This window comes from Brevibacillus fortis, assembly GCF_003013395.1.
GTDB classification, from domain to species: Bacteria; Bacillota; Bacilli; order Brevibacillales; family Brevibacillaceae; genus Brevibacillus; species Brevibacillus fortis.
This window is the reverse complement of sequence record NZ_PXZM01000036.1, coordinates 1-55,451: the sequence shown is the minus strand read 5'-3', so window position 1 is coordinate 55,451 and position 55,451 is coordinate 1. Positions and strand designations below refer to the sequence as shown.

The 55,451-nt window shown below is 42.4% G+C and carries 66 protein-coding genes, 3 pseudogenes and 1 riboswitch (1 of these 70 running past the window's edge); of the genes and pseudogenes, 28 read left to right on the top strand and 41 right to left on the bottom strand.

Annotated features, from left to right (window positions below):
- Window positions 1-1,156, bottom strand: partial view of an ABC-F family ATP-binding cassette domain-containing protein gene (locus C7R93_RS21010; protein WP_106840642.1) — the 5' portion only. The gene continues 416 nt to the left of window position 1, outside the view; only the first 1,156 of its 1,572 coding nucleotides appear in the window; its start codon is at window positions 1,154-1,156; the stop codon falls past the left edge of the window.
- 38 nt (window positions 1,157-1,194) lie between these two features.
- A complete protein-coding gene (locus tag C7R93_RS21005; RefSeq protein ID WP_106840641.1) occupies window positions 1,195-2,052 on the bottom strand; it encodes a HEPN domain-containing protein in 858 nt (285 codons plus the stop codon).
- A 333-nt stretch (window positions 2,053-2,385) separates the two neighbouring features.
- Between C7R93_RS21005 and C7R93_RS21000 the strand changes: the two genes are divergently transcribed.
- Together C7R93_RS21000 and C7R93_RS20995 are read left to right on the top strand one after the other, a co-directional pair.
- Entirely contained in the window at window positions 2,386-2,535 is a 150-nt protein-coding gene (locus tag C7R93_RS21000; protein WP_015891582.1) for a hypothetical protein, read from the top strand.
- A gap of 129 nt (window positions 2,536-2,664) precedes the next feature.
- The gene (locus tag C7R93_RS20995) at window positions 2,665-3,420 is read left to right on the top strand and encodes a hypothetical protein (RefSeq protein WP_106840640.1); all 756 of its coding nucleotides are present in this window, start codon (window positions 2,665-2,667) and stop codon (window positions 3,418-3,420) included.
- On the opposite strand, the gene C7R93_RS20990 is transcribed toward C7R93_RS20995, so the two are convergent.
- The 5 genes from C7R93_RS20990 to pdhA all read right to left on the bottom strand — a co-directional run bounded on the left by C7R93_RS20990 (window position 3,415) and on the right by pdhA (window position 8,680).
- A complete protein-coding gene (locus tag C7R93_RS20990; protein WP_007718886.1) occupies window positions 3,415-3,576 on the bottom strand; it encodes an aspartyl-phosphate phosphatase Spo0E family protein in 162 nt (53 codons plus the stop codon). The two genes, C7R93_RS20995 and C7R93_RS20990, sit on opposite strands and share 6 nt — an antisense overlap.
- A 122-nt stretch (window positions 3,577-3,698) precedes the next feature.
- On the bottom strand, window positions 3,699-5,108 hold the full coding sequence (gene lpdA, locus C7R93_RS20985; protein WP_106840639.1) for a dihydrolipoyl dehydrogenase: 1,410 nt from the start codon (window positions 5,106-5,108) through the stop codon (window positions 3,699-3,701).
- A gap of 6 nt (window positions 5,109-5,114) precedes the next feature.
- Window positions 5,115-6,506, bottom strand: a complete 1,392-nt coding sequence (locus C7R93_RS20980; RefSeq protein WP_106840638.1) for a dihydrolipoamide acetyltransferase family protein — start codon at window positions 6,504-6,506, stop codon at window positions 5,115-5,117.
- A gap of 104 nt (window positions 6,507-6,610) precedes the next feature.
- Window positions 6,611-7,591, bottom strand: coding sequence for an alpha-ketoacid dehydrogenase subunit beta (locus C7R93_RS20975; protein WP_106840637.1), 981 nt, complete (start codon window positions 7,589-7,591; stop codon window positions 6,611-6,613).
- Window positions 7,592-7,594: 3 nt separating this feature from the next.
- Complete coding sequence (gene pdhA, locus C7R93_RS20970) at window positions 7,595-8,680, bottom strand: pyruvate dehydrogenase (acetyl-transferring) E1 component subunit alpha (RefSeq protein ID WP_016743455.1); 1,086 nt, start codon at window positions 8,678-8,680, stop codon at window positions 7,595-7,597.
- A gap of 328 nt (window positions 8,681-9,008) precedes the next feature.
- On the opposite strand from pdhA, the gene C7R93_RS20965 reads away from it, so the two are divergent.
- A complete protein-coding gene (locus tag C7R93_RS20965) occupies window positions 9,009-9,743 on the top strand; it encodes an alpha/beta hydrolase (RefSeq protein ID WP_106840636.1) in 735 nt (244 codons plus the stop codon).
- Window positions 9,744-9,746: 3 nt separating this feature from the next.
- On the opposite strand, the gene C7R93_RS20960 is transcribed toward C7R93_RS20965, so the two are convergent.
- From C7R93_RS20960 to ltaE, 3 genes are all read right to left on the bottom strand, one after another.
- On the bottom strand, window positions 9,747-9,938 hold the full coding sequence (locus tag C7R93_RS20960; RefSeq protein ID WP_007718905.1) for a hypothetical protein: 192 nt from the start codon (window positions 9,936-9,938) through the stop codon (window positions 9,747-9,749).
- A gap of 149 nt (window positions 9,939-10,087) precedes the next feature.
- Window positions 10,088-11,731 (bottom strand): peptide ABC transporter substrate-binding protein, encoded by a 1,644-nt coding sequence (locus C7R93_RS20955; protein WP_106840635.1) that lies wholly within the window; start codon window positions 11,729-11,731, stop codon window positions 10,088-10,090.
- 232 nt (window positions 11,732-11,963) lie between these two features.
- Entirely contained in the window at window positions 11,964-12,989 is a 1,026-nt protein-coding gene (gene ltaE, locus C7R93_RS20950; protein WP_106840634.1) for a low-specificity L-threonine aldolase, read from the bottom strand.
- 124 nt (window positions 12,990-13,113) lie between these two features.
- Between ltaE and C7R93_RS20945 the strand changes: the two genes are divergently transcribed.
- The gene (locus C7R93_RS20945) at window positions 13,114-13,416 is read left to right on the top strand and encodes a HesB/IscA family protein (RefSeq protein ID WP_106840633.1); all 303 of its coding nucleotides are present in this window, start codon (window positions 13,114-13,116) and stop codon (window positions 13,414-13,416) included.
- Window positions 13,417-13,480: 64 nt separating this feature from the next.
- Here C7R93_RS20945 and C7R93_RS20940 read toward each other — a convergent pair whose 3' ends face one another.
- The 4 genes from C7R93_RS20940 to yneA all read right to left on the bottom strand — a co-directional run bounded on the left by C7R93_RS20940 (window position 13,481) and on the right by yneA (window position 16,855).
- On the bottom strand, window positions 13,481-15,730 hold the full coding sequence (locus tag C7R93_RS20940) for a HelD family protein (RefSeq protein ID WP_106840632.1): 2,250 nt from the start codon (window positions 15,728-15,730) through the stop codon (window positions 13,481-13,483).
- 38 nt (window positions 15,731-15,768) lie between these two features.
- Entirely contained in the window at window positions 15,769-16,134 is a 366-nt protein-coding gene (gene crcB, locus C7R93_RS20935; RefSeq protein WP_106840631.1) for a fluoride efflux transporter CrcB, read from the bottom strand.
- Between the two features lie 108 nt (window positions 16,135-16,242).
- On the bottom strand, window positions 16,243-16,440 hold the full coding sequence (locus tag C7R93_RS20930) for a DUF896 domain-containing protein (RefSeq protein WP_007718933.1): 198 nt from the start codon (window positions 16,438-16,440) through the stop codon (window positions 16,243-16,245).
- Between the two features lie 76 nt (window positions 16,441-16,516).
- Entirely contained in the window at window positions 16,517-16,855 is a 339-nt protein-coding gene (yneA, locus tag C7R93_RS20925) for a cell division suppressor protein YneA (RefSeq protein WP_106840630.1), read from the bottom strand.
- 162 nt (window positions 16,856-17,017) lie between these two features.
- On the opposite strand from yneA, the gene lexA reads away from it, so the two are divergent.
- Window positions 17,018-17,641, top strand: coding sequence for a transcriptional repressor LexA (gene lexA / locus C7R93_RS20920; RefSeq protein ID WP_007718939.1), 624 nt, complete (start codon window positions 17,018-17,020; stop codon window positions 17,639-17,641).
- A gap of 50 nt (window positions 17,642-17,691) precedes the next feature.
- Here the strand turns inward: lexA and C7R93_RS20915 are convergent, their stop codons facing one another.
- Window positions 17,692-18,177, bottom strand: a complete 486-nt coding sequence (locus C7R93_RS20915) for a DUF456 domain-containing protein (RefSeq protein WP_017249168.1) — start codon at window positions 18,175-18,177, stop codon at window positions 17,692-17,694.
- Window positions 18,178-18,285: 108 nt separating this feature from the next.
- Between C7R93_RS20915 and C7R93_RS20910 the strand changes: the two genes are divergently transcribed.
- On the top strand, window positions 18,286-18,861 hold the full coding sequence (locus C7R93_RS20910; protein ID WP_106840629.1) for a DUF4269 domain-containing protein: 576 nt from the start codon (window positions 18,286-18,288) through the stop codon (window positions 18,859-18,861).
- Between the two features lie 232 nt (window positions 18,862-19,093).
- On the opposite strand, the gene arsC is transcribed toward C7R93_RS20910, so the two are convergent.
- The 5 genes and pseudogenes from arsC to C7R93_RS31175 all read right to left on the bottom strand — a co-directional run.
- Window positions 19,094-19,498, bottom strand: coding sequence for an arsenate reductase (thioredoxin) (arsC, locus tag C7R93_RS20900; RefSeq protein WP_015891621.1), 405 nt, complete (start codon window positions 19,496-19,498; stop codon window positions 19,094-19,096).
- 20 nt (window positions 19,499-19,518) lie between these two features.
- Window positions 19,519-20,562 (bottom strand): ACR3 family arsenite efflux transporter, encoded by a 1,044-nt coding sequence (gene arsB, locus C7R93_RS20895; protein WP_106840628.1) that lies wholly within the window; start codon window positions 20,560-20,562, stop codon window positions 19,519-19,521.
- An 18-nt stretch (window positions 20,563-20,580) separates the two neighbouring features.
- Window positions 20,581-21,018: an ArsI/CadI family heavy metal resistance metalloenzyme gene (locus C7R93_RS20890; RefSeq protein WP_106840627.1), complete on the bottom strand. Its 438-nt coding sequence runs from the start codon at window positions 21,016-21,018 to the stop codon at window positions 20,581-20,583.
- A 63-nt stretch (window positions 21,019-21,081) separates the two neighbouring features.
- Window positions 21,082-21,396, bottom strand: a complete 315-nt coding sequence (arsR, locus tag C7R93_RS20885) for an arsenical resistance operon transcriptional regulator ArsR (RefSeq protein WP_007716712.1) — start codon at window positions 21,394-21,396, stop codon at window positions 21,082-21,084.
- A 122-nt stretch (window positions 21,397-21,518) separates the two neighbouring features.
- Window positions 21,519-21,650: pseudogene (locus C7R93_RS31175) on the bottom strand (SOS response-associated peptidase family protein); the annotation flags it as partial.
- A 197-nt stretch (window positions 21,651-21,847) separates the two neighbouring features.
- Window positions 21,848-22,015: riboswitch (M-box (ykoK) riboswitch) on the top strand.
- Window positions 22,016-22,390: 375 nt separating this feature from the next.
- On the opposite strand from C7R93_RS31175, the gene C7R93_RS20875 reads away from it, so the two are divergent.
- A complete protein-coding gene (locus tag C7R93_RS20875; protein ID WP_106840626.1) occupies window positions 22,391-23,326 on the top strand; it encodes a magnesium transporter CorA family protein in 936 nt (311 codons plus the stop codon).
- 291 nt (window positions 23,327-23,617) lie between these two features.
- Here C7R93_RS20875 and C7R93_RS20870 read toward each other — a convergent pair whose 3' ends face one another.
- From C7R93_RS20870 to C7R93_RS20860, 3 genes are all read right to left on the bottom strand, one after another.
- Entirely contained in the window at window positions 23,618-23,851 is a 234-nt protein-coding gene (locus tag C7R93_RS20870) for a hypothetical protein (RefSeq protein WP_106840625.1), read from the bottom strand.
- Window positions 23,852-23,936: 85 nt separating this feature from the next.
- The gene (locus C7R93_RS20865; protein ID WP_244191604.1) at window positions 23,937-24,179 is read right to left on the bottom strand and encodes an SOS response-associated peptidase family protein; all 243 of its coding nucleotides are present in this window, start codon (window positions 24,177-24,179) and stop codon (window positions 23,937-23,939) included.
- Window positions 24,180-24,266: 87 nt separating this feature from the next.
- Window positions 24,267-25,157 (bottom strand): GNAT family N-acetyltransferase, encoded by an 891-nt coding sequence (locus C7R93_RS20860; protein ID WP_106840624.1) that lies wholly within the window; start codon window positions 25,155-25,157, stop codon window positions 24,267-24,269.
- A 696-nt stretch (window positions 25,158-25,853) separates the two neighbouring features.
- Between C7R93_RS20860 and C7R93_RS20855 the strand changes: the two genes are divergently transcribed.
- Window positions 25,854-26,117, top strand: coding sequence for a CD3324 family protein (locus tag C7R93_RS20855; protein WP_106840623.1), 264 nt, complete (start codon window positions 25,854-25,856; stop codon window positions 26,115-26,117).
- 157 nt (window positions 26,118-26,274) lie between these two features.
- Window positions 26,275-26,913, top strand: a complete 639-nt coding sequence (locus C7R93_RS20850; RefSeq protein WP_106840622.1) for a FusB/FusC family EF-G-binding protein — start codon at window positions 26,275-26,277, stop codon at window positions 26,911-26,913.
- 65 nt (window positions 26,914-26,978) lie between these two features.
- On the opposite strand, the pseudogene C7R93_RS20845 reads toward C7R93_RS20850, so the two are convergent.
- The 3 genes and pseudogenes from C7R93_RS20845 to C7R93_RS20835 form a co-directional block, all read right to left on the bottom strand.
- A pseudogene (locus C7R93_RS20845) lies at window positions 26,979-27,104 on the bottom strand (SRPBCC domain-containing protein); the annotation flags it as partial.
- Between the two features lie 95 nt (window positions 27,105-27,199).
- Window positions 27,200-28,165, bottom strand: coding sequence for an SDR family NAD(P)-dependent oxidoreductase (locus C7R93_RS20840; protein ID WP_244191603.1), 966 nt, complete (start codon window positions 28,163-28,165; stop codon window positions 27,200-27,202).
- Between the two features lie 107 nt (window positions 28,166-28,272).
- Window positions 28,273-28,779 carry a TetR/AcrR family transcriptional regulator gene (locus C7R93_RS20835; protein WP_106840620.1) on the bottom strand — a complete coding sequence of 169 codons (507 nt, stop codon included), beginning with the start codon at window positions 28,777-28,779 and terminating at the stop codon, window positions 28,273-28,275.
- Window positions 28,780-29,005: 226 nt separating this feature from the next.
- Between C7R93_RS20835 and C7R93_RS20830 the strand changes: the two genes are divergently transcribed.
- The 7 genes from C7R93_RS20830 to C7R93_RS20795 all read left to right on the top strand — a co-directional run bounded on the left by C7R93_RS20830 (window position 29,006) and on the right by C7R93_RS20795 (window position 35,700).
- The gene (locus tag C7R93_RS20830) at window positions 29,006-29,749 is read left to right on the top strand and encodes a hypothetical protein (RefSeq protein WP_106840619.1); all 744 of its coding nucleotides are present in this window, start codon (window positions 29,006-29,008) and stop codon (window positions 29,747-29,749) included.
- A 1,681-nt stretch (window positions 29,750-31,430) separates the two neighbouring features.
- Window positions 31,431-31,568, top strand: a complete 138-nt coding sequence (locus C7R93_RS30090; RefSeq protein WP_158264043.1) for a hypothetical protein — start codon at window positions 31,431-31,433, stop codon at window positions 31,566-31,568.
- Window positions 31,569-31,974: 406 nt separating this feature from the next.
- On the top strand, window positions 31,975-32,343 hold the full coding sequence (locus C7R93_RS20820) for a hypothetical protein (protein WP_106840617.1): 369 nt from the start codon (window positions 31,975-31,977) through the stop codon (window positions 32,341-32,343).
- A gap of 655 nt (window positions 32,344-32,998) precedes the next feature.
- Window positions 32,999-33,085 carry a YjcZ family sporulation protein gene (locus tag C7R93_RS20815; protein WP_106840616.1) on the top strand — a complete coding sequence of 29 codons (87 nt, stop codon included), beginning with the start codon at window positions 32,999-33,001 and terminating at the stop codon, window positions 33,083-33,085.
- Between the two features lie 576 nt (window positions 33,086-33,661).
- Window positions 33,662-34,051 carry a coproporphyrinogen III oxidase gene (locus C7R93_RS20810; RefSeq protein ID WP_106840615.1) on the top strand — a complete coding sequence of 130 codons (390 nt, stop codon included), beginning with the start codon at window positions 33,662-33,664 and terminating at the stop codon, window positions 34,049-34,051.
- 490 nt (window positions 34,052-34,541) lie between these two features.
- The gene (locus C7R93_RS20800) at window positions 34,542-34,913 is read left to right on the top strand and encodes a VOC family protein (protein ID WP_106840613.1); all 372 of its coding nucleotides are present in this window, start codon (window positions 34,542-34,544) and stop codon (window positions 34,911-34,913) included.
- Between the two features lie 382 nt (window positions 34,914-35,295).
- Window positions 35,296-35,700, top strand: a complete 405-nt coding sequence (locus C7R93_RS20795) for a hypothetical protein (protein ID WP_106840612.1) — start codon at window positions 35,296-35,298, stop codon at window positions 35,698-35,700.
- An 833-nt stretch (window positions 35,701-36,533) separates the two neighbouring features.
- On the opposite strand, the gene C7R93_RS20790 is transcribed toward C7R93_RS20795, so the two are convergent.
- Window positions 36,534-37,481 (bottom strand): ABC transporter substrate-binding protein, encoded by a 948-nt coding sequence (locus C7R93_RS20790; RefSeq protein WP_106840611.1) that lies wholly within the window; start codon window positions 37,479-37,481, stop codon window positions 36,534-36,536.
- 397 nt (window positions 37,482-37,878) lie between these two features.
- Here C7R93_RS20790 and C7R93_RS20785 point away from each other — a divergent pair, with 397 nt between their 5' ends.
- The gene (locus C7R93_RS20785; RefSeq protein ID WP_106840610.1) at window positions 37,879-38,415 is read left to right on the top strand and encodes a hypothetical protein; all 537 of its coding nucleotides are present in this window, start codon (window positions 37,879-37,881) and stop codon (window positions 38,413-38,415) included.
- 616 nt (window positions 38,416-39,031) lie between these two features.
- Here the strand turns inward: C7R93_RS20785 and C7R93_RS20775 are convergent.
- Window positions 39,032-39,238 carry a hypothetical protein gene (locus C7R93_RS20775; protein WP_106840608.1) on the bottom strand — a complete coding sequence of 69 codons (207 nt, stop codon included), beginning with the start codon at window positions 39,236-39,238 and terminating at the stop codon, window positions 39,032-39,034.
- 32 nt (window positions 39,239-39,270) lie between these two features.
- Here C7R93_RS20775 and C7R93_RS20770 point away from each other — a divergent pair, with 32 nt between their 5' ends.
- Both C7R93_RS20770 and C7R93_RS20765 read left to right on the top strand, forming a co-directional pair.
- The gene (locus C7R93_RS20770; protein WP_167402488.1) at window positions 39,271-40,095 is read left to right on the top strand and encodes a DUF6492 family protein; all 825 of its coding nucleotides are present in this window, start codon (window positions 39,271-39,273) and stop codon (window positions 40,093-40,095) included.
- Window positions 40,096-41,158: 1,063 nt separating this feature from the next.
- Window positions 41,159-42,268 carry an acyltransferase family protein gene (locus tag C7R93_RS20765; protein ID WP_106840607.1) on the top strand — a complete coding sequence of 370 codons (1,110 nt, stop codon included), beginning with the start codon at window positions 41,159-41,161 and terminating at the stop codon, window positions 42,266-42,268.
- A 381-nt stretch (window positions 42,269-42,649) separates the two neighbouring features.
- Here the strand turns inward: C7R93_RS20765 and C7R93_RS31170 are convergent, their stop codons facing one another.
- Both C7R93_RS31170 and C7R93_RS20750 read right to left on the bottom strand, forming a co-directional pair.
- Window positions 42,650-42,724: a hypothetical protein gene (locus C7R93_RS31170; protein WP_425266740.1), complete on the bottom strand. Its 75-nt coding sequence runs from the start codon at window positions 42,722-42,724 to the stop codon at window positions 42,650-42,652.
- Entirely contained in the window at window positions 42,709-43,197 is a 489-nt protein-coding gene (locus tag C7R93_RS20750) for a Rha family transcriptional regulator (RefSeq protein WP_106840605.1), read from the bottom strand. Before C7R93_RS20750 ends, C7R93_RS31170 begins: the two co-directional genes overlap by 16 nt.
- A 132-nt stretch (window positions 43,198-43,329) precedes the next feature.
- On the opposite strand from C7R93_RS20750, the gene C7R93_RS20745 reads away from it, so the two are divergent.
- The 3 genes from C7R93_RS20745 to C7R93_RS20740 all read left to right on the top strand — a co-directional run bounded on the left by C7R93_RS20745 (window position 43,330) and on the right by C7R93_RS20740 (window position 45,278).
- Window positions 43,330-43,866 (top strand): hypothetical protein, encoded by a 537-nt coding sequence (locus C7R93_RS20745; protein ID WP_106840604.1) that lies wholly within the window; start codon window positions 43,330-43,332, stop codon window positions 43,864-43,866.
- A 211-nt stretch (window positions 43,867-44,077) separates the two neighbouring features.
- The gene (locus C7R93_RS29955; RefSeq protein WP_146142438.1) at window positions 44,078-44,431 is read left to right on the top strand and encodes a hypothetical protein; all 354 of its coding nucleotides are present in this window, start codon (window positions 44,078-44,080) and stop codon (window positions 44,429-44,431) included.
- A gap of 637 nt (window positions 44,432-45,068) precedes the next feature.
- Window positions 45,069-45,278 (top strand): hypothetical protein, encoded by a 210-nt coding sequence (locus C7R93_RS20740; RefSeq protein WP_106840603.1) that lies wholly within the window; start codon window positions 45,069-45,071, stop codon window positions 45,276-45,278.
- 30 nt (window positions 45,279-45,308) lie between these two features.
- Here C7R93_RS20740 and C7R93_RS20735 read toward each other — a convergent pair whose 3' ends face one another.
- The 7 genes from C7R93_RS20735 to C7R93_RS20710 all read right to left on the bottom strand — a co-directional run bounded on the left by C7R93_RS20735 (window position 45,309) and on the right by C7R93_RS20710 (window position 49,348).
- Entirely contained in the window at window positions 45,309-45,542 is a 234-nt protein-coding gene (locus C7R93_RS20735; RefSeq protein WP_106840602.1) for a hypothetical protein, read from the bottom strand.
- 76 nt (window positions 45,543-45,618) lie between these two features.
- Window positions 45,619-45,762, bottom strand: a complete 144-nt coding sequence (locus tag C7R93_RS20730; RefSeq protein ID WP_244191602.1) for a hypothetical protein — start codon at window positions 45,760-45,762, stop codon at window positions 45,619-45,621.
- A 107-nt stretch (window positions 45,763-45,869) separates the two neighbouring features.
- Complete coding sequence (locus C7R93_RS30955; RefSeq protein WP_279629456.1) at window positions 45,870-46,004, bottom strand: hypothetical protein; 135 nt, start codon at window positions 46,002-46,004, stop codon at window positions 45,870-45,872.
- 531 nt (window positions 46,005-46,535) lie between these two features.
- Window positions 46,536-47,654, bottom strand: coding sequence for a Gfo/Idh/MocA family protein (locus C7R93_RS20725; protein ID WP_106840601.1), 1,119 nt, complete (start codon window positions 47,652-47,654; stop codon window positions 46,536-46,538).
- Between the two features lie 42 nt (window positions 47,655-47,696).
- Window positions 47,697-48,089, bottom strand: a complete 393-nt coding sequence (locus C7R93_RS20720) for a MerR family transcriptional regulator (protein ID WP_106840600.1) — start codon at window positions 48,087-48,089, stop codon at window positions 47,697-47,699.
- Window positions 48,090-48,236: 147 nt separating this feature from the next.
- On the bottom strand, window positions 48,237-48,584 hold the full coding sequence (locus tag C7R93_RS20715) for a phage portal family protein (protein ID WP_146142437.1): 348 nt from the start codon (window positions 48,582-48,584) through the stop codon (window positions 48,237-48,239).
- A gap of 26 nt (window positions 48,585-48,610) precedes the next feature.
- Complete coding sequence (locus C7R93_RS20710; protein ID WP_158264040.1) at window positions 48,611-49,348, bottom strand: phage portal protein; 738 nt, start codon at window positions 49,346-49,348, stop codon at window positions 48,611-48,613.
- Between the two features lie 3 nt (window positions 49,349-49,351).
- On the opposite strand from C7R93_RS20710, the gene C7R93_RS20705 reads away from it, so the two are divergent.
- Entirely contained in the window at window positions 49,352-49,801 is a 450-nt protein-coding gene (locus C7R93_RS20705) for a DUF4145 domain-containing protein (protein WP_106840597.1), read from the top strand.
- A 115-nt stretch (window positions 49,802-49,916) separates the two neighbouring features.
- Here the strand turns inward: C7R93_RS20705 and C7R93_RS20700 are convergent, their stop codons facing one another.
- Window positions 49,917-50,561 (bottom strand): hypothetical protein, encoded by a 645-nt coding sequence (locus C7R93_RS20700; RefSeq protein ID WP_106840596.1) that lies wholly within the window; start codon window positions 50,559-50,561, stop codon window positions 49,917-49,919.
- 553 nt (window positions 50,562-51,114) lie between these two features.
- Between C7R93_RS20700 and C7R93_RS20695 the strand changes: the two genes are divergently transcribed.
- Window positions 51,115-51,561, top strand: coding sequence for a hypothetical protein (locus tag C7R93_RS20695; protein WP_106840595.1), 447 nt, complete (start codon window positions 51,115-51,117; stop codon window positions 51,559-51,561).
- Window positions 51,562-51,933: 372 nt separating this feature from the next.
- Here the strand turns inward: C7R93_RS20695 and C7R93_RS20685 are convergent, their stop codons facing one another.
- Window positions 51,934-52,314 (bottom strand): YopX family protein, encoded by a 381-nt coding sequence (locus C7R93_RS20685; protein WP_158264039.1) that lies wholly within the window; start codon window positions 52,312-52,314, stop codon window positions 51,934-51,936.
- A 141-nt stretch (window positions 52,315-52,455) separates the two neighbouring features.
- Between C7R93_RS20685 and C7R93_RS20680 the strand changes: the two genes are divergently transcribed.
- Window positions 52,456-52,791: a DeoR family transcriptional regulator gene (locus C7R93_RS20680; RefSeq protein ID WP_106840592.1), complete on the top strand. Its 336-nt coding sequence runs from the start codon at window positions 52,456-52,458 to the stop codon at window positions 52,789-52,791.
- A gap of 77 nt (window positions 52,792-52,868) precedes the next feature.
- On the opposite strand, the gene C7R93_RS20675 is transcribed toward C7R93_RS20680, so the two are convergent.
- Window positions 52,869-53,297, bottom strand: a complete 429-nt coding sequence (locus C7R93_RS20675; RefSeq protein ID WP_106840591.1) for a YopX family protein — start codon at window positions 53,295-53,297, stop codon at window positions 52,869-52,871.
- Between the two features lie 86 nt (window positions 53,298-53,383).
- Between C7R93_RS20675 and C7R93_RS20670 the strand changes: the two genes are divergently transcribed.
- Entirely contained in the window at window positions 53,384-53,776 is a 393-nt protein-coding gene (locus tag C7R93_RS20670; protein WP_106840590.1) for a DUF7674 family protein, read from the top strand.
- A 75-nt stretch (window positions 53,777-53,851) separates the two neighbouring features.
- Complete coding sequence (locus tag C7R93_RS20665) at window positions 53,852-54,136, top strand: CPCC family cysteine-rich protein (protein WP_106840589.1); 285 nt, start codon at window positions 53,852-53,854, stop codon at window positions 54,134-54,136.
- An 18-nt stretch (window positions 54,137-54,154) separates the two neighbouring features.
- On the opposite strand, the pseudogene C7R93_RS20660 reads toward C7R93_RS20665, so the two are convergent.
- A pseudogene (locus C7R93_RS20660) lies at window positions 54,155-54,984 on the bottom strand (DNA adenine methylase).
- Window positions 54,985-55,121: 137 nt separating this feature from the next.
- On the opposite strand from C7R93_RS20660, the gene C7R93_RS20655 reads away from it, so the two are divergent.
- Complete coding sequence (locus C7R93_RS20655; protein ID WP_106840588.1) at window positions 55,122-55,448, top strand: hypothetical protein; 327 nt, start codon at window positions 55,122-55,124, stop codon at window positions 55,446-55,448.
- Window positions 55,449-55,451 lie beyond the last annotated feature (3 nt).

Here is a 55,451-nt window from a genome sequence, read left to right as displayed (position 1 = left end):
AATCGCCTTTCTCCAGCTTTCCATTCAGTGGAGGAATCACGCCCAGCAACGTTTTCAACAGGGTAGACTTACCGACACCATTCATACCGACAATCGCTACTTTTTCACCGCGCTCCAGCTTCACACTCAACTTTGGCAGCAGTGCTTGAGAATATCCGATCTCCAAGTTTTCAGCCTCGATGACAAAACGGCTACTAGCCCGGGATTCCTTAAAGATAAACGAAGGTTTCGCAGCCGTTTCCGGCTTGTCGATACGATCCATTTTATCGAGCTGCTTTTGACGGCTCTTCGCGCGGCCGGTAGTAGACGCACGTGCTTTATTGCGTGCAATAAAGTCTTCCATTTTCGCGATTTCTTCCTGCTGTTTCTCGAATGCGTCAAAGTGCTGACTGCGTTTCGTCTCAGACTGAGCCAGGAAGGATTCGTAGTTCCCTGTGTAACGATTCAGCTTGGTAAATTCCAAATGATAAATCACATTCACAACTTCATTCATGAAAGTCGTGTCATGGGAAATCAACATGAAGGCATAAGGATATTCCCTCAAGTAGTTTTTCAGCCACACGATATGCTCTTCATCCAGATAGTTTGTCGGCTCATCCAGCAATAGAACGGTCGGTTTTTCCAGCAGCAATTTTGCCAAAAGAACCTTGGTACGCTGACCACCAGAGAGCGATGCAACGTCACGCTCTAAACCGATTGCACTCAAACCCAAAGCGTTGGCGATTTCATCTACTTTCGCATCGATCAAATAAAAGCCGCTTGTTTCCAGCTTGTCTTGAATTTCACCCATGCGCTCCAACAATTCTTCCAGTTCCTCAGGAGTTGCCTCGGCCATCTTTTCTCCAATCGTCATCAGTTCAGCCTCTTGCTCCAACAGCGGCAGGAAGGCATCCTTGAGTACGTCGCGAATCGTTTTACCTGCCTGTAGCTTCGTATGCTGGTCCAAATATCCGTATTCGATTTTTGGCATCCATTCAATGCGACCGTTATCAGGCAAGTTTTGACCAGTCAAAATCCCCATCATCGTTGATTTTCCGGTACCGTTTGCGCCTACGAGTCCCACACGGTCATTCGGTTGCAAACGAAAAGACACATCACGAAACAAAACACGGTCCCCAAAACCATGGGACAAATTCTCTACGATCAAAACACTCATGCTCTATTCTTCCTCCTGATCTGTTTCCTCTACGAGGCTTACAACAAAATTCTTTCAAAAAAAGTGGGAGCGTGCCGTGCCACATAAGATTCGCCTGTAAATACCAATTCGTCCAGCCGCACACGCATATCCTGAAGGTTGACACCTTCTCCAGCGATGTTCAAGATCGCTGCTCGTGTCATCACCCTCAGCGTATTGACTTCTGCAGCCAGCTTGTCACCGAACAGCTTGCCACTATGCACAATCTCTGAGCGATGATTGTACGATTTTTTTACAAACTGTGCAATCCGTTCTCGCTGCAAGGCGGTGTCTCCAAAATAGTACGCCATTCGAACACGCAGTTTATAGGTAATCTCGCCTTTTTTGCCATCGGGAACGAACAATGATTCCAACGCAATCCACAGATCCAACAGCTGATCCTCGTAGTTTTTCTTCTCCAGCGAGAGCGCATAGCGACGAAAAGCAAGGGACGGCAGCTTCTGTTCGACTAATGAAGTGAAAATGCTCGCAGCTTCATCATCAAATGAGTACTTGTCACCATCAAGTGATCGCTTCAAATACGTAATGCCATACATATTGCCATTGACAGTGATAATGTAAGGAATCGAACAAGTCCCCTTTATGGACGCTAGATTCAGCTTACTTTCGATTTCTTCAATCCACACCCGATCATCCGTTACTTTCATCTCTTCGTGATCCCCAACTAAAAATAAACTGCTGGGATCTACACGCAAATCAAAGGTTCGCTTGTTCTCGTCCATCTCATTGCGCAAGAAACGAGACGCGATCTCATATGGCTTCTTGGCGCCTGATATAAGAGTGTACGAATTAGGCAAATCGATCCGAACGGGCTGCGCTGTGGTTGAATTGAATACGGGGGCGATTAAGACCGGCATAGTTCTCGCTCCTTCCAGACCAGCAGAGCTCGTTTATTGTTTACATAATAAATATTATGTTCTATAAACAGTATCGTGCCATTCTGTAGTTTTGACAACATATCAATTCCTTCTAAATGTGGACATGCTTCCCCTTACCATACAAGTTCAAAAAGTTGTCTTTTCAGCACCGGACTTCAAAGGTGAACGCCAATTTCGATGTCGACCAAGCTTTCAGGACAACATCGTGACCAAAAGACGACTTTTAGAACAACCTCATTATAGAATACCAGCATTTCCTATGATTCGTCATCATGAGTTTACGCCAAACTAGGTAAAGAAGGAGTTGATTTTATGGAAAAGGACCATATTCTTGATGAAAATCCGCATCAAACTTACAATAATGTAGCTCGACCGCTGGAACAGACTGGCGAACCCCAGCCCGGCTCTAAAAAAGTGAAGCAGCAAAATCACTCGCGTTCCATTCAAACACGAGAAGGATAATGAATGGCACCCGGCTCAATTGCAGTCGGGTGCCTCTTCCCTTCCTTTTTTTAACATCGAAAATGATTGAATTGTCCCACAAGGATGCACTATGATAAATTTAGTATCCTTGATGGAGGTTAAGTGAAGATGATCACCATTCCACTTCCGGGCAACCATAGCCCTCTTTCCAATTTGATCAGCTATAGTGTATCCCCGCTGTATGAGATGGCTGCTAGTTTGTATACACTCGCCCAAGAGGCACCTCCCGAGCGATTTGCGTATTGGACCGAAGAAAAGTTAGAGCAGTTTGAGTCAGCCCGTCTTTTAAAAGAATGGGGTTATTTTGTCCCGCTCTTTCGATATGGGATCCCAGACTCATTTGACCCCCTACATACAAAAGGTGTGATGGCCGTAGATGATCAATATGAGTACTTCGTAACACTTTCCACTGATCATTTTGTGCGTAGTATGAAACCGATCTTGGAGGCGTGGATATCGCATCACGACACTCCTACGGTTTCCTTCGATTTAGAAGAGGATGCCGATTATGTGAAAGGCCGTTTTAGCCTATTCGTTTCATCTTATTGGCAGTTATTTTTTGAGGCGAATTGGGAGGCGATTGCCCCAAAATTTGTGCGTGAGGCAGAACGGATTTATTACTCTTTACAAGGAATCGAATCCCTTACCACCTATCTGCAATCCATTTCTCCCGCAATTACCTATGACACAGAAGCTCATCAACTTACCTGTCCGAGTAACGGCCCAAGCTATGATGCTCAGCATCTCATTCTATATCCTAGCTATTATTATGCCCAAGAACCCACGCTTACGAAAAAAGGCTGGAATGCCCATTTGCTGTATTCCATCTCGGAAGCACCTTCTCAACCAAAAACGCCCTCATGAAGGGCGTTTTTCATGTTGCATATGGGCGACGATCAATTTATCTAATTGTTGACTGATTCTCACGATTTCAGGGTCAAGAAAATTGTAACCTGCATCTTTTGCTGCGCGTTCTAGCTTTAGTCGCAAGTCATCAATCATCTTACTCGTAGTTTCCATGCTGCAGACCCCCACCAAATGTTGTCTCCCACTATTTTACATTATATAAGAACAGGTGGAAAGGGTAAGATGTGGAAGAAAAAGCCTTGCACCCAATTCCGGCACAAGGCTTTTCCCACTTTCTATTTCATGACGTGGATCGGACGACCCAGAGCCAATTCAGCAGCTTCCATAGTTACTTCACCCAGAGTTGGATGTGCGTGGATGGTCAACTCGATGTCTTCGAGTGTCGCTCCCATTTCGATCGCCAATCCGATTTCTGCGATGATGTTGGATGCTTCTGGACCAACGATTTGTGCACCCAATACGAGATTCGTTTCTTTTTCTGCAATCAGCTTCACGTAGCCTTCGCCTGCATTTACAGACAGAGCGCGACCGTTTGCTGCGAATGGGAAACGACCTACAACGTAATCGATGCCTTTTTCTTTTGCTTCTTTCTCATTGATTCCTACGCTTGCGATTTCTGGATCGCAGAATACAACCGCTGGAATCGCCTTGTAGTCCACTTCTGCCGGATGCCCAGCAATCGCTTCGGCAGCAACCTTACCTTCGTAGGAAGCTTTGTGAGCCAATGCAGGACCTGCTACGATATCCCCGATCGCGTACACGTTAGGAATGTTCGTGCGGCCTTGCTTGTCAACAACGATCAACCCACGGTCAGTCACGTTCATGCCGATATCACGAATACCGAGTTCATCTGTATTCGGACGACGTCCAACAGTAACGAGTACGTATTCCGCCTCGATCTTTTGTTGCTCGCCTTTTACTTCTGCAGTCACGATCACGCCGTTGTCTGTCTCTTCCATTCCTTGTGCCAGTGCTTTGGTATGGATGGTAACGTCGAGCTTTTTCAGCTTGCGTTCCACCAAACGTGGCATGTCTGGCTCAAATCCTGGCAAGATCTGATCGGAACCTTCCAAAATGGTTACTTTTGTACCAAACTTCGCGAACACAGTACCAAGCTCGATACCGATGTATCCGCCGCCGATTACCACGAGGCTCTTCGGCAGTTCAGTCAAGGACAGCGCTTCAGTGGAAGACATGACGCGTTTGCCAAACGGGAATGCAGGCAACTCGATTGGACGCGAACCAGTTGCAATGATGCAATGCTGGAAGCGATAACGGTTGACATCATAACCGTGGAATACGCGTACTTCATTTTCACTTACGAACAGTGCCTCACCAGGGATTACCTGGATTTTGTTGCCTTTGAAGAGGGAGCCTACACCGCCAGTCAGTTGCTTTACGATGCCGCTTTTCCACTCTTGTACTTTGGCAAAATCCACTTTTACATTTTCCATGGTAATACCCATGGATTCTGTATGTTGTGTGTGCTCATACGTATGTGCAGCGTGGATCATTGCTTTGGAAGGGATGCAACCTACGTTCAGGCATACGCCGCCCAGCTCACCTTTTTCCACGACAGCTACTGTTTTCCCCATTTGGGCTGCACGAATCGCTGCAACATATCCACCTGGGCCAGCACCGATTACGAGCACGTCTACTTCTGTAGTAAATTCACCTACTACCATTGTCTCTTATCCCTCCATGACGAGCAGCGTTGGGTTTTCCAAGAGCTGCTTCACGTAGTTGACGAAACGCTGTGCAGGTTCGCCATCAACCAAGCGGTGGTCAAAGCTCAAGGACAGGTGCAACATTTGACCTACCACGATTTCTCCGTTTTTCACAACTGGTTTTTCGCTAATACGGCCAACACCCAGAATAGCTACTTCTGGATAGTTAATGATTGGCGTAAAGAACATACCACCAGCAGAACCGATGTTTGTGATGCTGAAAGTAGAACCTTTCAACTCATCTGCAGATGCTTTGCGGTCGCGTGCTTTCTTCGCCAGATCGCCGATTTCTCCTGCGATTTGGAAGATAGATTTGCTGTCAGCCGATTTCACAACTGGAACGAGCAAACCGTCTTCTGTCGAGGTAGCGATACCGATGTTGTAGTACTTTTTGAAGATGATTTCTTGTTTCTCATCGTCGATAGAAGCGTTGAGTTCTGGGAATTTCTTCAGACCAGCTACAACTGCTTTCACGATCATTGGCAAGTAAGTCAACTTCACACCACGCTCTTCAGCAAGTGGTTTCGCATCTTTACGCATAGCGACAAGCGCTGTAACATCCACTTCGTCGAAGATCGTTACGTGTGGTGCTGTGTAAGCAGATTTCACCATTGCTTTCGCGATTGCTTTACGCATACCTTTCAGCGGAACGCGCTCTTCCAGCTCGCCAACTGTAGGTGTGTGGTGAACAGTTGGAGCCGCTGCTGCTTGTGCTACACCAGTAGCTGCTGCTACAGGAGCCTCAGTTGCTACTGGAGCTGCCACTGCTTGTGCAGTTGGTGCTGCTGCTCCGCCAGATACAAAGCGATCTACGTCTTCGCGTGTGATGCGACCCACTTTGCCAGTACCCGGTACATTAGCCAATTGCACGCCTTTTTCACGAGCGTATTTACGAACGGAAGGCGTAGCCAGCACGTGCTTACGGTCAATTGGTGCCGCTACTGCTGTTGCAGTTGCTTGTGCCATTGGCGTTTCCAGTGCTTGGTTCGCATTTGCGCTCACTTGGGAACCGATGTCGCAGCCTGGCTCCATTTTGTCTGCAGCTTGAGGCGCTGGTGCCGCTTCAGCAGCATGGGAATCGCCATGACCATGGTCTGGCAGGTTCGGAATTTCGCCTTCAACGTCAAACTCGATCAGTGGATCGCCGACTACAGAAACCGTACCCTCGGTTACTTTCAATTCGATAACTTTACCTTTAACAGGCGACGGTACTTCTACAACCGCCTTGTCATTTTGTACTTCCATGATGACTTGGTCTTCTTCTACGGAATCTCCGGGCTGTACGTGCCATTTGACGATTTCGCCTTCATGGATACCCTCGCCGAGCTCCGGGAGTCTGAATGTAAAACGACTCACAGTATCTCCTCCTTATAGAGATTTATCATTTATTTTTAGTTATTATATCGGTAGAAAGAAGGCGGAAAGCTCTCAACTTTTCCGCCATTATGTCCGTTTCTCAATTAAAAATCGAGGACTTGAGTCAGACCATCTACTACGCGTTTTACGTCAGGCAGCCATACATCTTCTGCTTGTGCAAACGGGTAAACGGTATCCGGTGCTGTAATACGCAGCACTGGTGCTTCGAGGTGAAGAATCGCACGCTCGTTGATTTGCGTGATGATTTCTGCCGCAACACCAGACGTTTTTTGTGCTTCTTGAACCACGATCGCACGATTTGTTTTCTTCACAGAATCCACGATGGTATCGATATCGAGTGGACTGATGGTGCGCAGGTCAATTACTTCTACTTTTGCTCCACGCGCTTTCTCGATTTCTTCTGCTGCTTTCAGGCTGGTATGCACCATCGCACCATAGGTGATGATGGTAACATCGCTACCTTCTTTTACTACGTTTGCTTTGCCGAGCGGAATGGTGTACTCGCCTTCTGGAACTTCTTGACGGAAGGAACGGTACAGCTTCATGTGCTCAAGAAAAACAACTGGATCGTTGTCGCGAATCGCGGAGATCAACAGTCCTTTTGCATCGTACGGGTTGGAAGGGATAACCACTTTCAGACCCGGAGTTTGCAGCATCAAGCCTTCCAAAGAGTCCGCATGCAGCTCAGGCGTTTTTACACCGCCACCAAATGGGGAGCGGAATGTAATTGGGCTCGTGAAGCGACCACCGGAACGGTAGCGCATACGGGAAGATTGGGATGCCACAGCATCAAACGTTTCAAATACAAAACCGAAGAACTGAATTTCTGCTACGGGACGGAAGCCGTTGATGGAAAGACCAACAGCCAAACCGCCGATTCCGGACTCAGCAAGTGGTGTATCGAATACGCGCTGCTCGCCAAACTCAGCTTGCAGACCTTCTGTTGCACGGAAAACCCCGCCGTTGTTACCTACGTCTTCACCGAAAACAAGAACGGTTTCATCGCGCTTCAACTCTACGCGCATTGCATCCGTAATGGCTTGAACCATTGTCATTTGTGCCATGGCTTATTTCGACTCCTTCGCCAGGAATTCTGCCTTTTGCTCTTCGAGTGCAGGCGGCAGTGTCTCAAACATTACATCGATCAGTTCGGAAACCTTCATCTTAGGTGTTTCGTCCGCTTTTTTGATTGCGTCCGCAACAGCTGCTTTCGCTTCTTCGATTACAGCTTCTTCGTCTTTTTCGCTCCAAAGGCCTTTCGCTTCGAGGAACTTGCGGAAACGGATCAGTGGATCGCGCAGCTCCCACTCGCTTTGCTCTTCACCTGTACGGTAACGAGTTGGGTCGTCACCAGCCATGGTGTGAGGACCATAGCGGTACGTCATTGCTTCGATCAGAGTCGCACCTTCGCCATTTACGCCGCGCTCTTTTGCTTGTTGAACCGCGTAGTAAACTGCGAGAATGTCCATACCGTCAATGCGTTCGCTAGCAATACCAGCCGCAACTGCTTTGACTGCGATATTTTCAGAAGCCGTTTGTTTTTCGAACGGCAGAGAAATCGCATAACCGTTGTTTTGGGAGAAGAAGATAACAGGCAGTTTGTATACCCCTGCAAAGTTCATACCCTCGTAGAAGTCACCTTGGGAGGTCGCACCGTCACCAAAGTAGTTGATTGCAACTTTCTTTTCACCGCGCAGCTTGTAACCCATTGCAACACCTGTTGCTTGTGTACATTGAGCCGCGATGATGATTTGTGGCATCAATACGTTTACACCTTCAGGAATTTTGCCACCCTCAATGTGTCCGCGGGAGTACAGGAATGCTTTGTGCATTGGGTAACCATGCCATACCATTTGTGGAATATCACGGTAGCTAGGCAGGACAAAGTCTTCTTTGGAAAGAGCAGCCTCGGAACCGATCATGCTTGCTTCTTGACCAGCTACTGGTGCATAGAAACCAAGGCGGCCTTGGCGGTTCAAGCTGATTGCGCGTTGGTCCCATACACGGGTAAATACCATCTTACGCATCAGTTCACGCAATTCATCATCGGAGAGCTTAGGCATCAAGTCAGGACGAACAACCGTACCATCCGGGGCAAGAATTTGCAGCGGGGCGTTGTTCTCTGTTTGTTCAACAGCAGTGGATACGCTCATCACATTCACCTCGTCACTAGAATAAGGGACTTCCGTCTTCACGTCTTGCACTCTGCCTCTTCGACTGAGCATCTGCTCAATCGACGACGAATGCAATTCGCGGTGGAAGTGACCCTGATAAAAACCAGAAGAAAGTTGCATGGTGCAAGAAAGGGCTTACAGCGCCGCTTGCAACACCCTGTTATATTGCAGATAAAATACCTGTTTAATGTGTTACAGTATTGATATTACAGGGTTTATTTCCTCTCTGTTATCATTTACTATATAAGCTGTATCAGTTTTTTTCAAGGCTTAGTTTTTTATTTGAGCAAACAGGGAGTGTGAATCGATGACTGACTATGTAAAGCGAACAATTGTAAAAGAAGAAGTGCCCAGCATCCACGTGGACACTCCCCGCTCGGTCAAAGTATACCTACCGCCGGGGTACAATGAGCTTCTTTCTTACCCTGTTGTTTATTGCCAAGATGGGAACGACTTTTTTACGATGGGGCGAATCGCGACCATCTCCAATCAATTGATTCTGGAAGAAGGTATTGAACCCTACATCGTCGTCGGTGTCTCAGTCGACCGTAACAAGCGCACGAGCGAGTATTCTCCATCTGGGTCGAGAAACGCAGCCTATCAACGCTTTTTCACCGAAGAGCTGATTCCTTACATAGAGGAGCGCTATCCTGTACGCCGTGATCCTGCTTCACGTGTGCTGGCAGGAGACTCTTTAGGTGGAACCGTTTCTTTGCATCTCGCATTGGAAAACCCCGACCTCTTTCCACATGTACTCGCGCTGTCCGGGGCGTTTTTCCAAACGACACTCGACCCGCTTTTGAATCAGTCCAGCCTATCCTGGCTACGAATCTGGATGGTCGTTGGCCTCGATGAGACAGCCGTAGAAACAAGTGCGGGTACATTCGATTTCGTTCAATGGAATCGCGAGGCAAAACAGATTCTCGAGGACAAGCAAGCAACCTTGTCCTATCGAGAAAAACCAGGGAATCACGTCTGGGGTTTGTGGCAAAAAGAGCTGCCTGACGCCTTGCGCTACTTCTTCCCCCCTCCCCGTCTGTAACCATTACGAGCCATTGATTTCTTTGATGTCCTCGTACCCGTAGTACCGGCCATCCACTAAGAAAATGCCTTGGTGGTTGGCTTTTTCAATTTCACCAGCAACCTGATTGGCGTCGTTTAGGACGATGTTGACAATCTTACTCTCATCCCGTTTCATTTGATTGAGAATGCGTTCTCGCTCTTTGGCCGAGATCATATCTATCCCTCTTTTCCCCTATGTTGGATAGCTATAGTATTTCATTGGCGAGTCTGAATTACACACAAGCGAGTCAACCGAATGGAACCAAAAAAAGCCTTGCCGCTCCCCCTTTTTCCGGGTTCGGCAAGACTTTAAGACGTCTTTTTTTATTGTTCGACTGTTGTATATTTAAAATCTCTACCACCAAACGGGTTGATCAAAAATCCTTTGACTTTGTCATTTTGTATATAGGGTCTTGCGCCATAATACACAGGAGCAATCGGCATTTCTTCCATTAAAATGGTCTCTGCCTCACGCATGATTGCATTACGCTTCGTCGGGTCTTTTTCCAGGTAACTCTGGACGATCAACTCACGGTATCTGTCGTTCTTCCAAGCAGCGTCGTTCGTCCCCACTGTTTTGTCCTTGAAAATTTCCAAGAAATTGATCGGGTCATTAAAATCAGCACCCCAATTTCGGTAGGCAAACTGATAGTTTTTGGAGCGCTTGTTTTGTAAAAATACTTTTTCTTCCAAGCCACTGATTTTCACATCGACCCCTAGACTTCTTTTCCATTGATCCTGAAGAGCTTCAGCCAGCTTTTTCTGACGATCGTCACCTGAACCATACGTGTACGTCACTTCAGGCATCGTAGAAAGCCCCAACTCCTTTAACCCTTCAGCCAATAACTGTTTGGCTTTATCTGCATCTTCCTGAAAATAGTCATTTCCGCTAAGCTGCATAGAGGGTGGTACCCATGCCAAAGCCGCAGGCACCCCTGTCTGCACGATTCCGTCTACGAGAGGCTGTCGTTGGATCGAATACGAGAATGCTTGTCGAATCTTCTTATTCGTAAAAGGAGGCATTGTTGTATTAAAGGTGACCGCGACTGTATTCGGATACGGAGCCATGACAATTTTCCCTTCATCTTGTAAAGCAGGGATCACATCGACGGGCAACACGTAGGTTGGATGCCCTCCCCAATCCAATTCACCTGAATCAAACAACGCTTGAGCGGTGTTGGTATCGGTAATCATGCTCCAGACGATTTTGTCGAGCTTCACGGCATCTTTGTCATGATACTTCTCGTTTTTCACAAGAATCAACTTGTTTTTATGCTCCCACAGCTCCATTTTGAAAGGGCCGTTGCCCACATAGTTGTCTGGAGACGCTGCCCAGTCCGGATGTGCCTCCAAGGTTTTTTTATGTAAGGGAAACAATGTCGGGAAAGCCGTCAGCTCGTAAAAAAATGGAGCTGGCGAATTGAGCTTGACCTCAAGTGTAAAATCATCTAGCGCTTTGACTCCTACGTCTTCATGCGATCCTTTCCCTGTGTTGAATTCCTCTGCCCCTTTAATGAAATAAAGCATGTAGGCATATTCGGATGCAGTCTTTGGATCGAGATTTCTTTTCCAAGCGAATTCAAAATCATGGGCGGTTACCGAATCTCCGTTGCTCCATCGCGCATTCGATTTCAATTTAAACGTGTATGTCGTCAGATCCTCGGAAACCGTATAACTGTCGGCAATCGCGTTGGCTATTTTCCCATCCGGTCCATAGCGAGTCAATCCTTCAAAACAGGCAGTAATGACATCAAAGGAAGTGCCATCTGAGGCAAGTCCAGGGTCCGCTGTCGGTGGCTCCCCGCCGTCTGCGTTCCAATTCAATACCATCTCTTTTCCTGTTGATTGCGTTGGTTGCGATGCCTGATCATTCGGTTTGTTGTTTACAGTCGTTTCGCTTGTACTACATCCTGCTAACACTTGAAGCAGTAAGAAACAGCTCAAAACGAAGCTCATCCTCTTTCTCATCGAGACCATCCCCCTTGATTCGATCCGATTCCATGCACTAGTCAATGTTATTGCTTTATCACACTACCATGATAATGCATGTGGACACGAAACAAATCAGACGGTATGGCGAAAAACTGATAGCGTATAGACTCATATTTTGTACAAATTGTCTAACTATTTAGAACTTGTGTTTTCTAGGCAAAGAAAAAAGCCAGTCTCCCCTTAGACTGGCTACAAGCGATTGACGCCATTACTTCGTTTCTAACAATTGCTCTACTGCTTCTATAACACTCTTGACATGTTGATCACTAATGTGTCGATGAGCCGTAAAGCGAACCATATACTCATCAAAGTCAACTGCGAGAACCCCTTTTTCATCCAAACGCTCCAGGAAGGAAACTGCCGTTTGGCCGATCGACTCCGTATTCACCAGCACGATGTTGGTATCGACCTGCTCTACCTGCAGCGATAGTTGACGCAAGCCTTTTGCCAGTTGCTGTGCCCGTTCATGGTCTTCTGCCAACCGTTCGGTCATCTGTGTCAGAGCGATGATACCCGGTGCTGCCAAATACCCTGCCTGCCGCAGCCCACCTCCTAATTTTTTTCTCCACCATCTCGCTTCCTCTATAAAAGCACGATCTCCAGCCAAAATGGAGCCAACTGGAGCACTAAGACCTTTGGACAAGCATATTTGAACGGTATCGGCAAAAGAGCTTAACTCACTGACTGCAACACCTTGGGCCACAGCCGCATTAAAGAGACGAGCACCGTCCATATGAACGGGAATACCGTGTTTTTGCGCTACATCATAGACACTCTTCATTTGCGCGACAGAGATTACCGCCCCACCAGCGCGATTATGCGTATTTTCGAGACAGATCAATTTTGTGCGAGGAAAATGGATATTGTTGCCCCGAATCGCTTTCTCTACATCTTCTGCACGCAATGCACCCCGTTCTCCAACCAGCGTCCGTGTCTGCACGCCAGCCAATGCCGACATAGCGCCGCCTTCGTAGTAAAAAATGTGCGAATCCGCTTCCGCAATGACCTCGTCTCCGTTGACACAATGCGTCAGAACAGCCACCTGATTGCCTTGCGTGCCACTTGTTACGAACAAGGCAGCTTCCTTTCCGAGTATTTCAGCCGCGATCGCTTCCAAACGATTGACAGTAGGGTCTTCTCGGTAAACATCATCACCAACTTCAGCTTCCGCCATGGCTCGAAGCATCTCCTCGGTTGGTTTCGTAACGGTATCACTGCGCAAATCGATTTTCATAGATGAATCTCCTTCCACCCGGTTGTCATTCTCTAGACATGTCGTAACACTTTCAACATTGCATCCTGATTTCCCTCTTGCTAAGATGGAGGGGTAACTTACATACAGTTAGGAGATTTGACCTGTGAAACTAAAAATCACGCGGAACGCTGCTAAGCAATTGGCTCCAATCATCGAGCAAGAAGAAGACAAAGATTTGAAACTTCGCGTTTATATTACTCATGCTCACGGTGATCATGCACACTACGGACTCGCTCTGGACAAGCCAACAGACGAAGATGTTGTGATCTCGACAGACAAAGAGATCGATGTGATCGTGAAAAAAGATGAGCCATTGCTGGACGGCATCATCATTGATTACCTCTTCTTGCCGCAAGAAGGTTTTGTTATTACCAACCCTTCCAAAGGTAACACAGGCGATCACTAAGCATAATACAGATAAACCCTCTGCTTTTTTACAGGCAGAGGGTTTTTGTTTGATGATGAGATTCTTATTCGTCTAAAGCCGTGGTGTACAGTTCTGTCGGTAAATCTTTCAGCAGCGGAGAAGAAACATCATCAACCTGCGTCATAACAAGCCGATGAACCGGACGCGTCATCGCAACATACAACAGTTTTGCGTCCCATTCATTATTTTGATAAGCGTCTACATCCAGTAAAATGACCACATCGAACTGCAAGCCTTTTGTTAGAAAAGCAGGCATGACGGTTACCCCACCCGGGAATTGGTTATCCTTGCTGCCTAACAGGATCAAATCTGCTATCTTGTCTTGCATGCCTTTATGTGCTTTTTTACTCGCTTGAATGGTTTTCGCTACGATCGCAATCGTCTTGAAGCCTTCCGACTGGAAGGCAGCTACACGCGAAGAGATGTCATCCCACAGTTGCGCTCGTGAACCAGCCTTGACCATGATTGGTTTTTCACCATGTCGCAAAACCGGTTTTGCCAATACCGTCTCTGGCAATTCAATTTGCCGCAACACTTCATTGGCACAGCGCATGATCTCAATTGTCGAACGATAGCTTTGCGACAACGTATAATAGGAAGGAAACAGCTGTGCAAAAATCCCCTTCGTCAACTCTTCCCATGCATGAATTCCCCGGTAGCTGTGAATGCCTTGAGCAATATCTCCCACGATCGTGAGCGAATTTCGCTTGGTGGCCAATGCAATGACGGCGATTTCTAGCGCACTCAGGTCTTGTGCTTCATCTACAACCGTATGATCGAAATGATCTGCTTTATTCATGCCCTCAACAATATGCTGTAAGTATAACAATGGCGCGATATCTTCCGGCTCCAATCTCTCCTCTGCAAACAGTGCTGCACTTGACTCGGTCACATCGCGCACGACCTCGTCTGAAATGTCAGCCGGTACGAGTTTGCGCAACAATTCCTCATCAGCAATCAACTCACGATAAGCTGCGAAGATTTCCAGTCGTGGAAAGGTCGTCAGGTACGTATCCAGTATTTGCTCCAGCATTTTCTCGAATTTGTACAAGCCTTCTTTGTCCAAATCGACTTTTCGCTCTCGCAAATGGGCAAACAATTGTTTGTTCATTTCTTGTTTCAGATGCTTGCGAAGCGCTTCTACCCGTCGATGATACGGCATATTGGCGAATAGCTCCAGGAAGCATTGGCGGATAAAATCACCCGGGATCGAAAAAACTTGCTTCGTTTTGTTGTATAAAAAGCTGAGCTTCTTAAAAGGAATTCTTGTTTCGACGATATACCGAATGTATTGCTCCAGAGCCTCCCGACAAGCAAGCGATCCTTTGAACCGAAGCCTGTTTCGCGTCATTTCTTGCTGGCGCTCATCTTGCCCCTCTTCGAAGAACAGTTGAAGAGGCTTATCGGGACTGACGATTCTCCATCCTTTTGGCAGCAGAGGCTTCACAATACGCGCCGCCCAATCTACAAAAGTAGACTGTTGAACGTCATCGACTCCCAACTCAGGCAAAACCTCGGATATATAGGTAAGAAACATCCGGTTGGGTGCAAACACCATGAACTTTTTGGACATCATCGAATCCTGGTAGTTATAGATCAAATAGGAGAGTCGGTGCAGAGCAATGGTTGTTTTTCCGCTACCCGCTACTCCTTGCACCACAATGGGCCGTTCTTTTTCCGCCCGGATAATATCATTTTGCTCGGATTGAATCGTTGCCACGATGTCTTTTAGCCTGCTATCGTTCGCCTGATTCAGATTGGCTGCCAAAAATTCATCAATGAAGCCCTCTTGCAAAAACTCGTCGGGATGCCCCATTTCGCGGTTAATCGTTTCTTTTACCGCTCCATCATAGATACCGACGATCTTTCCGTCTTCGATCGCAAAATTACGCTTTAATCGGACTTCTCCACGCACGATCTCGCGTCCCATCCGGTAAAACGCGTCTTTGCTTTCGCCGGAATAATAAAGACTGGCGATAGGCGCACGCCAATCCACGACGACAGAATCAAACGTATCGCTGCGTACAATTCCGCGTTTTCCTATGTAGACCTGATCCAACTCGTAGATTTCATCTTTCAAGAAATCCACTCTACCGAAATAAGGCTTCTCTCGTCCCTGATCTTCCAGGTAGCGCAAATCCTTTGCTTTTTTATAGTTAACGACCTGTTTCACATAGTCATCTGTTGCCTCGCGAATATCATTGCGAAGCTGTTCCATTTCTTCGTCGATCGCTGAAACTGTTTCATCCAGCTTTTTTTGTTCCAACTCATAATCACGATGCTGTGTACTCACATTCATTCCCCCTCACATGTATCGTGTCATTGAACGTATCAAGTCCATTGCCTAGCCAGCCATATTCCAACTGCACAAGAAAGTAGGCCGACTCCCAAACTGAGAAGAGCGTACAAAGTGCCACGTAACAGGTGGCCTTCACCCCAAAAAGAGACCACTTCCAAGGAGAAGCTTGAGAAAGTCGTAAATCCTCCCATGACACCCGTTGCAAATAAGAGATAGAGTGTCGGAGATAAAAAGTCACGTTCTTTCCCCAGTACGAACAGGATGCCGATGATCAAAGATCCAGAAACATTGGCAATCCAGGTTCCACACGGCCATTCTGGTTGATTAGCGAGCAAAGACAATAGGTAGCGCAAAAGAGAGCCAACTGCTCCTCCAACCGCCACAGCGATCCACGCCATCTTCTTCCCTCCCTGGCTAGTAAACTGGTCTCGTTATCGTTATGTATGTCACAGAAAAAGACACCCTAGCGTCGAGCGAGGATGTCTGTCGTATCAGTAATTGTTATCTTACTGTTTTGGCTTATTTTCTTCAAGGTCTTCCACATAACGGATGGAATCCAAATTTGCTCTCAATGAAAGCTTAACGGCGTCAATGTACTTTTGGCGCAACGCCTTTTGTTCGAGTTTTTCTTCTTCGGTCAAACCTTCTTCGCGAGATTTTTTGACCAATTCGTTAATGCGTTTAATTTCTGCGTCAGATACCACTGCTGGTTCCTCCCACTCTGTAGTAGTGCCGCTTCATTATATCACATATGAATGATCCCGCAAGACAGCCGAACACTTACGGAGTATCAGGAAGGAGCAGAGTCTGACCTGGGTAAATCTTGTTGCTCTCCAATCCGTTCGCATCCTTAATCTCTATTATATAATCACGAGTATCCACATGCTGATCTGCTTTGTATCGAACCGCTAACGTCCATAGGCTGTCTCCGGATTGTACGGTTACTTCTGTGCCGTGTGGTTCCTCATTAACCGAAGAGGCAAACACTAGTTCGGTCAATAAATAAAAAAAGAGAGTGAATGTAATAAGAAACAAGAGAGCTTGTCCTCTCGTGATACCAAAACGAACACGGCGTTCTTCCTTTTTCTCGAAACGATTACGTACTGTCAATGAATTCACGATAATGGCCCCCTAACAAACATACGTTCTGTCCCTTTGTAACCTCATAATAAATGAGAACATATGTTCATGTCAACAAAGAATCGAACTTATGTTTGTCGAACGCAAGCTCCCATGGTATAATATAGGAAAATATGTTCGAGAAATCAGAGGTGTCTTTCTATGTCAAAATTATCGAGTAGACAACAAGCCATCATCGAGTTCATCCGAAAGGAAGTTCGTGATAAAGGATATCCACCATCTGTCCGTGAAATTGGTGAGGCTGTCGGACTAGCTTCTAGCTCAACGGTACATGGACATTTGGCACGCTTGGAGAAAAAAGGCCTCATTCGTCGAGATCCTACCAAACCGCGCGCTATCGAATTGCTATCCGATGAAGATCGTTTTCAAGACAATTTCGAAGACTCTGTCGTTCGTGTGCCTGTAATCGGAAAAGTAACTGCTGGACAACCGATTACTGCCATTGAGGATGTGGAAGAATACTTCCCGCTTCCAGACAATATCGTGACTTCTGACAAGGTCTATATGCTGCGCGTCTCCGGAAACAGTATGATTGATGCCGGGATTCTCGATGGAGACTACGTAATTGTTCGCCAACAGCACGTAGCGAACAATGGTGACATTGTCGTAGCTATGACTGAAGAAGACGAAGCGACCGTCAAAAGATTTTTCAAAGAAAAGAACCACTTCCGACTCCAACCGGAAAATGCCACAATGGAACCGATCATTCTGGAGCATGTCACCATTCTCGGTAAGGTCATCGGTGTCTATCGACTCATTCACTAGTTTCCACGTAAAAAAGGACAGCCTCTGCTGTCCTTTTCGTTTTCTGTATGTTATCTGGCGATAAAAAACCAGATGATCATCGTAACTTGTAGAATGACTTTTACGACCGCACTGCCCAAAAATCCGATCAGTGAGCCTACGCCTGCTTTCACTGCTCGCTCCATCGACTGCTTCTGCACCATCAGCTCTACCAGAACGACGAATACGAACGGCAAGATCAGCATTCCAAACGGTGGGAAAACGAAAATCCCGAGGATAATTCCGACCGCAGCGGCAATGGACGACCACTTGGACCCCCCGTACCTTTTCACGAAGTACATGTTCGTCAGCAAGTCAGCACCGTAAAGCAGAATGCTTAGAACGACCATTCCCCACCAAAAGGATGCCGGTAAGCCCGCTCCCGGATCTGCTATGAAAAAGTGATAGAGCAAAAAGCCCGCCCACAGCAATATCGTATCAGGTAAAACGGGTAAAAATATTCCAGCGATGCTTAGCAAGAACAATAACACAACCACGACCCACAAAAATATTTCCATCCATTACACTCCCTTCATCTAGGTATACGAGTGATTTCCGATTTCGTTGCGTACTTATTCACTTTTGTCTAAACTATTTTAAAAGAAAGCAGACATGGAGGTAGTCGCATGAGAACTTGGCATGATCTCTCTTATTTAGGCAGAGGAACGCTACGTCAAAAAGCGGCGTGGGAAGCGATCCAAAAGACTCACATCATGGAAATACTATCCGTTTACCGCCCAGTGCTTGCCGGAACTATTCCATTGGACATTGACGTCAAGCAAAGCGATCTAGACATTATTTGCGAGAGTCATGATCTGAAACAATTTGAGCAGGCTGTTCGAACAGTGTTTGGTTGCTTGCACGGATTTGAAGTGACGCACCTAGATATAAAAAGTATTCCCACATGTGTCATTCAGTTTCTCACAGCTGACTTTTGGTTTGAATTGTTTGCTCAACCGGTAGCTGTCGAAAAGCAAAATGCTTATCGCCATATGGACATCGAAGCACGGTTGTTAGAAATAGGAGGCCTAAATGCGTACCAGCATATCAGGGCTCTGAAGCAAAGCGGCATCAAAACAGAGCCTGCATTTGCTCAGTACTTTCATATTCCGGGTGATGATCCAAATGAGGCATTGTTGCAATTAGAGCTGTTAACCGAACAGGAATTACGAGAAAGAGTTCAGCTCTGGCAAAAGGATTAATCTTCGAATAAACAACCGACCTCTCCTTCCTGAATACAGGAAGGATCATCATTTTTGGGGCTGCCCACTTTTATAGATACCGGATACACCATCATTCTGGTTGGATGCAGAGGAAGATGTATATGATCAAAAGTACAGAAAATAAGAGTCGGTGTGTAGAGAAAGTCCCCTTTCGTCAAAAAGGGGACTTTTCCTCGGACATTAGATGGATACAGCTCGCTTGCGGAAAAATTTACTCCCCTGTTTCCGCAAATTTCTTTATACGGGCACCGATCTCGTCACGAACTCGTTGAAACTCAGGCCATTCTTTTCCCGCAGGATCGTCAAATCCCCAATGGACACGGTTTACATGAGTAGGAGTGGTTGGACAAACGGAATCGGCATGGCTGCATAGTGTCACGATCAGATCAGCCTTGTTTAAAATATCAGAGTCAATGACATCTGATGTTTGATCGGAAATGTCTATGCCAACTTCTTTCATCGCTCGAACGGCATTTGGATTCACACCATGGGCTTCAATCCCAGCAGAAAAAACATTCCAGGCGTTACCTAAGTATTTTTTTCCCCATGCTTCCGCCATTTGGCTTCGGCAAGAATTTCCTGTACATAAAAAGTAAATCGTTTTTTTGTTTTCCATGATGTACACACCTTTTAGCTTCAATTAGGAAATGTGCTGCTAAAATATTTGCGCTTGAACCATAAAGCTACATTAACTAATGCAATCATCACAGGTACTTCCACAAGAGGGCCGATGACGGCTGCAAAGGCGGCACCTGAATGAATCCCAAACACTCCGACTGCCACAGCGATAGCTAATTCAAAGTTATTACTACCTGCTGTGAAAGCAAGCGTCGTAGTAACGGGATAATTTGCGCCAATCTTTTTCCCCATATAGAAAGAGATAAAGAACATGAGGATGAAATAGATGAGAAGTGGAATGGCGATGCGAACAACATCAAGTGGAACGCTTACGATGTTTTCTCCTTGTGTTGATAACATGACAATGATGGTAAAGAGTAAGGCGATCAGAGTCATGGGGCTAATTTTTGGGATGAACACTTTCTCATACCAATGTCTGCCTTTAACTTTTACAAAAGTAAAGCGCGTCAGCATCCCGGCAAGAAAAGGAATACCTAGATATATAAACACCGATTTTGCCACTTCCGCCATCGTAATACTAATGACTGCACCCTGAATACCAAGCCATTCCGGGATTACGGTGACAAAGACATAAGCATATACTGAAAAGAAAAGCATCTGAAACAAAGAATTGAAAGCCACAAGTCCGGCAGCATATTCTGCATCACCTTTTGCGAGGTCATTCCACACAATCACCATGGCGATACAACGTGCCAATCCAATCATGATCAGCCCCACCATATATTCTGGTTTATCTGGCAAGAAAATGATGGCTAATAAAAACATCAAAACTGGGCCTATAACCCAGTTCTGAATAAGGGATAGCAAAAGAACCTTAATGTCTTTAAATACGCGCCCCATTTCTTCATATCGAACTTTAGCTAAAGGAGGGTACATCATCAGGATTAAACCTATAGCAATCGGTATGGATGTTGTACCAATTTGTAAGCTATTTAATCCATTGGTGAAAGCAGGAAAGAAAGTTCCGATCATAATCCCTACTGCCATAGCAAGGAAGATCCAAAGGGTCAAGAAGCGATCTAAAAATGATAGTTGTTTCATTGAGCCTCCCACTTTGTCTTAGCAGCAAGAATTGGTTGCTTCTGTTTTTGAATCTACGCAGCAGGATGTGGACTCGATTTTATGAACGTCACTGTCAGACTTTGTGTAGAAAAATTCCCACTCATTACCGTCTGGATCAGTAACCCAAAATTTATCCTGCACAGCATAACAACATGTCGTATCCATCTCGTCACGAGCGAAAAAGCCTTCTTTTTCTAGTCTTTCCTTATGAGTCAGGATTTCATTTGCACTTTCAACCTGGAATCCGAAGTGGTTAACTTGAATTCCGCTTACAGCGTCCCGAACATTCAATGTAAAGTTTAATCCTGGGGTTTCAAGCAAGAACTTAGCATAATCAGGCTTTACCTTTACAGGGTTAGCCCCAAAAACCTTTTGATAGAACTCAATAGATTTCTCCAGATTGGTAACGTTAACGCCAACATGTACATACTTCATTTAAGATTCCTCCTTTAATTTAAAAACTATTAATCAAAAAAATTGATATAAGGTCTAAAAAAATTAGCAGCAACTGCCTTTGCCTGTTTTCCTGAAGATACAACAAAGCTCTTCCGATAAGAGGTGGTTCACTTCATCATCATTCAAATCGTAGTAACTCCAGGTACCTTTTGTCTCTTTGATAATTAGGTTGGCATCCAGTAATATCTTGAGATGATACGATAATTTAGATTGAGGCATGTCAAAAACCTCGGTAAGGTCACACACGCATGTTTTACCTCTTTGACAAAGCTCATACATAATTTCAAGTCGCTTCTGATCGGAGAGAGCTTTGAATTTCTTCTCATATTGCTCCAATTTGTGCTTAATATCGTTCATCGATTACAACCTCATTCATCAATTTTTTTTGATGCATTTATTATATGCACGATTACCAAGAAGATGCAATGATAAATCAACTTTTTTTGATATAACATCCTTTTCGATAGGTGATAGCTACACTAAGAACCTTCGACGCTCAAAATCAATGGTGCAAATTTTGTCCACATAAACTCATAAAAGCTGTCAGCAGGAAGGATGCATCGCTTTCGGGCGAAAAGCTGTTTGAATGCAGGCTTTTCATTTAATGTCTCACAACGCGCTTTAACCTATATGAGTAAATAAATTAACAGAACGATGGATAATGTACAATAAGTCAAAAAGCTTAAGTAAAAAATGAAATGTCTCAAAAAGAAAATGTACTTTTTGACATGTCCGCCACATAACAAAGAGGGCTAGAAATTAGTTGTTGACAAACTTTCATGACAGGGATACTATGACAAAGACAATAATAAGTCCTCGTTAGGTGAGGCTCCTATACAAACATAGGCCACTGCCCGGAAATATCGAAAGATGCCAATGGGTAGAACAGGAACTGCCGGACTAAGGCTTTTCTTAAGGTGGCTAAGGATTTTTCCTTTACGTTGTATAGTGCCAAAGCTCTGCTAGGGGGAGATAAAGTGTTGTTGTTTCGTGCGCTTATCTAACCCTCTTTGTACTCGGAGGGTTTTTTATATTTTGAAAGGGGGGAAACATTTTTATGGATAGTAGTCCAAGTAGTCGAATGTATAACGATCGATATCCTGTTCAGAGAATTAACCGGCCTTGCGACGTTCCTACATGTTCCCCATACCTTATTATCATTCGTCTTTTTTCTTAGGACGAGTGTATGTAAGTATGCTTATTTGACATGCTCGCGTAACACGGTCGTTTCCGATTCCTCGGCTCTCTCTGATTACAGGGAGAGCTATTTTGTTGGTGCTTCGAGGGTAAGGAAAATATTTATGCGGAAATCTATACCGCCGATTTGTTACATGCGAAAGGATGAATAAACATGTTGAAAATTTATAAAACCGATGTTACCGGAAAAATAAAAGAACTCGATCAATTTGAAAAAGGGTGCTGGATACATCTTACCAATCCCGCTGAGCAAGAAAAGCAAAAATTGGTCAGCGATTTGAATATTGACCTTGACTTTCTGCAGGATGCCCTTGATGACGAAGAAATAGGGCGTATCGACAAAGACGGAAATCGAGTTATACTCTTTGTGGAAATACCCATTTCCACAAAAGAAGGTATGAAGGATATCTATACTACTGTTCCGTTGGGCATCATGGTTATGGAGGATTATTTCTTAACCGTTTGCCTAGAAGAAACGGCAGTCATGAATGAGTTAGTCCAAGGTAAGGTGAAAAATTTTCATACTCATATGAGATCACGTTTTGTTCTGCAAATTCTATCTAGTACCTCTTTCTATTATTTGCAGTACTTGAAAAGAATCAACAAGCAAATGGAAACCCTTGAAAAATCCTTGCGGCAATCAATGAAAAACAATGAACTGCTTACCTTGCTTGAATTGCAGAAAAGCCTTGTCTATTTTTCGACGTCCTTAGAGACGAACAGTCTACTGATTTCACGGCTTTGGAGCGGTAGTTATCTAAAAATGTACGATGATGATAAGGAACTGCTTGAAGAGGTAAGAATCGAAACCAAACAAGCTATCAAAATGACGGAAATATATACCGCAATTTTAGGAAGCATTATGAACGGTTTCGGCTCCATCATTTCCAACAATCTGAATCAAGTAGTTAAATTGCTTACCTCGATCACCATCGTCATCACATTACCTATGGTGATCGGTACCTATTACGGTATGAACGTCGCACTTCCTTTGCAGGATCACCCGCAGGCATTCAATATCATTATGATAACCTCTGCAACAATTACGACAGTAACAGCACTCCTGTTCTGGAGAAAGAAGTACTTTTAATTTCTAAGCAGAATTTTAATTAAACGGAGGAAGGAGCGACAGTTAAATGATAAGAAAAGAAGGATGGTACTATCTTTTAATGTTGCTTGTTCTGATCACAGGTTTAGGAAGTTCATGGTACTTATATACCCTGGGGATGGTGTCGTAACGTTAAATCGTTACACATCATCAGAATCTGAGTCATTACGCTCATGGGTTCGATAGTTCAGGCTGCCGAAAGGCAGCCTATTTCATTCTTGGAGATCAATCTTTGCAGCAGCTTTGAAGTCTCGTTGTTCCATCTAAGAAATTTTACACGTCGACCATTGCTACCCTTGCTAAACCATTCGCTTCCCTTAAAAGTCCCTTGGAGTACCAGTCTCCGAGTGTGAGTCCAATATCTTCGGACACACGTCCTCCCGACTCAAATAGGTACGTATTGGCAGTACTCTGATTTGTCGCGGCATGTGCCTCTTTTGCAAATACGGTCAAAGGTAAATGTATTTTATTGTTGCGATCAAAAACAATATCCGGGAAACCGTGCATAGTATCTGACGGCCTCCTGACAACCCTGTACGGCTTACTCAGCAAAATCGGCACCACCTTCGCATTTTAGACCAATTTTTTACAGTTACCATTCTTCTTTTACGCAAGATATCATTTTGTAGCTGCTCTTCTCATCGGCAGTCCACGATGGCACTAACCCCCATCTCAACGGACCCATACGTCGCTTGCCGCGATCAGCAATAATCGCTGGAATGAGCTGACCCGGTGCAATATTGTACCGTGGCTTTGCATTAAATGGAATGACTTCGATTTGGAACCGTTCCTTCCATTTTTCCAAGTTCGTTACGAGAGTAAAACGGCCGCACATGCTTTTCCCCTCACACCCTTCCATACTGGACGTCTGCTTTTTTCTCTTCTATTTTACTGTTTCACCCGGCGTGTCATTTCAAAGCTTTTATGCGTGTGAAGTAAGTGGAAAACGAAAATGTTCTCTCTCCATTTTTAACGAAGGACGAACAAATAAGACATCCTCAGTCGTGGTCATCAATTCAGACTGGATTTTTTCACTCTCACTATCCGGCATAAAATGAAAATGAATGATCGTTGTCTTAGCCGATATCAAGTGAGAAGTGACTGCTTCTATATCAACTGCTTTTTTACTTACGAGATCAAATACTTGCAGCTGGTCATCTTCTTGTTCAAATAGGACAATCACATCCTCCTCTTCGACATAATAGATCGCATCCCGAAAAACGAGAAGAAAGTAAAACATCAACAGATGCTCGCTATCCTTGACGCCCAATCTCGATGAAACGGGGATTCGTTTGGCAGCAAATTCCTTCATGACGATATAATCAGCTTCGTTATCAACATCCAGCTTGCGCAAGGCAGATTTTTGTCCTACTTGCTTTTTCAAATCGGATGCCAATATGTGAAAGCTACTTTCCTGTACTCTCTCAAATCCGAACTTCGGGTAAAAATCAAGCACAGTTTCGTTGGCAAACAAATAAATAAAATCGTATTCCTTCTCGCATGTTTGAATGATATGGTTCATCAATTTCGCTGCCAATCCTTGATTGCGATAAGCCGGATGCGTCATGACCGTTCCGATCTGAAGTGCCTTATAGTCCTTACCGTTGGATGTCACGACCATCTTACTTGCAGAAGCGTTCGCAATGACCTGATCCCCATCCATATAGGAATAGCAGACATAGTTATCATTCCAAAAGCCCTTGTTATACCATTCTTTAAAATCGAGCTGAAAGACCTGCGTGGCGAGGTCATTAAAACTTTCCTTGTATTTTTCGATATGCTTGTAGTCGCTAATCAATCGATAGTCACCCATGTGAAAGCCTCCCTTTTGATTGTTTGTGCTTCTGGTAATCATTCATTCCTTTTCAGCAATCCCTTCCTTCAAATAAAAAAGACCACAAGAAGAATTCTCTTCTCATGGTCAAATTTATCGTTGTGATGAAGATACCTATCCCGAACAGAATAGATATCATGCATAAACGTGAAATTTGTTTTGATGAGATTGATGCCTTCTAATCGCTTTTGAAAAAAGGTACAAAAAATAAACCAAGGGCACGCCCTTCATTTGACCTTTTCCCATATAAAATTCATTAGAATTTTACTTAGCGATTATAAGTTTCATCATATTCAGTCAAAACCTCTTTTCACGTTAGATATCTTTACTATATTTGACTTTCCATAGTTTGTAAATGAGCAATCCATTTCTTTTCGTTGCGTAAGAATCGTTATACAAAAAAGCCATTTTCTTATATAATTACAAATACTCCCTTTTCAAAAGGAAAGGGAACACCGTTTTCAAAATGGACCTCGAGGGGGGTGTACCAATGGCGAATGCTCTCAATTTGCCACATACCGCAGCGGCTCATGCAAAGCCTAGAAATAGTAAGGCGATACTTTGCATGAGGTGGTCTCTCGTTTAATCGAATCATCGCCTTCATTTGCGTATCTCATTTCCTATTTCTTGGCTTTGCCCCTTATTTGCCTATCTATAAATAAGGAGCGAGCAGAAATGAAATGTGTAAAAGCAAATTTAATCCTTCCTGAAACGTTACTGGCAGAAATTCAAAAGTACGTGCAAGGAGAAGCCATTTATATCCCAAAGACAAAAGTCACGCACCAAAAATGGGGGACACGCACAGGTGGGAGAAAACTCCTGGATGAGCGAAATACGGCTATTAAAAGCAGCTTTCGGGCCGGAACGTCTATTTCCCAGTTAGCGGAGGATTACTTTTTGTCTACCGAGACGATTAAAAAAATCGTGTACACCAAATAGACGCTTATAAAGCACTGACGACCTTTTCATTCAGGTTGTTAGTGCTTTTTTATGGCGAGTTTGTTTACCAAAAGTCTTATCCCTTTCTCCCCCATTGCAAACACACTAAAGTAAAGAAGAACCCACCTAACAAGACAGAAACAGGAGGAACCGAAAGATGGAACCTTTTATCCATACCCATCAATATCACTTCATTAAATCACGCGTCCAAGCAATCTTGAACGCCTATGCCACCAGTACAGATGTCAACGTCATCCGTGCTCGCAAAGAAATTGCTCATGAAGAAATCTTTCAGATGTTCCCGAACATGACGGAGGAACAAAAAGAGATTTTGCGCCCGATTGACTCGATGAAAGAAAAAGCAGAAGGAAAGCAGTTTTTGCATCAACTTTCACCGTTTGTGATTCCATTCCCTGCTCTCACAGAGTCTTTCATTAAAAAGCTCTTTCCAAAAGTAAAGAAGCTGAAAGTCTCGAATTTAGCTGAGATCAATTTTTCAGAAATCTCTTATGTAAGCTGGCTAGACTCTGCGACGGAAAAGAAGTTTATTGTCGCCTACCACGAAGGAAGACTGATTGGCATTCACGGACAATTTACAAACTTGAACAAAAAAGGTGTCTGTGCACTCTGTAATCACTTTGAGGAAATTGGCATGTTTGTCCTTGAAGCCAAAGGATCTGGGGATGGAACGTATTTGAAAAAAGGAAACTACATTTGCCAAGACAGTGTAACGTGCAATCAAAATATCATTGCGTTAGATAAGCTAAACGGTTTTATTTCGCTGATGGTGAAATAAATCTGCTGACCAAAATGAAAACGGCCGCCGGCTCTCCATGCCAAGCGGCCTTTCCTCTATGTCCCTTACTTGATCTCGTTCAGACTCTCTTCCAAACGATCCCACGTTTGGGTGATGCCCTCTAGCATACTCATGTCCATCACTGTCTTAAGTGCTTCAGCGGACACATATTCACTACGGCTAACCAGCTTCAATGTCACTTGAATTACTCTACGATGAGGTATGCTCTCTAAAAAGCAGCCGCAGGACAGCTGTTAGTGATTGATCAATAACTAACAGCTGTTATTTATTTCATGGAAGTACGTTTCTGCAAATGCTGGATCGTTGCCGTTACACCCTCTTCGAACGTCGTCGTTGGGATCGGTCCAATTAGCCGTTGATATTTTTCTCCGCTTAAGATCAACGGATTTTCGGTTAAATACAGCATCTCAACAACCTCCTTCATCACTGGGACGAACATGCCCAATAAAGACAATCCAATTTTCCCAAGGGGAATGACAGGTTTCACAGTGCCACTAGCTTTTTGGGCGATTCGGACGATGTCTCGACCGGAAATGATCCCTCCACCTGGAATGTGCCAGTTTTGTCCATAAGCAAACTCCCGGCTGGCCAACTCTACAATCATCTTCGCCGCATCCGGCAAATAAACAAACTCGCGACGAACATGCCTATTTCCAATGAAAAACCCCAGTTTTCCATCCGCAATTGCCTCAAGTGTGGAACCCAGATACGATGCTTGATTAGCAGTAGGTCCGTAATAATCCGGTAATCTAACAATCATCGTTCGCACATGATCCCAGCGGCTGCTAAACAGCATCTGTACAAATGCCAGCCTGATTTTTCCTTTCTTCGTATGCGGTTGCTTTGGATGCTCCTCCGTTACTGGATCCATTTGCTTTCTCCCGTACGGATAAATGCCGTCTACCGCAACAACTTTCAAGCCTTTCTTGTTGGCGGCTTCCATGATCGCTTCGCCAAGTGGGATCAACTTATTTACCATCTCGTGATACGGGACGTTTGCACAATGGAATAGTACATCCGCTCCTTCCGATGCCGCTACGATGTCTTGAGATCGGAATGCATCTCCGACGGCCAATGACAAATGTGCGGGATTCCCCAACTCTGACGCCATTTGTTCTAGTTTTTGTCGAGAACGCCCAAAAGCAATCGTTTCAATCCCTCGATTGATGAGCTCCTCCAAAATTGCTGCACCCGTTCCGCCCGTTGCCCCCACTACTATGGCTTTTTTCATATGAATCATCTCCATTTAATTTTGTAATTGATCAATCACTAACTAGTTAGAACTATAATCGCTCAGTTAGTGATTAGTCAATAACTAATTGTCAAAATTTTTCTCCACTACACCTCCATCAATTCTGGCATGTCCAAAGCTACTGAAATATTGCAAAGCATGCCTCTTGCTAGGAAAATAAGCGTTCGCTCTTCCGGACTCGCGATGCCCGCTTCACGAAACGCTGTTAGGACGATCTGACGAACCTCCCGAAATCCTTCGCGCATCGCCTCTCGTATCGGAGCCTCTTGAATCGTCTGAGACTGCATTTGAAGAAGCATCTCATTTTGATGCGAAGCCAAAACCTTTTCATACGCTTTGATTAAATCTGATTCCAGTTGCTCGGCAAATGCGGATTCCACAACTGAGCGAAAAGAATCGATAATACGCTGCCAAGAAACCTCCAAGGCAGCTAACAACAAAGCTTCCTTCGATGCAAAAAACTTGAAAATATACGGCTGTGAGATCTTCGCTCGCTCTGCAACCTGTGCTGTTGTTGCCCGGAAATATCCGATTTCAGCAAAGACTTCGATTGCAGCTGAAATGATTTCCGTTTTACGATTGACCGACGTCATTGCAAGATCGCCTCCCTTTTTTTAGTGATTAATCAATAATATCTGATTATACGTCAGTTTGTGATGGGTTTCAAATGACATGTAATGCGGATTCTCACAGTCGCTATTCATGTAGTTTACTTTGTCTTCTGTTCGACAAAATCTCTTAAAGCCAGAATAACAAATATTATATACAATGGTATATAATGGTATTTTATTTAATCACTCTCAAGAAAGGTTGTTGCAAATGTTTAAGAAAGCCTTGATCATGCTGGCAGTAAGCTCTGTTGTCACGATACCAAGTTTAGCCACAACCGCCCAAGGAGCAACTCTCCCTTTACAGGAAAAGCCGATCACCTTCGCAGCAAACACTACCCAGAAAGACTGGAAAGGGAAAGAACCTTCTTCAAAATCTACAGGGGCTAAGCACGAAACCACTAATATCAAAAATGCTGCATTTGGTGAGCAAATTTGGTTAACGCTAGGCTCCCCTATTCCAGCCGGATGGGTGATCGTCGATAGTACAGCAACGAGGAATCTGATCAGAAATGTGAACGACGCTCCCGATGGTTACGAAGTTTGGGTAACGTTGGCCTCCCCTATTCCATCTGGATGGGTCATGACCAATAGTTCAGGAAATAGGCACCATATCAGAAATGTGAACGACGCCCCCGATGGTTACGAAGTTTGGGTAATGTTGGCCTCCCCTATTCCACCTGGATGGGTCATGACCAATAGTTCAGGAGATAGGCACCTGATTAGATATCTGAAAAACCCTTATGGTGGTCAGGAATTGTGGGTAATGATAGCTTCTCCTATTCCACCTGGATGGGTCATCACCAATAGTACAGGATCTAGGCACAATATTAGAAATGTGAAAAACGCTTATGTTGGTGAGCAAATTTGGGTGATGCCGGCCTCTCCTATTCCACCTGGCTGGATCATGGTTCAATCAACAGGGACAAGAAACCTGATCAGGTATATTGGCTAAACAAGTAGAATAAGTTGTCAAAACAACAAGCTGACGTCGAAACCCCATCGACTTCAGCTTGTTTCCTTTACTTTCTTGCTGCAATCTCTATCGTTGTCCCACTTCGGGCAGATACGAAGAATCACATTGTCTCCTAGTAAGAAAAACGATTGTTTGTTATATTGATTGAGTATTCCAATATCAGTCATAGATGAATGGAGAGACTATCTTGAAATCAAAGTTGCTTTATTTTCTACCCATTTTCGTTCTATTACCTGCAACTTTAGTTGGTTCATTCACTATGATTTCAAATGATGCTCCCATACGTTTATGGTTACTAAATATTGTTTTAGTAATCCTAGGTGGGTTTCTATCTTCTTTTATTCTTTTCAAGAAGAAACACACAAGTAAATCGGGATCAAGGAACATCACTATCATGGTGATATTTGTCTTGTTATTATTGACTTTCTTGGATAGTGGCGTTGAGAATGTTCACCGTTGGATATCGATCGGTCCTTTTCAACTATACATAGCAAGCATAGTTTTACCTTTTTTGATCGTGCAGCTATGGAGTTTATTAGTAACGAATAATTGGTGGATCACTTTCGCGATTACAACGAGTATATCCCTACTCGTATCTCTGCAACCAGATGCTTCTGAAGTGACCGCATTTACTCTCTCTATGGCTATCCTGTTATGGAGTAAAGCAAACCATAGTATCATTCGGTATTTTGTTGTGAGCCTGCTATTTATTTTTGTAATTAGGTCTTGGATATATTTGGATCACTTATTGCCCGTTTCCTATGTGGAGGGAATATTATATTTGGTCGCAGATATGGGGACTGTGTGGTTACTAATCGGTGTTATTTCAATCCTTATTTTGATATTACCATTCCTTTTCCTTCATCCTTTGCATTCAAAAATACTGTCATTAACTCTCGGGATTCATTTTACGATCATTTACATGACAACGTTTTTCGGAAATTTCCCTGTCCCAATCATGGGGTATGGTGCATCTCCTATTATAGGATATTTACTTGCCTTAACATCGATAATACGATCTAGAAAAGACCTGCCTTTAAAATAACGCAGGTCTTTTTCTACATAAAGAAGTGTACATGCCCCCGGTCGTGCGTTGGAGAATACTTTCACATTTGCTTCCCCTGTTATCACAATTAGTAGTTTGTGAAACAACCATACATACTTTTTCTATCACCGGATTTATTTTCTGAATTTTTAGCAAATAATATATTATTCATCATTTGAATGTGTTACTATACTAATTGAAGTTATAATTTTCCATTTCAGGAGGTAAATAACAATGTTCAAGAAATTACTTCAAAAACTGGGTGCTAACTCATATCGTCCATGTCCACCGGAGTGCATACCTGCAGGAAAATATTGCATGTGCCCAGCGTAATGTTAGATAGCATTTAAAAAGGCTGTCCCAAAAGCAATGTTTGTTGCAGAGGGATAGTCTTTTTTCGTCTAAGTCCCAAAAGAGAAATGGTATTGAGCGTATTGTATATACTCTTTGCAACAATGGTTAGATACGTTTTGATATTTGTTTTTACTTTGCTGTTTTACGGATTTGCTCCATGAGTAAATCATCAGCTACTCGATTTATTTCCAGAATATATGCAGTTCCTAAGCGTATACTTTTTTTGGAAGTTAAACGTTAAATTTACGAGGGGGAAGATTTATGAAAAGGTTTGCTCTGTTTGGTATTGCTGCTGCTTTATTTCTATCGCTTTCGTTTCCTGGTGTAAGCAGCGCAAAAGAACAACGTGTACCATGTGAAGCTGACGGATATTGCGGATGGCCGACCTATAGCGTTTAACACAAGCCATTCAAATAAAGACTGCGATGGCACTTGGAAACAATCAACTGTCCAAGACCCAGAAGGCGACAAGGGTGCTACTCGTAAGGTAAAAGAAAGCACACGAAAACTAGATCATTTATTTTAATTAAGCATCATACCACCGACTGTTTAACTTTTGGTATGATGTTTTTTCTTTTTGTCTCATTTGATAAATCACAAACAACCGATCGCGCGATTATATTCCCCATTTACAAGTCGTTTATTTTGTTACACCATGGAAATAAATTCTATGGATGGAAGCTGAGAATTGGGGTAATCCAGAACCCGATGATGATTACCTCTGCCCTCCATATTTTTTGAGTATTACGAAATCTACTTTTTTCAATGACCGATTTGTAAAAGAACTTGTCAGGGAGAAGAAAGCATGAAAAGTCTTATGAAAATGATAATTGGTTTGGCATTTGGTTTCTGGTTCTTTATTCTTTGGGCCTGTAAATCGCTTCTCTCAAGCGATATTCCTGTAACCATTTCGGCCTGGGATACGATCATTTTCTCTTTTAGTTATCTCGTTTCTACGGTAGTAGCACTTATCTATGTCAGGTTCACGCAAAATGGAAAATTACATATCTTCCAATCTATTCCTACCCTTTTGTGGGGAGTTTCTACTGCTCAAGTAATTACCCATCAGTATCATCCTTATGATACGTTGATGAGTGTTATTGGCTTTATAGGATCTGGAGTGATCATGTTCTTTTCAATTTGGAAGCAGCGTCATGCTCGTCATGGTTCATAACCCTTGTTCAAGAGTTGTTCATGAATCTCAACTTTGCTTTGGTCAGATCATAGTGTGGAAGTCACAACAATTAGAAATGAAGTTCTGCATGTCGAATCCGAAGAATTAATTTATTGGAAGTATCTCGACAACATTGACTCCTCTTTGGACGACATCACTTCAGACTATTTCCACGTTCTTCAAACCGACTTGAAACTTTAACATAATACACAATTTGCAAATAAAATTCATGTTCTTATAATCACTTCCTTACGATAAGATGGTAGTAAATGGAAAATGCATCTAACAAGGAGGTGAATGATCATGCTGAAGAAACTCCTTAAAAAGTTAGGTTCAAATTCTTCATCGGAGCCTTGCGGTGATTCTTGCATTATTTATCATGGCAGATGCTTATGCCCTTGGTAGAGGTAGTTAAACACGTAAAAGTTCTTAGAAGGCTGTCCCAAATGCCATGAAGGTGGCTAAGGGATGGTCTTTTTTCGTCGTATATCCCCTCTGATCATTTAACATAATTGAGCCTGTGGACATGACAGGTAACAGATTGTTTCATGCCCAAATTTCCGACTTACTGTGATATCGCCCTTACATAGCACTTCAATTTGCATAGCTTGAGTTTGAGGTTCTTCTTCCTCATTCTCTTTAAGGGGTGATATCGATGGGATTCTTTGACGACAATTTTGCTTTAGTCTTAGTTCTTTTCGTTTTATTAACAATTGTTGCTTGCAGTTGTGATGGTTGCTAATATCTGTCCAATGTTATGGGCGGCTAAGCTGCCCTTTTTTACTCCTTCTTTGACATAAATGAGCGTTAAGCGCATCTTTTTATCCCATCCTCCCACGGTACGCTCCCAGTAGAAGGAGTGTCGTTTGTGGAGAAATTGTTTGGGTTTACTATGTCGTCACCTGGTCAGATTCGAACACTCTTTAGGGATTTTTCGTTCGATTTATTCCGTTGCCTTCATTCAGTTTAAGCACCCCGAATCATATCCCATACTCTCCTCCCTCGCTTTGATTTAGCTTTGGACAACCTATCTTGCGACAAAACTTTTTAGCGCTATGTATTTCACCTACTATTTCAACAGTATGGTACTATCTACAGTAGATAGTGGAGATGGATTGTCCATTCAGGTCAAGTCTTCTGAAGGCGACAATGTCGGTAGTTGAAGACACCGAAGAATTCAATATTTGGTGAAAATTTTATTTGGCTGGTATAAACTATTATTTAATCTTGAGGGGGAATTTATTGATGATTTCTTCATCATTGACTAATTACATATTGTGATATTATCAATCAAAACTAACTAACCCTAGGTGATCAAATGGGCCTTACACATGAATTTTTCTTAGTACGGAGTGAAAGTGATGATGAACCAGTTGAACAGGTAGTTTTAAGTGATAACCTTGTCCTCTACATACAGGACTCCCTTAGGTGGATCCCTTCCTTTAATCCCTCAACCCAAGAAGACTACTTCGGCTTAAATTACCACGGTATTACGTTAATCCGTCATGAAGGTGCAAACCTTCTCAAAGACATTTGCTTAAGTTGGTCACGTTTGTTTTCTCTGGCTCCATCAACCTTCCAACTCACTGGCGACTTTGTGTCGGATGATAATGGTAATGGTTACTATGAAAAATTGAATTGCACCAGAGATGATCTGACTAAATCCCTATTAACTTTGGCAGCTATTGCGGAGATGGCTTTTTATTGAAAACTACATCATCGTTCACCACGGCATTTAGCATTTTGTTAATAAAAGGTTAAACAATTTTGCTATGTTACCGAATTCCTACGTGAGGTGATTTTATTGCCATTATTCGCCACTATTTGGTTTCTATCCGTTGCTACATGTATCTATATGGTTTTAATTGATGATTTACCTGGTGATGTTGATAAGTGGATTGGAATGTTTGCCCTCGCGACTACCAAAATGATGTGGTCGGATCTAAAAAGATGGGTGGCATTAAGGAAGAGTAGTAAAACAGACTCTTCGAAAGGTTCTATTTAACACAACTGAGCTTGTAAATTCAAAGCCCACATAGCATTCTATATCTTTTTCAATGAAAATTATGTTTGTGATTCAGAACAAAGTGGAAGACTGTGAAAAAATAGTTCTACGAGCTATATCGGGCCGAGATAGCTCAAAGTTCAAATGGTTATTAATAAAAGAACGCAATAAAACGAATGGTAAGGAGAATAACATGAGTATTGGTGCATTTTCTGTAAGTTTAAGTGTTAAAGACATTCATGCATCTAAAGAGTTTTACGAAAAGATTGGGTTTCATGTTTTTGGCGGAGATATTACACAAAACTGGTTAATCATGCAAAATGGTGATTCCACAATAGGGTTATTTCAAGGTATGTTTCCCAAAAATACATTGACCTTTAATCCAGGGTGGAATGGCAAAGCTGAAGAAATAAATCCGTTCAAAGATATCAGAGACATACAAGAAGAATTTCGAAATAAAGGAATACATATTATTGGCGATGCAGGATCAACGCCAGCAGGACCAGCCAGTTTTGCGATTGAAGACCCAGATGGAAATCCAATACTTATTGACCAACACAGATAGAACAAAAAGTTTTCATGTTTGAGTATGAGTATTTTCGGCAGTGACTTAGCATTTTTGAAAAGCATAAGATTTTTATTAGATGAGTTCCCGATGCCTTCTCGATTGAGAAGGCATTTTATTTATTGAAACGCTGACATAAGCATCCACGATTTGATGAAATAGCCGTACCCACCAGTGCTCACCTACCATGTAAATATCAGTGCGTTGATGCGTACTTATGACTTCACCGATAGTAGCTGTCTCTACATGCCCTGACACGCATATAATTATATCCATTTTTTACTATGTAAATATTTACCAAATCATATAATTTGATTATAATAACCTTTAGTTCGTGTATTTAGAATTTTGATTAGAATTGATACAAAGGAGTGTTCTAGGTATGAATAAACAGCTTCTCTCTATTTCGATGCTCTCTTTACTACTCTCTGGCGCACCTGCCTATGCTTCCGCTTCTACCGATGCTCAGGTACAAGGTGAATCACACAAAGTATCTATGGAGCAACAAAAACAAGAGCAACAATTCACAAAATATTACTATCTTTCACCTGGGCAGTTAAGCCAGAAAGAAGCGATTTATCTAAAGAAAGGGCAGGAGCTCCGTATTAGTCCAAAAGGTAGCTTTGCTAATTACACAGTCTATGATGCTCAAAATAAACGGATTTGGAGCGGTACGACAGCTATTATTATTAAAGCTAATGAGGACGGGTACCGCTACGTACAATTTCAAGCACCATATTCCTATGAGGATCCAAATGTCATTGTAGCTACTTATACGATTCAGTAAAATATGTATACATTTTAGCCTGTCTTGATTATGAGGACGGGCTTTTCTTATGCATTGTCAGCTTGATACAGTGTTGTTCTCCAAGTATCTGATAAGACATGCTATCTTCCAATAAGCTGAGTTCGTCAGCCACCGGGTGATGTTCCTGAATACTGATCTACACACATTTTCGATACATGCGGACATTTGGCCAATCAAAAGGATAATTGAGTTCGTACGCTATCTTAGATCGTCATCAGGAGGGGATATCTCTTGAAAAAGAAAAAGTCTAAGCGAAAGCGATTCAGGAAAGTAAATGGTCGATTGGTTGAATTTAATCCTTTTCTCGATTGTCTGAATGAATGTAGACGTGTAAGTCCGCCTCATGAAGATTGTGAAACGATATGTCTCCCGTATCTAGACTCAAGAAGAGTACGATTGGATGAAGAGTGTTACATTCGTTGTCGTCGCTGGAGATCTCACGGGATTTGTGATCACATTTGTCAGGTGCCTTATTGAGCATGAAGTTAGGCTCAAGTTTATCGAGTTTCCCTCTTCATCCCCCCATTTAGCATAATTGAGAATGATGTACCCACTTTTTAGTCTTAGCCTCCCACATAACGCTCTAAGAAGAAGGAGTGTTGATTTTTGGGGAGGTCGTTTTACCATGTCGTTATTTGGTCAGAAGCACGAAAAAAACCCCTCGCGCCAACAGGCACAAGGGGTTTCGCTTATTCGTATGCAGTCGAACGCGACATATACTTTGTCAAGCTCACGTAAACTATAACTTTTCCTCAAATGGGAAGTCAAAACCGAATTTCTGTACATCCCTATCTTTTGTGTTGATCTCTTGCTTATTGCTTTTTCAGCAACATGCTACTAATCTCATCTAAGAGCATTTCCTTGCCGATTGGGCCAAAAGCTTTGATGTTGAATGTTTCATTGGTTACCTCATAGAGATGGCCTTGTTGAACTGCCTTGTTGCTTTTCCATACCGGGCTCTTTTTCAGTTCTGCATATATATCATCTGCTTTTCCGCCGAAATTGACGAGGAACATATGGTCTGGCTGAAACTTCGTCAGTCCTTCCAGCTCGATCATTTCCATTGTTTTATCGGCAGGTGTTCCAGCTGCCGGCTTCAGGCCGAGGTCAGAGAACAGGATATCTGCATATCCATAGTTTCCGTACACGCGGAACAGTTTTGGCGTTACAGCCAGGAACATAAAGGTCTGATCGCCGTACGCTTGCTTGAGTTGCTCGCTCATCCCTTTCATCTTCTCGTCGTAGCCAGCCAGCCATTTGTTCACGTCCTCTTCCTGTCCAAACAGGCGGCCGATTTCTTTAAACTTATCACGCCATTTGTCCATGTCTGTTTCCAGAACGACAGTCGGCGCAATTTTGGACAATTGCTCGTACATCTTTTGCTGGCGGTTGTTCATGATAATCAGGTCTGGCTTTGTTTCTACCACAGCTTCCAGATTGATGGAGTCATCCCACATCCAGCCAACCGGTTTTACATCTGTCAGCTTATCCGCTACGTGCGACATGATTTTTGTCTTGTATGTATTGGCGGTAGCAACCGGCTTGTGTCCCAAAATCAAAAGCTCCTCCGCTGCTCCCGATACATCTGCAATCCGCTTTGGTTCCGCTGGGATCGTCACTTCCCCCATCAAATGCTTGACTACACGTGTCTCAGGCTTCTTGTCTGGTTCCGAAGCAGTTTGGTTGCTTCCACACCCTGCTGAAACTGCGGTGACTACTGCAACCAAGCAGGTCAGTACGATACGAGTTACTTTTTTCATGTGCTCATTTCTCCTTGTTACGTGGTGTTTTGTTTGAAGCTATCTCTGATAATGATTATCATTATAAGTGACAAAGAAGATAATCACATATTCCAGCGAATATGTCAATGTTTTTTATATATGTTGTGCATATACAAAAATGAGATTGTCCTATTGTCTCTCGATTTTAGGACCGCCCCTTTTTTCTTGCAGAAGTTACCTACGTCCACCAAGAGAGATCATATATCTCGCCGTTGAACCTAGCGAGAATTCCTAAGCTAAAAAAAGCCGCCCGGTGCTTTACCCGAGCGGCTTTTCATCGTGCGCTTCATCATGAGGAGAAACGGTTTTGTTAGTTTTTCGTCCTACTAATTGTGAATCGTATTACATGTAATTAGAAAGGAAATGACACTCTGTTATGAGAAAAACATATTTGCTGCTTTCTTCTTTGATATTCTGCGCTTTGTTTGTTACTGACGTTCATGCAGGTTCACACCAAGAAACGGTTACACCTGTTCCTCCCCAAGTAATTGTTCCAACAAGTAACAAGGATAAACACGGAAATACCCTTGAAAAAACAATGGCATATGTGAAAACGCTACAAGTGAAAAATGGAAAACTAATCGTCTCGCTTGACTATATTCAATGGTTTTTCGGTGAGGCAGCAGTAAAAGCATATCGTCAAGATCATCCATTAGAAAAAGAGGACTATCCAATGCCCTATTACATTCGTAATAGCAGTCCTAAAATTAGAACGTTTGAAATTTCTCCAAGAGCTTCGTTTACACTTCAAACCAACTCTACACAAGATGAGAATTTCCATTGGAATGAATCAGTAAACACCGATACTTTTAAAAAGTTTGTGCTATCCAAGGGAATTCCTTATCAGCTACCATTCCACATTGAAGTAACGAATGGAATCGTCACAAAAATTACAGAACAGTACATTCCCTAATTATTAGCAGCATTCCCTTTTTGGGATGCTGCTTTTCATTTTTTCTTTATTATTAAATAGCTGCCCCTTTCACCTGCCATAAAGCCAATCATTATGGGATACGGATTGATAGGTATCTCCATTCTCATTGGTAAAATATTAGGTGGTATTTTTAATAAAGTGATAAAACACAATTAATAGAGGAAATTTAGGGTAGCAAACTGCTATCCTTTTTTACTTTTGTCCCTCTTGAACTATTAACAGCAGTAATGTTTTGTAAAGCAGTTACGCTTGTAACTAGAATTGAGTTTCCATAGTCTCTTGAGATTTTACAAACTGATTTCTTGTATAAAACTGTACACTGAATGCTTTTCGGTTACTATTGACCCCTATCCTTTCCTTTCGCCCATCGTAATAATGGATAACAATACTCTCATTATGCCCTTCCAATTTCTCTCCATAAATTGTTGGTTCAACTGTAATTGCGACATCATCGTTAACGATGAAATATCCACCTGAATTGTTTTGTCTTACATGAAAAAACAAAGTGGTTATCACTCTCCGCATTTAATAACACCTTCCGTACTCCCTAACAAAAAGGCTCCATGGTCAAACGCCATTCATATCGACTTTCAATCTATCCTCCTCCAAACGCTTTTTGCTGGTTTCGTCGGATTTTGTCGCGGCCATCACCGTGCTCCTGGTTGTCTGCCAACTCCATCTGTTCCGGTCTACCTTTAAACACCCATTTTGCAGGATTTCCATATCTGTCATATTCACCCCAAGGAATAAAATCATATCCTAATCTGGAAAGTCGGACACTCTTGCCGACCTGATCAGACACATAAGCTTGATCCTTAGCGAAAAGGAGTTGAGATGTTGACACGTCCAACGAAAAACACCTTCAATAGCTCTATCAAAATTGATGTCCTGATCCCAGCTATTGAGAAAGATCTTGGCACTCTTCCCTATGTCATTGACAGTATCCGTAAGCAAGTGAAACATCCCATCGGTAAGATCATGGTTGTATCACCACCAAGCAAGCGAATCCAAGCTCTTTGCCGACGTAAAAACTGCGCCTTCATCAATGAAAGACGCGTCCTACCGATTACAAAAAAAGACATTCGCTACCAAACCAAACGCACCAATCGCTCAGGCTGGCTGCTCCAACAATTGTTGAAGCTGGCGGGAGGAAACTTGAGCAAGCAAAGGTATTATCTTGTGATTGACGCCGACACCATTCTCATCCGTCCTCATGTCTTTCTCGTCAACGGGAAAACCGTTTTTTACTGCCGTAACTGGAGTCGTCCCGAGTATTTTCGCACCTACAAGAAATTACTGGGGACCAAGCCAACCGCCTCACGCTCTTTCGTTGCCCACTATATGCTGTTCGACAAATCGAAGCTCTCCCGACTGAAGTATAAAATTGAGGCTAAGCATAAGACTAGGTGGTACTGGGCGATTATCAAGAAGACCAACAAACAGAGTTATGCCGGCTTCTCCGAGTTCGAAACTTACGGTAATTTCGTGAAAGCTCACTACCCCGGTCATCTGGTTGTAAGAAGTTCTCTGAACAAAAGCTTCTCTTCAAAACCGGCATCACTTACTCGTAAACGAATCATCAGACTGGCCCAGAAATACAGGTCCATATCCTTTCATAAACGAGGCTGGTATATCAGGAAGAAGAGCGCTAGAAAATGAAGAGCTGCCGAGCCCAACTGCTTGTGATGTAAGATAGTCTCCAGACCTTGGCTGAATGTGTGCGGCAATCTTGGATTCGTTACAGTTGTATGCGAAGAGAGATATGGAACCTTATCAAAATGAGCAGATTGATAAATTGCTTAATCATGTATTTGTATTATCCCCCAAAGAATCGGGAGCAATTGAACAGGGTTTACTGCGTTTCCTAATGATTTCAACCGTGCCTCCCTGACCATTCCCTTCATTCCGGTTATCACCCGGCGTTGCTCACAATCAAATTGGTCTAATCCCATTGCTACAGGCCATCTAAATCGGTCCAACCAATCCAGTCATGTATTGCTCGCGCTCCCAATCGTGGACGCGTGTGCGGAACATATGTTTCAAATGACATCAAATCATTTCTTCATTTTGTCGGTTCGTTATGCGTGTAAAAAAGCCCAATACTATGCTACTTAGAGCCTTTCAATATTGGAGGGCTCTTGTTTTGTTTTTAGTTATTATTTTCTTTCATTCTTGGTTATTTGAAGGCCCGTTCACACTTTTCAGCCGGTTTTCGAGAACTTATGGATTCGTTTCGAGTATACCTGCGGAATTGTTCATTTCAGATCACCTTGTAATTTTAATTAACTGAACTTATCCGCAGTTTGGACAAGGGATTAAAAGTTTATTCAAAACCGCATTTTTGCAGAATAGTGGACTTGGTATTTCACGAAAGGGCGAAAAGAAATCGGTCGCTGGGGAGTGCACAGGCTTTTGTGGTTGAGCTGGCGCTTGCAGACGGAGTATTTAGGGAGAAAGTGAAACATATGTTTATCTATGCTATAAATCTTAATTAATTTGAAAAAAAATTTTAAAAGAACCTTTAGCAAAAGTTTCTTTTATCTTTCTACTATTAGTATATGATTTATGCCTAAATATGAAAATCCCGTTCAAAAGATACACAGATTGGTTTTGTACTGCTTGTATCAGAATTCAAAGGAAAATAAGCAAAATATGTATAAGTACGCCACCATACTAGTATCGTGGCATTTATCAACAGCAAAGTTTACAAGGAGAGCCATTTATGAGTAAGAGAATAAAAGAATTAGATTCAATACGAGGATTGGCGGCCATTACAGTGGTGATTGGACATTTTTGTTTAATGATACCATCGTTGCCTAATTCTATTAAATTTTCACCTCTTAGATTTTTATGGGCTGGTGGAGAAGCTGTAATCATTTTTTATGTACTCAGTGGTTTTGTCTTATCTATGGCAATATATCATTCAAAAACAAATTATTGGGGATATTTAATTAAGCGATTTGTAAGAATTTATATCCCTTATTATGTGTGGATATTCATCACCTTTGCTTTATTTATTTTGTTTTCGCCATATGAAGTTACGGGACTACGTGATTGGTTCTATGATAAGTGGCAAGGACCTATAACAAATTTAGATATTATCAATCACCTTCTGCTTCTTAACAACTTTTTTACAGATAATTATAATCCGGTTATCTGGTCATTGGCTCAAGAAATGCGTATATCTATCGTGTTTCCTTTGTTATTCCTTCTTTTTTATAAACAGAGTTGGAAGAAAACGATACTGTTTGCTATGAGCTTTTCTTTCATTAGTATTTTCCTTAATATATTGCATATTGGAAAAGCTGAGGGATTTTATAATGGTTATGCTGATACACTGCATTTCACATCTATGTTTATGGTCGGAATGTTACTTTTTAAGCATCAGGAAGAACTTGTCCGTTTATATAGAAATATGAAAAAATTAAAAAGAAGACTTCTTATCACATTAGGAATCATTCTATATGTATACTCTACTGGAATTTTGATGATTTCTCGTAGTGATACGTATTTTCTATTAAAAGATTGGGGCGTTGTAATTGGTGTTAGTATACTTATTATAATGGCTATGAGTAACCTAAAAGTAAAAGCAATTTTAAATAAGAGTGTATTTGTATACTTAGGGGAAATTTCATATAGTATCTATTTATGTCATTTTCCAATAATGATGGTACTATTTAAACTTTTGTATGCAAAAATTCCAATCTCTTTGCTGTTCCTCTTATGTGTTACAACGACAATATTGTTTTCTATCGTATCGTATCATTTTATTGAAAAGAAATGTATAAAATGGGCAAAGCAAAGGACTATAAAATTCCAAAAAAAGGTGTAATATTTAATCGGTTCCTTATATATTTAGGAACCGATTAAAATGCGTCCAAGTCGTATAAACGTACAATTTTCTTTTTTGCGTAGTATCGGGCCTCTTAGCGGGGGCATAGTGACAGAATTACGGCTCTAGACCGCAAAATCTAGCATGTTTTGTACGTTGTGTTCATTTTGGATAGACGAAAACTAGAAACCAGTGAAACAGGTACAGATATGTTCAAAACATGGTTGTTCTTTCAATCCGACCTGTGGCCTAGACCTTAACGTACTTCGGCTTCGTTAGGTCCCCTATGTTAGACTGTTAGAATAGGATCTCAAACATCACTTATCCTACCAGAATCAAAACAAACTCGGATTCGGGGATCTCTACCATCATGAATTTCATCTACATGACCTGACAAGCGCGCAGACTGCTTTTTTGATAGGCTTGTCCATCCTTTCCGCCTAGTACCTCGACCACTTGCTGCCTTGCTGCATTTTGCAAAATTGCTGACCGTAGTCGATTGTCTTGTTATTTTCCAACCTTTGAACCCTACTCTCAATCTCTTGAGTCTTCTTGTCCAAAAAGAAAATTGCTCGTACCTCTTGACTTAACCCGGTGAATGGCTGCTGAATCGCCCGCTCCATTTCTTCAAATTTTGTGACGTATGACGCTGTGAAGTGAACGCCTTTTTCACCAGTCATTTTGTTGGCAACCATATCGCATCCTTTACGGGTTAGTAGAAAGCAATCATATGTCTTGTAGTTACCTTCTACCCTGTAAGTGCTGTGGATGGAGAAATCTTGAGAACGGAAATTTCCGTTTTCTAAGTGCCTTTTGTATCCTCCAATTTTTTCAAGCAGATCAGCATGTCTTACTGAAACCATTTCCGCTACTTCTCTGCTATCTACCAGCAGATGTCCATTTTGATTTATGATAGTGAGACTCTTCATGCATCTATTCCTCCTTATCACACGAAATATTTCGTTAAATTTTTCGACTTGAGGAGAAACGTTCTAATTTGTTTTTCGTCTTACTAATTATGTATGGTATTACATGTAAATAGAAAGGAATGACACTCTGTTATGAAAAAATCATATGTGCTCCTTTCTTCTCTGATTTTATGTTCATTGCTTGGTACTGAGGCTTATGCAGGTTCACAACAACAAACAACTGCACCTGCTCCTTCCTCAGTAATTATTCCAACTAGTAGCAAAGATAAACAAGGCAATACCATTGAAAAATCAATGGCCTATGTGAAAACTCTACAAGTGAAAAATGGAAAATTAGTAGTCACGCTTGACTATGTTCAATGGTTTTTCGGTGAGGAAGCAGTTAAAGCTTATCGTCAAGATCATCCCTTAGTGAAAGAGGTCTATCCAGCACCATATTACATTCGCAATAGTAATCCTAAAATTAGGACGTTTGAAATTTCTCCAAAAGCTTCGTTTACTCTTCAAACCAACTCTACAAAAGATGGGGATTTACACTGGAATGAATCAGTAAACGCCGATACTTTTAGCAAGTTTGTGCAATCCAAAGGAATTCCTTATCAGCTACCTTTCCACATCGAAGTAACAAATGGGATTGTCACAAAAATTACAGAGCAGTACGTCCCATAATTATTAGCAGCACTCCCTATTTGGGATGCTGCTTTTCATTTTTTCTCTTGTGTTAAATAGCCTGCAGCAGCTCTGGGTTCAAATTGTTCAGTCTGAGCTCTAATTATTGAATTCCCCCATTTTTTCAACTCATGTAAATTAGTCCAAGCATTATCTCTTTTCCTTCATATGTTGATCCTACGAAACTTAAATAAACGTAGATGGTGAAAATATGAAAAAAAAATCATCATCTAAGATTGTGAAAAAAAGAGGTGTAAAACGGACAAAAATAATCACCCTAAGTCGGAAAAATGTACGTATAACAAATAGTCTCGGAAATGGCTTTTGGCGCCACAGTTTCCAGCCCATCGAGATTGGACCATATTCATATGAACATATCAACTGGATACCAGCACCAACAGGTACTAGGAGGGTTATCAGTGCTGGATGGCTCATTGAACATATTGAACCTGTATATGTGATTGCAAATTACCCAATTGAACTAGATAGATGGTTTATGCGTATCTATAACCCCACTGGCTTTTTTAGAAGAGTATTTACTTATGTAATAACTAAATCGCCATAAAAGGAAATTTGATGGACACACAGTTGTGCAATTGCTTCGATTTCGTCAGAAGTTTCGATATAGCGAGAAAAGATTTTCGACTCCTGTCTCCTTGCAGGAGTTAAATCTTTTCGCTAGTAAAATTATGTCTGCTGCATTCCATCCTCCCCTTCTCAGAAGTAATGTTGTGTTAAAAGCACCCCTCCCCCACAGTAGGCGAACTTACTAACTCTGTTTTTACCTCCATTTTTAGTACTAGACAACACTCGTCCAGTCAAGAGGTCAATTTTGTTCATACATTATCTTAGATCGTTATAAATGGAGAGAATATCACATGAAAAAGAAGAAATCTAATTTTAAGAAATTCAAGAAAGTAAATGGTAAATTGGTACAATATTCCACTGAATCTCTAAATCAATATCCTTCTCAAATAATCGGTTGTTTTCGCTGTTGCGGGCGTGGTTGGTGCGGTTGGTGTTGCCCAGAGCAACCAATTTGACCTTGCTTCAAGAAACGCTAATCACATGGTTGCGTTATGACACTCCCTGTTTATTAGGGAGTGTTTCTTGTGATAATTCCCGGAGCCAATTAACAAATCGTGTGTTGTGTCACATTCTTCACTTAGTCGCACTGCAAAAATCAGCAGGGAGAGTTTGCAATGATTCTTAAATTTTTCAAATGGTTAATGCTCATTATTGGAGTAATTAATGTGGCATTTACTGGGTGGGCGTATCTCACTGGCATAACAAGTCGATTCTACTGGACTGCAAATGCGTTTTATCTGCTTATTGCCTTCTTACTATTCAAATGGGATGCTAAACGAACTGCTAAGAAGAAGCAGCAGTCTAAAACAAAAACTGCTCGATAGTCGCCCATATTTTTGGGCTTCTTTTCATTTTTACCGATTTGTTAAGCGCTTATTGGCGTGGTCAGCAATCATAATGGAGAAGTTTGCTACGTCAGCTGCCTCACGGATAATATTTTTCAAATCCAATCCTGACTCGCTATTATGACCAGTTTCCATCAAGTCACTGAGTTCTTTAACTTCCTCGTTCAATCTCCCCAGCAGCCAGAATATCCCGCAATCATCCCAGCCGCCTTTATGATCATTCTCCAGCAACTTTGATTCCATCTGTTCAGCAAACCAAAGAGCTTACTCTCTCACATTTGGGATATTAACCTTTTGCAGATACTCCCTTGCGAATGGGTCACGGAACCCTTTCAAGCACACCGCTGGCTTTCCATTCTCCGCTATGAACTCGTCCGTCGCAAGTCCATATTTTCCCTTGATAAGTAGGAATACTAGCTACCAAGCAAGTGTGCATGACAACCTTGTCACCCTTTTTCAGCATCTTCTTTCCTCCCTAACTACTTTGTATAATTTCCTTTCAACCACCAAATGCTAAAAAAAAATAGAGGAGGTATTTCGGTTTGACATCAACAAATAAAGATCCTAAACCTACTTCTCCGTGTCCACCAGATTGTAATTTACCAAATCCAGAAATCCCGCCACCTGGTGAAGTCCCTCAACCACCAACCCCTTGGCCACCACCCATACTCGATCCTGATCCACCAACCCCTGTACCACTACCACCAGTTGATCCTCCCACCCCTGTGCCACCACTCGATCCAAAGGAAAAATAGGCCACGATTACTCCCTTTGGAAGGGAGTTTTTTTGAGCAACTTTGAACTAGTTCAGCGCTATCCACGCTACACATTTTGTTAAATTACGCTGACATGATATTTCCATGCCTATCGATCGCTTTATATTGATGGCCTTCGGATCCTGCGATTGCATTCGGAAACGGGGCGTTTATTTTGCTCCCTCCGAATTTCAACCGATGTCTTATAAACCATATCTCCCCTTGCATGCAGTACCGATGCCACCATTCGAGGTTAATTGCTATGTTTATGAAATTTCTTCAAGCGTTAGGATCAAAGCAACCAGATACCCCTTGTATGCCTGGTTGCATTATGTCAATGATCATTAGACTGGCATTGGTGTTAGTTGCGGGTTTTTACCTCACAAAATCGGCAACCCAGAACGCGAAAATAAAGTTCTAGACTGCCGCTGTATTATTCAACTATCGTATCCGTTTAGTTATCGAAACGCTGATAGTGTTTTTAAAGCACCTGACGTTCACCAGTATCTGCGGCTTTTTGTATGAGATCAAGGAGTACATGTAGTTTAACTGCATCCTCAAAATTAGGAACGTAATGGGTTCCCTCTAAAATATCCACGCCAAATTTCTCCAGAGCTTGTGCAACATTGAAGGCAGGTCCACCTGGGATCGTATCTGGAACCCAACGATATTGATCAGGAATGGATAATTCAGCAAGTGAAGTCGAGTTCCCCTGATTGGCAATATTCATCCCTTCAACTTTCAAGTCTCCCCATTGGAACTGAGCATGTGTACTTTCATTGGATAGTACAATTGTGCCCTCCGTACCGTATATTTCTAAGGAGACTCCTGTTCGAAAGGTTACGCCCCCCTGTACATGTATTGAGGCGGTTGCTCCACTTTTTAATGTTCCATTAATTAAGATTTGATCTGCAGTCGTTTTCTCGATCATTTCACCAGTTTCCTGCACTTTCACTTGTTTGATTTGATTGGCAATCGTAGCTGATAGCTCTTTAAAATCACCAAGAGAATAACATAGTGCATCAATGGCATGTCCAGCATTAATCGTCAATAAGTTTGCACCATTTGAATTATCCAATAAATATTTAGAGGTTTCATTCGTTGTACCACCCTTTGCCGTTGTAGAGACTTTCATATGACACGATAGTACTTTACCGACATATCCCTCAGCCACCAAGTCTTTCACAAAGTTAACTTCAGGAGATTGTCGGGCTTGCAGGCCAATCGCATGATGAACCTTTTTGGCTGCAGCTAATTTGTTCATCTCGACAGCTTGAGAAGTATTTAACCCTAGAGGCCATTCACAATATACATGTTTCTCGGCATTGAGGCCGGCCATGACCGCATCGTAATGACCAGGAACTTTTACACTCACAATAACCATATCCACATCTGGGTGTCGGGTTAGTTCGTTTGAATCCGCAAATGCAAGAGGAACCCCAAATTGGGAGGCACTTTTCTCAGCACTTTCCATTCGGGTTGTGCCAATTGCCGTAATTTTAAATTTCGGAAGCTGTTGTAATGCAGGAATGTGAGTAGAACTCGCCCACTGATTGTTAGCCGATCCCCCGATTACACCGACATGTATTATCTTATCCATTTATTGTATAGCCTCCTTGAGTTTCTTCTCCTCGTATACTTATTATTTCAACAAACTATAATAAAAATTTCTTTTATCCTGTGCTGAGGACTTCACGATTTCCAATTCCCTTAGTTGTTGCTCCAATTTTTCTATATGCGTATTCAAAATTTCAATCCTTTTGCGAAATATAACCTTCACTTCTATGTTTGGCTCCTCTCGCGTCACATAACATCCCTCTTCCACAAACGTTGCGATGTCTTTTAACTTCATCCCCGTTTGCTTCAACCCATGAATAAATTTAATAAATCGAAGATCCTGATCATCATATCGCCTAATCCCGTATTGCTTTCCATCCAGACGTTTGGGTTTAGGAAGAAGACCTATTTTTTCATAGTATCGTAGAGTATACGCTGTAATACCCGTTAATTTGGATACTTCGCTGATTGAGTACATTGTGGCCGGCCACCTTTGATCAACTGATAATCTAATTATATTTGTTAGAGTAGACTCGAAGTCAATTGTGCTGAATAAAATACTTCATAACAATTGTATTAAACTGCCCGTTAGCTTAACTCATCTGCCAGTCTACAACTTTATTATTCAGTCTAATACTATACGACGTGCCTCCCACTCGCGCGTCAGCACGTCAATATTGCTATCCCAGTCCATCCCTGTAAGCTCCGCTGTTTCTCGTTCATGCGTGCTAAATCCGTTGTTGATTCGTTTCACGGCAGCATCTACTTCTTTCTCTGGATCGATTTGACCAGGACTCGGTCCGATCCAAATGGCTTGGCTCCAAAGCTTCCGCATGACCGGATCGTTAAAGAATCCAGTTGCCTTGATACGCCCCGTTGCCACTGCTTCAAATAACCATGTCTCATAAACAAGCTGACAGAAGTCATGTGAGAACCAATCACGACGGTCTCGGAAGGATCTCCACGCTTTCAAGAGTGCAGCTCGACTCGCTGAATAGCTTAGCTACTGTTGAACACAGAAAGCAACACTTCATATGGCATGTCCAACGCTGGGCCTGCTAACTGCGCCATGGTCTTTGTAAACGAATCAAAGTCGGCATTCGGATGCGTAGGATCGCCAAAGGTCAATTCCTCGCCTTCTGCCAACATGTTGATGGTTCCCGGACCCAACTCGTAACTGGAAAGCCGTTCCTCTGGCGACAGTTTCAATTGCTCACTTTCAGAAATGGGATTGGTAAATGGTATTTCATTTTTTGCTCCTTCTTTTCGTGTAATAAAGGCAGCGAAAAAACTATTGATGATCGCCGCTGCAATCTCTGCCACGGCATAACGATCCATTTGTTTGACTTGCTCGATGACAGGTGCAAGATAGGGTACACCACGATATTGCTCTGCCCTCTCCGCATCCATCACAATAAGCACGTTAGGTAATCCGGAAACCGGATTCTGTGCCTCAACGCGCGCCCATTGTGTTATATGTCCTTGTGGAATCGTACTATTCGGGTGTTTATTGCTTATCCAGTATGCGATCACTTTACCGTTCGGGGCTGTCTCGACTCCATTTCGGATAGCACGGCCATCTGATAGCTGCATATATTCTGAAAGCGAGAATCCCTCGGTAGTAAGAATTGGTGAGTATCCTTGTGCATGATTCGGATTGTTGAGCCTGTCGCCCTCAATGAGATGAAGCCGCATACGATATGGATTTAGCCGCTCTGCGGCAAAGACTTCTACCAATTTATTAGCTTCTGTTATAGATGCCATGGCCTTTCGATTTGGCAAAAGGAAAAAATTGTATATCCCTATTCAGGAGGGATTGCTAATCAGTCTCCAAGGGCTTCAGTTGCACTTTTGAGGTTAGCAGTGCAAATGCTAATGCCACATGTTGGTGAAAGAGGAAGAAAAATTGATGATGATATTAAAAATCTTGTTTCCAAAGGATTACCCGATCAAATACAAAAAGCTTTAGATTCCTTGCGTGTTATTGGCAATAATGCGGTACATCCTGGCGAAATTAACATTGCGGATGACTATGAAACAGCAGCCTCTCTTTTTGACTTACTGAATATTATCATTCATCATTTCATCTCTACTCAAAAAATGATTGATAGTATTTATGAGAAGCTTCCTGAATCTGCAAGAGCTCGCATTGCAGATAGAGATGGAAAACCAGTTTCTCAACCGAAATAGAAATTAGTGCTTCTTCAAAAAACAAGATATTACAAAGCCGCCCGGTTATTTACCCGAGCGGCTTATACATCGTGAATAACCCAATCATAGCCAAACGTCAATCACTGTTTTCCTGTTAGGAGCTTAATAAATCATCACTATACAGTTCCCTCGCTAGTCTGTTTACAATATCCCGCTTGATCTCATTTAATCGCTGTCGAGAGACTCCTAAGTGTCTGGCAATGCCATTTATACGCATTCCGTCCATCATGCATTCCAAGACTGTTCTGTATTTGTTGTCCTCAAGGTTAATTGCAAATTCGTTTATCTGCCGCACCTTGTTCTCAAGGCTTTTCATTCGCTCGATTCGCTTTTCATACCGTTCTTCCGGAATAGTCAAGGTGGAGAGGCGCAATCCCTTCCCGCTCGGTATACTTGCAGCATCACCATAGGTAGCGACCAACTTCTCCTGTATCAACGGATTCGATGATATTGCCTTGTCGATTTCCTTCCTCAGACGCTCAACCTCTTTTACCATCCAATGATAATCCTTGATCTCTTCCTCTACTTTCTGCACTACTTCAAGAGCTGGCTCGAGATTGATAAAACCGAGCTGCCCGCTCCCATCAAATAACCCCTGATTCTCTATAATATAATTGTCCCACTCTGGGCAGGTTTCGACCTTACCAACGTGGAGGTTGTGGACACTACAGATCGATTTCTTGCCCCATTGTGTAGCGGGGCATTTTTCACATAATTTTCCGATCAGCTTATCTTTCACCTACACCGCCTACCCTTTTATTAGTCTTGTATATACAATCTGTTTGTCTCTTTACAAACCGGTTACCCCGCTCCCGATTAGGTAATCAATCCGTTTTTCTCTTCTGCTCCGATTGCCATTTCATCTACATGACCTGACAAGCATCCCAAGCTGCAGTAATGACTGACAGTTGGTTTCTTACTAATCAAAATCCATTCAAGCTTGCCCGTCTCGATCTTTTCGTCGCAAAATTCACATCACATGTCATCTTCCCCCTTACGAAAATGCCAACTGGCTATTGGCATCTTCAATTTCACGAAGGAGTTTTCCCTTACTTCTCTACTATCTATCAGCAGTTGTCCATTTTGATTTATAATAGTAAAATTCTTCATGCTTCTATCCCTTTTAGATACAAACGAAATATTAAGTTAAGTTGAACTACAGAGGTCTGCAACAAACAATTGTTGGGTCAGTTTATTCATGTTTTAACTATGAAATAAGGTGATTCGTGCAGAAAAATATTGTTAAATTTTGTATATACATGTAACGTTTAATCAAATCCAAAAACTGGGAGATGACAGATTTGAAAAAGTTTGCTCAAGCAGCTTTGCTCGCATTACTCACTGCATCTTTTGCTATTCAAACAGAGGCAGAAGCCGCAAGTTCTCAACAAACTTCTAATACGGTTGCACCTGCTTCAACCAAACAAGTAGCAGATTACTCAAACCTTGGGTCAAGTGATCCGAGTATGATGTCTGCACCCTTCAATGTAACTACACCTGGCTATGTCACATTTAATGTGACACAAAACCATGGTACGAAAACAGCTTACATGTACTATGCAATTGTTACATACCTCCCGGATGGTACTACAACCTCCTATGGCTCTTCAAACATCGAAGGAAATGGCTCTTTTAGCTTCACAAGTAGTAAATCACTACCTGCTGGCGAGTATTACATTCGTTATAAAAGCAAACAGCGTGGCCGAACTTCTGGGACTATTGCAGTCACTACACCATAAACCTAAACTTTTTTGAAAGAGGCTTTCACAAGAATCAATTTCTCTTTTGTTAAACAGCGATCCCTTTCACTCTTAAAAAAGTCAAGCTCACTGCATGAGGAACAGTTCCTGCAATCGGCGGTTTGATTGCCCTATCTCTTGGGAGGTTCAACCAGTCATCGCTTTCCTCACAAAATTTCCATGCTCTTCCCAGGTATCTACCCTCCCTGAAATGCTCGTATTCGAGTAAAATACCTTGCTTCTCCGCTTCTTCCATCAGCACGCACATGCCACTGCCTTTTGGTATGTGCCTTCAAAATCTTCTGGATACATGCGTTGTATTTCGTTCACCTGAACCCCTCCACTTATCAAATCGATTATTTTGTCAAATTACTAGACAGGAATTGGGTCTTCGTAGATGTTACCAACGACTTCGACAACGTTCCCATTTTGAACATAGTGAAAAAGGTCATTATTAGCGTAAGGGCTGAATTTTAAGGCAAATGACGCCCTAAACTCTTTCCAAATTACATGTGTCACTCGCTCTTTTAACCCATCCTTCGAAGACAGATGTACAATATCCCCTTCATAGATGTCGATTCCGTTTTTGTCACGGAGGCCAGTGAATTGCATCAAGATAAACATTTCACTTGAATCGCTCTCAGAGTTATCACCTTCGTCCAACGAAATGACATCATTTCTAAAGTCAATTTTTTCGACTGGCAACATCTTTTCTTGGACTGCATCCCAAGCGCGAAACCTAATCGCTCGCATGCTCATTCCTCTCCTTTACAAATCGTGTGTTTTGTAAAATACCCCCGTACTTCTAGTAAGTTGTTTAAAATCGATTGCATATTTACCATTTTCTTGAAATATGATCTTCATGTAGTTACTTTCCTGAGAGGGTGTTTTTTCATGAGTGCACTTAAGTCGACGTTTATCGGCGCTATTTATTCCGCTCCTTCCCCATTGCCTGGTCAATCGCATCGTTCTAGCTCAAATATTGGTACAGAAGTCCTTCCGCCAGACACAGTTAATTTTCAATGGGTAATAAGTGGAGTTTCCAATCCTAATCAAATTAGTTTTTCTGTCAGTCAAGATGTTAGTGGAGGCAATGATCCTACTCATCTTACTGGAGTAGTTAGCGAGAAAATCACAGATGTTGTTTCTACTCGCTCTCTTTACATTGGGAGTCCCAAGGGTGCACAAGAAAACTTTTTGGTTGAAATCTATGCACTTTCAAGATCATAAATAATGCTGTTCAATTAGGGTGTCCTTTGGGACACTTCTTTGTTATTTGCAAATGACTATCTTGCATTACCGTTGTGTTAAATCGCTTCTTCAACCTGTAAGAGCTCTGGATTTGCATAGATATTTCCGACCACTAGTATTTCCTCTATGTCAAACTCGTCTGGTGAATAGCAGTGATCACCGTCCGCCTCATCAATAAACCAAAATCGCGCATACTCTTCGTCATAAGCCACTTTCAAGTAAAACCAACCATCATCATGTGGGACTTGCAAAATGTCTGCTGCAAACACTTGGATTCCAGCTTTATCAATCAATCTTGTAAAGAGCATGATTGGCATGACTCTCCAGTACCCTTTCCCCTCATATTCAGAGACTTCCAAACCTGTGTTATTGAACCCGATGAAAAAGTCTCTCTTTCTGGTTACACCCTTAGGCAGATAGCCAGCATAGGGAATGAACATTTCTTTTCGTTTTTCGTCCCAATCACGCACTTTAAGCTTACGCATCGTATTTCCTCCCTAACTAAAGTGTTATATAACGATTTTTCCATGTGATAAAATTTCGATATACCTTTTATGGAGTGATCTTTGAAATGATACAAAAACATGAGGTTATTAACTTATTCTTATCTGCTTGTCCATCTTATAAAGAAAGATGGCTCCATTTTGTTAGTGAAACTTACGACGATAGCGAAGAGCATCTTCCGTATATTGATGTCTCAGATTTCGCCCAACATGTAGATGAGCTTTACCAACAGCAAAAGTTAACCGAGTTCCCAATGATATTTGAGGTTTTAGAAATGCTCCATATCAACGGTGACGACTATGTTAAAGAATTAGCGACAATTGGGTTTCTCGAATCATTGCTAGGTTGTGAAATTTCAAGCTCAATTGAATGTTTTTTGATGCCCATTTCCCTAAAATGGTGGATCTCATTAAATAAATTCATGTCTGGAGAAAGTCGTTATGTTGGCGAGGACCAATAATACAAAGTACACATTGTGTTAAAATCTTCTATTTTCATGTATCATTTAGCCATCTCTAAATGGAAGCGTGAGCAAATGACTACTGAAAAATACACCTGCCCTTGTTGTGGCTACAAAACATTAGATGAAGAACCCCCAGGTACATATATCATCTGCAAAATATGTTTCTGGGAGGACGATCCTGTCCAATTTGATGACCCTGATTATGGTGGGGGTGCTAATATTCCCTCATTACGACAAGCGCAACAAAACTTTGTTGAGTTTGGCTCTTGTGAAGAACGCTGTATACCATTTGTTCGAAAGCCTACGTCTGCAGACTTGCGCGATCCTAATTGGAGCCCACTGATTTTCACAAAATGATCATTTTGTATCCATCCGCTATATGCCGGGCAGCGAGAAGATTGTCTGCTGCCCCACTTGATCAGCTGCCACTGGATTGATCCAGATAACTTCTGTTCTGATGTGGCGAATTTCCGCCAAAGCTTTCTTTTCTTCTCTACGCCAATGTTTTAGGCGGATGTTGTATAAATCATTATCGTAACCACTTAGTATCACGTGTCCCGGATGTTCGTCTAATGCGTCGAGCAATTCAATATGGTCCCCATCCGTCATCTCATTCTTGTACAAACGTTTGCTCCTTGTTGATAACAAATACGGTGGATCCGCATAAATCAAAATGCTTGGATTATTATATCGTTCAATCAATTGCAGAGCTGGCTGTTGTTCTATTTGCACCCTTTTCAATCTGTCCGTTACCGTCAATATCCGATCAGTTACTTTACTCCATTGATCAGGCATCCTGTTGTTGGGTGCTTTTGATACGTCGATGTTATGCTTCCATCCGGTTCTGTCAGATGTTTTTCCACCCCTCGCCATCCAGCACCGAACCAAGAACATCCTTGCTCTTTCAAGCTCGTCCATCTCTCCCTCTACGTGGTAGGAGTTGTAGTATTCTTCCCGACTATAGAGGGCCCATTTAACCTTGTTTGCTAAATCCTCGGGATGATCACGGATAACTTTGAACAGATTTACCACATCTCCGTCAAGGTCATTGATCGTTTCAAGTGCGGATGATTCTTTGTTGAAAAATACTGCTCCGGATCCGAAGTATGGTTCCAAATATGTAGTATGTTCTGGCATATATTCGATTATCCAGTCAGCCATGCTCCATTGCTGCTTGGATAGTGCAAAATCCTTGGTACTTTCACCGCTCGCGCTCCCCTCATTTATCAATTCGTGTGGTTTGTAAATCCATCGAACATAATTCGTGTATATTTTGCTTAATGTTTACTTAATAGATCCCTTTGTCCAAAATGTAGATATACCTTTGCTGGAGTGAATCTCAATGTCTGATAAATTTGTACCTAATGATGATTTGAACTGGATGGGGGTTGAAAAATACTATCCTGGTGCCACGTTTGATCTTAAAAAGGGAACTACATTTTCACTATTGTTGACTTTTAAAAACCCACTTGAGAAAGAAGATAAGTTACTTTTACCTTCTTTTCTGTCCACATGGACATATGGCGAGGATCGGTTTATTAAGCCATATAAACTCCTAAAATGTGATTTGGGGTTACAGACAGTACATGTGGAGTATGAGATTATGGGTCTGTCAAGAATTTTGTGTAAACTCCATCAACCGATATATGAAAAGGTTTCATCCCCCTAATTG

Bases quoted from the DNA above. Each gene is read 5' to 3' on its own strand.
- C7R93_RS21005 (WP_106840641.1), bottom strand. From the start codon at position 2,052: ATGCCGGTCTTAATCGCCCCCGTATTCAATTCAACCACAGCGCAGCCC.
- C7R93_RS21000 (WP_015891582.1), top strand. From the start codon at position 2,386: ATGGAAAAGGACCATATTCTTGATGAAAATCCGCATCAAACTTACAAT.
- C7R93_RS20995 (WP_106840640.1), top strand. From the start codon at position 2,665: ATGATCACCATTCCACTTCCGGGCAACCATAGCCCTCTTTCCAATTTG.
- C7R93_RS20990 (WP_007718886.1), bottom strand. From the start codon at position 3,576: ATGGAAACTACGAGTAAGATGATTGATGACTTGCGACTAAAGCTAGAA.
- lpdA (WP_106840639.1), bottom strand. From the start codon at position 5,108: ATGGTAGTAGGTGAATTTACTACAGAAGTAGACGTGCTCGTAATCGGT.
- C7R93_RS20975 (WP_106840637.1), bottom strand. From the start codon at position 7,591: ATGGCACAAATGACAATGGTTCAAGCCATTACGGATGCAATGCGCGTA.
- pdhA (WP_016743455.1), bottom strand. From the start codon at position 8,680: ATGAGCGTATCCACTGCTGTTGAACAAACAGAGAACAACGCCCCGCTG.
- C7R93_RS20965 (WP_106840636.1), top strand. From the start codon at position 9,009: ATGACTGACTATGTAAAGCGAACAATTGTAAAAGAAGAAGTGCCCAGC.
- C7R93_RS20960 (WP_007718905.1), bottom strand. From the start codon at position 9,938: ATGATCTCGGCCAAAGAGCGAGAACGCATTCTCAATCAAATGAAACGG.
- C7R93_RS20955 (WP_106840635.1), bottom strand. From the start codon at position 11,731: ATGAGAAAGAGGATGAGCTTCGTTTTGAGCTGTTTCTTACTGCTTCAA.
- ltaE (WP_106840634.1), bottom strand. From the start codon at position 12,989: ATGAAAATCGATTTGCGCAGTGATACCGTTACGAAACCAACCGAGGAG.
- crcB (WP_106840631.1), bottom strand. From the start codon at position 16,134: ATGGCGTGGATCGCTGTGGCGGTTGGAGGAGCAGTTGGCTCTCTTTTG.
- lexA (WP_007718939.1), top strand. From the start codon at position 17,018: ATGTCAAAATTATCGAGTAGACAACAAGCCATCATCGAGTTCATCCGA.
- C7R93_RS20915 (WP_017249168.1), bottom strand. From the start codon at position 18,177: ATGGAAATATTTTTGTGGGTCGTGGTTGTGTTATTGTTCTTGCTAAGC.
- C7R93_RS20910 (WP_106840629.1), top strand. From the start codon at position 18,286: ATGAGAACTTGGCATGATCTCTCTTATTTAGGCAGAGGAACGCTACGT.
- arsC (WP_015891621.1), bottom strand. From the start codon at position 19,498: ATGGAAAACAAAAAAACGATTTACTTTTTATGTACAGGAAATTCTTGC.
- arsB (WP_106840628.1), bottom strand. From the start codon at position 20,562: ATGAAACAACTATCATTTTTAGATCGCTTCTTGACCCTTTGGATCTTC.
- C7R93_RS20890 (WP_106840627.1), bottom strand. From the start codon at position 21,018: ATGAAGTATGTACATGTTGGCGTTAACGTTACCAATCTGGAGAAATCT.
- arsR (WP_007716712.1), bottom strand. From the start codon at position 21,396: ATGAACGATATTAAGCACAAATTGGAGCAATATGAGAAGAAATTCAAA.
- C7R93_RS20875 (WP_106840626.1), top strand. From the start codon at position 22,391: ATGTTGAAAATTTATAAAACCGATGTTACCGGAAAAATAAAAGAACTC.
- C7R93_RS20870 (WP_106840625.1), bottom strand. From the start codon at position 23,851: ATGCACGGTTTCCCGGATATTGTTTTTGATCGCAACAATAAAATACAT.
- C7R93_RS20865 (WP_244191604.1), bottom strand. From the start codon at position 24,179: ATGTGCGGCCGTTTTACTCTCGTAACGAACTTGGAAAAATGGAAGGAA.
- C7R93_RS20860 (WP_106840624.1), bottom strand. From the start codon at position 25,157: ATGGGTGACTATCGATTGATTAGCGACTACAAGCATATCGAAAAATAC.
- C7R93_RS20855 (WP_106840623.1), top strand. From the start codon at position 25,854: ATGAAATGTGTAAAAGCAAATTTAATCCTTCCTGAAACGTTACTGGCA.
- C7R93_RS20850 (WP_106840622.1), top strand. From the start codon at position 26,275: ATGGAACCTTTTATCCATACCCATCAATATCACTTCATTAAATCACGC.
- C7R93_RS20840 (WP_244191603.1), bottom strand. From the start codon at position 28,165: ATGAAAAAAGCCATAGTAGTGGGGGCAACGGGCGGAACGGGTGCAGCA.
- C7R93_RS20835 (WP_106840620.1), bottom strand. From the start codon at position 28,779: ATGACGTCGGTCAATCGTAAAACGGAAATCATTTCAGCTGCAATCGAA.
- C7R93_RS20830 (WP_106840619.1), top strand. From the start codon at position 29,006: ATGTTTAAGAAAGCCTTGATCATGCTGGCAGTAAGCTCTGTTGTCACG.
- C7R93_RS30090 (WP_158264043.1), top strand. From the start codon at position 31,431: ATGAAAAGGTTTGCTCTGTTTGGTATTGCTGCTGCTTTATTTCTATCG.
- C7R93_RS20820 (WP_106840617.1), top strand. From the start codon at position 31,975: ATGAAAAGTCTTATGAAAATGATAATTGGTTTGGCATTTGGTTTCTGG.
- C7R93_RS20815 (WP_106840616.1), top strand. From the start codon at position 32,999: ATGGGATTCTTTGACGACAATTTTGCTTTAGTCTTAGTTCTTTTCGTT.
- C7R93_RS20810 (WP_106840615.1), top strand. From the start codon at position 33,662: ATGGGCCTTACACATGAATTTTTCTTAGTACGGAGTGAAAGTGATGAT.
- C7R93_RS20800 (WP_106840613.1), top strand. From the start codon at position 34,542: ATGAGTATTGGTGCATTTTCTGTAAGTTTAAGTGTTAAAGACATTCAT.
- C7R93_RS20795 (WP_106840612.1), top strand. From the start codon at position 35,296: ATGAATAAACAGCTTCTCTCTATTTCGATGCTCTCTTTACTACTCTCT.
- C7R93_RS20790 (WP_106840611.1), bottom strand. From the start codon at position 37,481: ATGAAAAAAGTAACTCGTATCGTACTGACCTGCTTGGTTGCAGTAGTC.
- C7R93_RS20785 (WP_106840610.1), top strand. From the start codon at position 37,879: ATGAGAAAAACATATTTGCTGCTTTCTTCTTTGATATTCTGCGCTTTG.
- C7R93_RS20770 (WP_167402488.1), top strand. From the start codon at position 39,271: ATGTTGACACGTCCAACGAAAAACACCTTCAATAGCTCTATCAAAATT.
- C7R93_RS20765 (WP_106840607.1), top strand. From the start codon at position 41,159: ATGAGTAAGAGAATAAAAGAATTAGATTCAATACGAGGATTGGCGGCC.
- C7R93_RS20750 (WP_106840605.1), bottom strand. From the start codon at position 43,197: ATGAAGAGTCTCACTATCATAAATCAAAATGGACATCTGCTGGTAGAT.
- C7R93_RS20745 (WP_106840604.1), top strand. From the start codon at position 43,330: ATGAAAAAATCATATGTGCTCCTTTCTTCTCTGATTTTATGTTCATTG.
- C7R93_RS29955 (WP_146142438.1), top strand. From the start codon at position 44,078: ATGAAAAAAAAATCATCATCTAAGATTGTGAAAAAAAGAGGTGTAAAA.
- C7R93_RS20740 (WP_106840603.1), top strand. From the start codon at position 45,069: ATGATTCTTAAATTTTTCAAATGGTTAATGCTCATTATTGGAGTAATT.
- C7R93_RS20735 (WP_106840602.1), bottom strand. From the start codon at position 45,542: ATGGAATCAAAGTTGCTGGAGAATGATCATAAAGGCGGCTGGGATGAT.
- C7R93_RS20730 (WP_244191602.1), bottom strand. From the start codon at position 45,762: ATGCTGAAAAAGGGTGACAAGGTTGTCATGCACACTTGCTTGGTAGCT.
- C7R93_RS20725 (WP_106840601.1), bottom strand. From the start codon at position 47,654: ATGGATAAGATAATACATGTCGGTGTAATCGGGGGATCGGCTAACAAT.
- C7R93_RS20720 (WP_106840600.1), bottom strand. From the start codon at position 48,089: ATGTACTCAATCAGCGAAGTATCCAAATTAACGGGTATTACAGCGTAT.
- C7R93_RS20695 (WP_106840595.1), top strand. From the start codon at position 51,115: ATGACAGATTTGAAAAAGTTTGCTCAAGCAGCTTTGCTCGCATTACTC.
- C7R93_RS20685 (WP_158264039.1), bottom strand. From the start codon at position 52,314: ATGCGAGCGATTAGGTTTCGCGCTTGGGATGCAGTCCAAGAAAAGATG.
- C7R93_RS20680 (WP_106840592.1), top strand. From the start codon at position 52,456: ATGAGTGCACTTAAGTCGACGTTTATCGGCGCTATTTATTCCGCTCCT.
- C7R93_RS20675 (WP_106840591.1), bottom strand. From the start codon at position 53,297: ATGCGTAAGCTTAAAGTGCGTGATTGGGACGAAAAACGAAAAGAAATG.
- C7R93_RS20670 (WP_106840590.1), top strand. From the start codon at position 53,384: ATGATACAAAAACATGAGGTTATTAACTTATTCTTATCTGCTTGTCCA.
- C7R93_RS20665 (WP_106840589.1), top strand. From the start codon at position 53,852: ATGACTACTGAAAAATACACCTGCCCTTGTTGTGGCTACAAAACATTA.
- C7R93_RS20655 (WP_106840588.1), top strand. From the start codon at position 55,122: ATGTCTGATAAATTTGTACCTAATGATGATTTGAACTGGATGGGGGTT.